Below are 57671 nucleotides of genomic sequence, written 5' to 3' on the forward strand. Positions count from 1 at the left end.
TCGGTGCTGGTGTCGGTGCAGGAGTTGGTGCAGGAGTCGGTGCAGGAGTCGGTGCTGGTGATGGCGCTGGTGTCGGTGCAGGAGTTGGTGCAGGAGTCGGTGCAGGAGTCGGTGCTGGTGATAGTGTTACTTGAACAGTAATTGTGCCATCCGTGCCATTATTTGAACTCGCATCTAAGTCTCCATGGGTAATATTCCCTTCTTGAGTTTGTAACGTAATATCACCACCATCCCCATTATTTGAGCTTGAATCAATATCTTCTGTAATAATGTCTCCTTCTTCAATTTTCAAGGTAACATCACCACCATCTCCATTGTTTGAGCTTGAATCAATATCTTCTGTAAGAATATTCCCTTGTTGAGTTTTCAAGATAATATTCCCCCCTGGGCTATTATTACTCCTCGCCTCTAAATCTCCTGTCGTAATATTTCCCGTAGGAGCAGTAATAAAAATATTGCCTCCTGAGCCATTATTACTCCTGGTATTCAAATCTCCTGTTGTAATATTTCCCGCCGAAGCTGTTAAAGAAATATCTCCCCCTGGCTCATTATTGCTCCTTGTACTCAAGTTCCCCAGACTAATACTGGCTCCAGAAATATTAATATCTCGACCGGGAGCGGTAATAGTTGAAGACAAGCTCATCCTAAATGAACCATTATCATCCCCATCTGCATCGGCTGTAAAGGTAATCGATCCCCCTTCGACAAAATTCAGGGAAACGCCCCTAGAGATGGTAATATTATTGGTGGCTTGCAGTTCTATATTGCCGGTTTGTTGTTCTAAAACTTCGGCCGCAATCGTAATATCATCTCCTGCAAAATCATTAAAGCCAATGGTGGGCAACTCATCCTCGACTTCTGAAGGCACAGAGAAAGAGCTATTAGCAATGGTAATATTTTCTGGATCGAGTAAGAGGGTTCCCCATTCTCCACTGGGGGCGCTGACATCTACTGTGCCGGAAAACGTGAGGGTTTCTTTACCGGAAATTTCTACAAATCCGCCATTTCCTCCCGTTTCTCCGCCTCGTGCTTCTACTGTGCCGTAAAATTGGGTGGTTCCATCTGACCAAATGATGATTTCTCCCCCATTTCCTTGCTCTAGACTATTGGCGCGAATTTGGGAATGGGGATTAATTAAAGTTTGTTGGGCATTGGGGAGGGGGCCTTTGCCTTGAAATGAGCCGCCGATGTGAATTTGACCGCCATTTTGGGGACTGGATGCATCAAGGGTTGCGTCAATGACACCGACTTGAGTGCCGATGAGGTTGATGGTTCCGGGGTTGAGGGTGGGTTGGGTATGGGAAACATCTAGGGTTCCGGAGGCGATCGCCACTCCCGGATTTTCTGGTACTGTAATCTGAGAACCGGATAACACCACCTGTCCCTGGGCATTCACCTCGATTTGTGACGCATGGTGGGTGAGTGTCCCTCCCGTGAGCAGTTGGGGAACAGAGAGGGGGTTAAAGGGAACCGACTGGCGATCGCCCACTGGAATTTCTAAACTGAGTAAATGGCCCTCTTGGGAAATCCTGAGCGTATGATTGCCCGGAACTGCCCCCAGAGTCACTGTACCCCCTGGTGCGTTGAGCGTTCCCAGGTTAATCACCGTGCCCCCGGTTAAGCTCAAATTTTCACCCGGACTCACGGTTAAATTGCCCCAATTCAGAATGCCCCCCGGAGTCGCTCCATCAAACCTAAATTCATTGGGTGTACCGGTCAAAATTTGCCAGTTATTGTCCCCAAACACATCCAACCATTGATTTTGACCAAAACCGATGCCCGTAGCGGTTGTAGCGTGAAATGCGGCGGGAACGTTCAGTTGAGCATTGGGGCCAAAAATAATCCCCGCAGGATTAATCAGATAGAGATTTGAGGTTCCCCCCAAAACCTGGATTAACCCATTAATGGTGGAAGGACTGCCCCCATTAATGCGGCTGAAGATATTCTCTATTCCCGGTGTCGATAAAAAATTGGCCACCTGATGAGGGTTAAGGCCAAATTGGGTAAAACTATGAAACAGGTTCGCCCCATCAGCCGAGGGACTCCCCCCTTGGATATAAAATTGATTCCCCTGGGGAATGACCGTGGTTCCTGTACCATCAGCAGCCGGTAGAATGGTTTGGGCTTGGGCAATCTGGAAATAGCTGCCGCATAACCATAGAGAAAGGGCAAGCAGGGGATTCAATCCGTTTATCCGCAGGGACATAATTAATTATTCGGATTCACTCGGTGAAAGAATAGGGGTTTGGGCAAAGGCATCGAGTTGAACAGAACGGAGCAGGGTTTGCCATTGGCTGGCGATCGCCCCATTTTGGGGATTTTCATGATACAACTTAGCCATGGCTGATAGGGCATCATGCCAAATTCCGGACTCCGCATAGAGTTTAGGCAGTGTTTCTGGATTAGCTTGTTGAATTTGAGCTTTGAGATCGGCGTTGGCTTCCATCCGTTCGATCCAACCGTCTACGATAATATCACCGGTACGGTCTTGAGGATCGCAGACTATGGATAAATACCAATGATAAAGTTCATTGTTTTTTAACCCTTCTGTTTCTGCTTTGGATAACTCAATACTAACGATTCCAGATTCAGAAGGGGCAGGGACTTCTTTCTCGTAAATAATCGTTTCGTCGTTTTTGTCGAGTAAGGTAAATTGCAGCGTTTTACCTTCAGCTTTGGGCACATACCAGAACAAGGTCGGATGGCTCTCTAGAGTTAGGGCTAAATCTTTGACCGGAATTAAAGCCGTTAACGGTTGGCTATTCCCTTCCGAAACACTACAGCCACGGGTTCCCACATCTGCGGTTCTGGGGGGCGCTCCTCTCCCTGGAGGATTAAAGGCTTGGGCAATTTCAAAACTGGGTTTGGGAAGAGCAGTTGAGGCACTTTGCCAACCCAGAGTCGCCACGAAGGTTAAAGCAGCTAAGTTGTGGATAGCTTTTGATAAATGAGTGTTTCTTTTCACTTTGGATGACCTAGGTTATACGATGGACATGGAGGCGCTTTTGAGATCTAAACAATCTCTATTAGGGCCTTACCCTGGCCGATCCGCAGACCAGTCAGGAGAGGAGTCCCAATATAACCAGTTTAGTTTCTTTTCGGTTTTATCTCTAACCGAACAACTACGGATTTTTATTTGAAGTTTGGATTAAGCGATCCGCAAGAGTTTTTGCTTGAGATTTAAAAAACGATCCTTAAGATTTTCAGATTATATCCTTAATTTTCTTCCGGAAGACATCGAAACCTGATGAAATCTATAGATCGATCTTAACTGACCTTTTTCAGAAAAAAAGGGGGTTAGACCCCCCAATCACTGGCTCAATTCCTTAAAGATTCTTAACGAATGAATAGAATCCCTTCACCTGTCAGGTTTGGGAATTAGCGCATGGTGACAAATTCTTCGGCGGCACTGGGGTGGATGCCGACGGTGGCATCAAAGTTGGCTTTGGTGGCTCCCATTTTGAGGGCGATCGCCACTCCTTGGATAATTTCTCCCGCATGTTCTCCTACCATATGCGCTCCTAAGACTTTATCGGTTTCTTCATTGACCACTAATTTCATTAACGTGCGGTCTTCCCGGCCACTCACCGTATGATAAAGGGGCTTAAATTTAGCCCGATAAACCTTAATTTTGTCTCCATATTGGGCGCGGGCTTCTTCTTCCGTTAACCCTACCGTTCCCGCTTCAGGATGGGAAAAGACGGCTGTGGGGATATTATCATAAGCCATCTGCCGAGGTTTGCCCCCAAAATGGGTATCAGCAAGGGCGCGGCCTTCACCAATGGCAACCGGAGTTAAATTCACCCGATCCGTACAGTCTCCGACGGCGTAAATATGCTCGATATTGGTGCGACTATTGGCATCCACGGCGATCGCCCCTTTCTCGACTTTGATCCCCACTTTATCTAACCCCAATTTCTCTATATTGGGTTTGCGTCCGGTAGCCGAGATCCCCACCGCATCTACAATGACAATATCCTGTTCATTTTCGCGCTCAATGGTCACCGCTAAACCTTCATCGGTTTTTTCCACTTGAGTAATCACACTCTTATTCAAAACTCGAACCCCATGACGCTCCATTTCCGACTGAATATGGGTGCGAATATCCTCATCAAACCCATGAAGAATATGCTCCCGACGGATGACTTCCGTCACTTCCGTTCCCAATCCATGGAGAATACAGGCAAACTCAACACCAATATATCCCCCGCCCAAAATCACCACCCGTTTGGGTTGCTCCGTAAGCTGGAAAATCTGATCGGAAATTAAGGTATGTTCAATCCCCGGAATATCCGGTTTAACCGGTTTCCCTCCCACAGCAATCAAAATTTTATCCGCCGTTACCGTTTCTTCGCCAACCTTCAGGGTATGAGGATCGACAAACTCGGCATAGTTGCGGTATACCTTCACCTCAGACTTCTCTAACATTCTTTGATATACCCCATTCAGGCGATCGACTTCCCCATTCACCGCGCCGATCATTTTTGTCCAGTCCAGATGACTTTCCACCGCACTCCAGCCATAGCCTTGGCTATCTTCAAACCAACTGGGAAAATGGGAAGCATGTACCATTAGTTTTTTGGGAATACAGCCTCGGTTCACGCAAGTTCCCCCCAGGCGATCGAATTCTGCAATCCCCACCTTTGCGCCATATTCAGCAGCTCGTCTAGCGGTGGCAATTCCCCCGGAACCTGCACCAATCACAAATAAATCAAAATCGTAACTCATCGTTGTGTTCCTCCCAATTTCCCTTCTATTGTAGGGTGGGCAGGAGGATAAGCAACAGGATTCAACTTCTACCAGCAGAGCCTGCCCACCTTATCCCATTTCTTGGTGAGAATGCAAGGTTATAGATCCCCCAAAGTCCCTTAAACAAGGGGCTTTACAGAGCTGAAGTGTTGCATAATGAAGAAGTAGAAATGGTATTAACTAGCCCAAACCGATTTATCTTCACCCAATAACCAGGAGTATTGGTCATGATTTGCGACTGGATTCGAGACTTACCCAAAGCGGAATTACACATTCATATTGAAGGATCTTTAGAACCGGAATTAATGTTTGCTTTAGCCGATCGCCACCAGATCTCTCTTCCCTATGATTCCATAGAAGCTGCCCATCAGGCCTATCAGTTTCAAGACTTACAATCATTTCTCGATCTCTACTATGCGGGAGCCAATGTCCTCCGTACAGAGCAGGACTTTTATGACCTTACTTGGGCTTATCTGCAACGGGCCCACCAGCAAAGCGTACACCATACAGAAATTTTCTTTGATCCCCAAACCCATACCCAGAGAGGAATTAGCTTTGAAACTGTAATTACAGGCATCCATCAAGCCTTGGTGGACGGGAAACAAAAACTGGGCATATCTTCTCATCTCATTCTGTGTTTTTTACGTCATTTGAGTGCCGAAGACGCGATGAAAACCCTGGAAGAAGCCCTTCCTTATCAAGATTGGATTATTGGGGTGGGTTTAGATTCTTCCGAACAGGGTCATCCTCCCTCTAAGTTTACCGCCGTGTTTGACCGAGCCAGAGCGCAGGGATTTTTGACCGTTGCTCACGCAGGGGAAGAAGGGCCACCTGAGTATATCTGGGAAGCGATTGAGTTACTAAAAGTTGCCCGCATTGACCATGGAGTGCGATCGCCAGAAGACCCTAAACTGATGGAGTGGCTCAAAGAACACCAAATCCCCCTCACCGTTTGTCCCCTCTCCAATATTAAGCTCTGCGTTTTTGAAACCCTGAAGCAACATCCCATTAAACAGTTATTAGACGCAGGCCTGCAAGTGAGCGTCAACTCCGACGATCCCGCCTACTTTGGGGGGTATGTACAAGAAAACTTTATGGCCATCTATGAAGCCCTAGACTTGAGTCAACAAGACTTATATCAACTGGCGAAAAACTCCTTTCTCAGTTCATTTCTATCCGAGTCAGAAAAAGAAGAGGCGATCGCCAAACTCGATCGCTTTATCGAAAAATTTGGGTAGAAACCCCGTCCTAAAAGGACGGCTTTATAGCTAGTCTAAATGAGTTGTGCAACGGGAAATGCCCTCTCCCTCAATCCCTCTCCCACGGGAGAGGGACTTTTTCCCCCTTCTCCCGTGGGAGAAGGGGGTAGGGGGATGAGGGGAAGCCATTACACAACTCATTTAGGTTTGCTATATATTCGTTGTGCTATTATTCATGCTATCCTGAGCCAAGATTATCTGTTTCCATTTCCATCTCCCTATGGCACTGTTAGATTCAAAAGGTCGGTTATTTGGCAAGCTCTCCATTCTCGATCTCGGCGCTCTCGTCGTTATTGGCCTAGTCTTATTCGGCATTTTCTTCTACCCAGGAACCTCTGGATCGGTTGCCCAAGTGGGAGTAACGACCAAACCAGTGGAAGTGGATGTCATTGTCCGGGGATTAAGCGTGCGGAGTCCAGAAGATTTGGTGCAAGAGTTCCGAGACACTCAGACCACCAATATTGTCATCCGCAATCAACCCTATGGAAGGGTAACGGTTAAATCTGTGGAACGCTTAGAACGTCGCGTCATTGTGCCTCAACCGGATGGTACAGTCCAAGGATTGAGCGATCCGAGGCCAGAAAGTGAATTTTCCCTCGATATGTTAATGACCCTCACTGGAAATGCTCAAATTACTGATAACGGTGTAGTTTTGGGCAATAGTAAGCTTAAAATTGGGACTCCTGTGGAGTTAGAAGGATTTACTTATAACTTTAATGGCAGTGTGATAGAAGTTCGCGTTTTGGAATAAGAACCGGGTTGCTCAGAAGTTGGACTTAATCAAACTGCTGTATCTACAATTAGGTATTCATAGTAGGTATTCTAGGCGATCGCCATGACAACTGTTTAATTGGACTTGATATTACGCCGATGTTTAATCCTCTTTTGGGCAATTTTCCAAGCGCCGACAGAACAAATACAACTCACGAGTAAAGCAATGAGAAAGGGATGGGGCAGTTGATCTGGCTTTTGGGGATTCGGTAATTCCCAGGGTTCGAGCATTAAACCAGACGTGGAAGCAACGATCGCCCCCGCAGTGATTCCCACCCCGATCGCCTGAATTTCGTCTTGTAGGATGCGATCGCCTTCTGCTTGTTCGATCTCGACTAAACCGCGAATCGTGGCGATCGCCGTATCCAACAGGCGCGAGCCTTCCCCCAGATAGGTTAGGTTAGCGGTGATTTGTTTTTGGTACTGGCGGAAGTTGCGATCGGCAAACTTCAGCGTTGCGGTTAAATTACTGTCTGTAATATTCTCAATATAGATAATTTTCTGCTCATAATTCTGCCGATGGATATCAATAGTATTGTGGAAATTGGCTAAACTCCGCAGAGTTTGCGAATAGGACAGGGAAATATCCAGCAGCCTCTTCAAGTTTCCCTTAAGCTGGTTAAGCTGCTCTGGGGATAAATCGAGTCGTTTATCATCGGAGATATTACTCGGAAATTGCTGAATAATTGCTTCAATTTTCTCGATATTATTTAATCCTTCCTGATATTCTGCCTGACTATCTTGATAGTTGCCGAAGTTCTTATAATCGTAGAGAAATAATTCGCTCCATTCAAATTGGGATTTATCCAATCGGGTAATACTGTTTTCACGGAACGTCAGAAACAACCATATTTTACCATAATAACTATCCTGTTCTGGGCTGCAAAACTCATAAACATACCCATTAAAAAATCGCCAACGATTTCTTAAGGGCAGGGCTTCTGGTAGAGAAGACAACCCTAATAAACTCAGTAAACACATTTGGGCAAATTGGGTTGAATCTTCCGGATCTTCCCTGAGTTGGGCACTGAGGATTAGAGTTTTACCTAAAAACGCCGTTCTTAAGATTTGGCAAAGTTTTTGTTGCTCTAGATCATCATTCACGCTAACTGTTGTGCCGCTAAAAAAATGAATCGAAGGTTTTAGAGCCTTTAATTCTGCAACACTTAATCCATCTTTACCGCTTAAGTCAGGTAAATAGAACGTAAATGAGCCAATGTAACTATCATCAAACAATTGGGGATAGAAAAAACCCTTAAACGGAGGCTGCCATGCGAGAATAAAATTTTGTATGTGCCGGCCATTTGTGGCAGCGATATCTAACAGATCAAAGGGTGATTTAGGTTCATCTGAGCGCCACTGAATCTGAAGAGGCACGCCTTGGGAATCACTAGCATGATACTCTTTTAAGAGTACATCATAATAAGATTGAATATCTGAACGGCTGATATGAATTCGCTCATAGTTGGTTGAACTGCCCTTTTGCAAGTGATAGGTGAACAGGCGCAACGTCACTTTATAGAGTTTAGGAAATCCTTTAATCACGGTTTTTAGGCTTCTCTTCTTGAGACTTTCCTTACCAGTTGCCGCAACCACTGCGCCTCATTCTCCCTCCCTTCCTGCTCCATCTGCTCCGCGATAATCTCACACACCAGGAGAAACTCCCCATTCACCCATTCGCGGTTCTCGTTCAGTATCCGTCCCTCGTCCCCATCGGGACAAGTGAGCAGTTGTTGGATCGGGTTCAGGTAGGCATCCATGGCAATGAACAATGTGGCAATGAACAATTAACAATGAACAATTAACAATTATTTTTTGCAGAGGCTGGGTTTGTCGTGGCTCTTTCCTATTCTATCGCAGCGCAGCCCCCAGAAACCCCCTGCGTAGACCAGAAACCCTTGCGTAGCTCACTTTACCATCGCATTTTTGCTCAGTATCGGCGTGGCTTTATGTTTTGCAGCGCTAGTGAAACCGGCGATCGGTTTGATACGCTGGCTAATTCGCAAGGGTAAAGGTATCAATTAACAATTACAGCGCTTCGCGATGTTATGGTGTACAGTCTTAAAGGCTCAAAGCTACCACAACCCTATTCCCTATTCCCTATTCCCTATTCCCTAGCGCTTCGCGCTATATTAGGTTGAACGGGTTTGAGCCAACGTTGGGCAAAGTCGATCGCCTCAGCTTCCGTGGTCACCTTACCTTCAATTTGGGCGATCTGAATTTCTGTTAATAATTGACCGATTAACTTGCCCTTGGGTAAATTGAGTGCTGCAATTAAGGTATTGCCACCCAGAAGCGGTTGGGGATAAACCACAGGATCTTCGGGGTTGAGGTAGCGATCGCACAAGGGCGCGATCGCCTCTATATCCACGCCTTTCACCCGCGCTAACAGTATCAGAGTCGGAAAAACGAGACGGATCGCATTAAAGAAAAAATACTGGTCTCGCAAGCTCATCTGTTCCGGGTGCAAGATATCCGGTAATCGTTGCAAAACGGCGATCGCCGCCCGAATTTCAGCGCGACTCAATTTCAGCGCTTTCAGTTCGTCCTCTGCTTTCTCGATCTCTGGAGCAATAAACAGGATGAGCTTGGCTAAACTAATGCCATTCGTGGGTTGACTGGCCAAAATGGGGCGATTAAAGTGTTCCCATAATGGGGGCCAGCGATCGCCAAACTCCTGCACAATCTCATCCACCTGATGCACCTGAGTCACCCGCTCGGCACAGGTGTGGGGAAACCAACCCGTTAACACCCCATCCTTCCAAGCCTTTTCCAGGGCTTCACTCCCCGACCGTAAATTGAGTAAATACCCCAACTCCATCCGTACTCGTTCGGCTGCCACCTGGCCCAATTTTGGCGCTAAGGCGATTAGGGTTTCTTGGGTTTCCCGGTCGAGACTAAACCCCAGTTGACTCGCCTGGCGATAGGCCCGCAGGAGTCTGAGGGGATCGTCGGCCAAATTTTGCGCTGACACCATACGGATCAGTTGACGCTGTAAATCTTGACAGCCGTCTAGAGGATCGATTAGGGTGCGCGTAAAGGGATTATAGGCGATCGCATTAATCGTAAAATCCCGCCGCTTTAAGTCAATCTGTAGCGTTTCCCCCTCCTGCTGGGCAAAATCTGCTGTTGCCTTTTCAAACACCACCCGCGCAATTTGCCGCCCGGCATCCAACACCACAAACCCAGCCTGATAAAATCGGGCAATCTGACGAGCCGTTTCTACCGCCTTCTCCGGCAGCACAAAATCCAGATCGAGATAATCCCGTTGCCGTTGCAGCAAGCCATCCCGCACCGCTCCCCCAACCAGACAGGTATCTTCAGGAAGCCATTCTAAACCAAAGGGCCAAGTTTCTGGACTAAGAGCAGCTACAGTGAGGTCAAGCATGTTGATTACAATTTGAACACTTTTGGGCAATCTGAAGAAGGAATACGTTAGATTAGCAAAAAGGGCGAGGGAAGAGGAGCCTGCTTTATCCTTCTCTTTTTCTATTGTGACGTTTTAGCTTGATGTTGGATTATGTGCATTTGTGTCAATTGCGAATATGTAGACCGTTGCCTTACCTATCATGCCGTGGAAGGTCAACACCAACAACCCCATCTAACTGAAAATCCCGATTTTGAAGCCATCAACCCCGAAATTAATGTCAATATCCGCCATCAGGGAGATGAAATTGAGATGGAGTGGGATGTAGTCGGATGTGAAAGTTTTAAGCGAGAACAAGGAAAATGGGCCAAGTTACGTCCAGGAGAGTTGATTCCAACTTAACGATAATGGGTAATAGGCAAAAGGCAAAAGGCAAGAGGGGGGGGAGGCAAGAGGCAAGAGGCTATCCTTCCCATTCTCCCAATCTCCCCCATCTCCCCATCCTCCCTATTCCCTATTCCCTATTCCCTATTCCCTAATTCCCCCATGAGCTACTGCTTTAACCTAGCCTGCAAAACTCCCCATAATCCTGATGAAGCGCGATTTTGTCAAAGTTGTGGCTCAAAACTGCTGGTGGGCGATCGCTATCGGGCGCTGCGTCCCTTGGGTGCAGGGGGGTTTGGGCGAACCCTATTGGCGATCGATGAGCATAAACCGTCACGCCCCCATTGCGTGATTAAACAGTTTTTACCCCAACAACAGGGAACTCAAAACAGCACCAAAGCGGCGGAACTATTCCGTCGAGAAGCCATCCAGCTCGAACCCTTGGGAGAACATCCCCAGATTCCCCAACTCTACGCCTATTTTACGGAAGGCGATCGCCAATATCTGGTTCAAGAATACATTAACGGCCCCACTTTAACCCAAGAACTGGCAGAAACCGGAGCCTTTAGCGAGGAGAAAATCAAGCAACTACTGACTGATTTACTGCCCGTTCTACAATTTATCGGCGATCGCCACATCATCCACCGCGACATTAAACCCGATAACATCATCCGTCGTCAAGAAGATGGACAACTATTTCTAGTCGATTTTGGCGCAGCCAAATACGTCCATCTCACCTCCCAACAACAAACCGGAACCATCATCGGTAGTGCCGCATATACTGCCCCCGAACAACTCCTCGGTAAAGCCACCTATAACAGCGATATTTATAGTTTAGGGGTCACTTGTCTCCATCTCCTTACCCAAATTCCTCCCTTTGATCTCTTTGACAGTGGCGAAAATCGTTGGGCATGGAAAGACTATCTTAAACAACCCCTCAATCCAGAGTTAAGCCAAATCCTGGATAAAATGATTCACACAGCGACTAAATATCGCTATCAATCCCCCAAGGCAATTATTACCCAACTTAATCCTTCTTCCGATGCAGAACCAGCAGGATTTTCGCCCTTAGAAATAGAAAAGGATGAGTCAAGTTCAGACGATGCTCTTGCCCTTGCCCCAAATGCTTCATCTGCCCTAACTGCCCAACCCCAAACTACCCTACAAACTTCAGACATAAAAACCGAGCTAGAAAATGCCTTAAAAGCTACTCTAGATCCTTATTGGGTTAAACTACAACTGTATTGGGGGAAAAAGCACGTCACCCTATTTTTAATTCGCAATCTAGACACGCCAATTAATTATACTTATCTCGTCAAGAAAATTGAGGAAACTATCGATCGCTTTTCCTTAACTGGCATAGAAACCGTGAAAATTTATGGTCGATTGAGCGATCAGCCGATGCCAGAATGGAAACATATTATTAACTTAACATCATCCTCAGAATTCTTATGGCTAGATAGAGCTAAACAAAAAATCTCCTATTACCCAGATCAAAAGTTCTGGATCTCCCAACTGGAAAAGAAAGAGTTTTGGTTAGATGTGCTATTGTTTGGTTTAATGTCTTTTGTCTTCACAGCCAGGATTGTACTACTCAACACTATTTTGGGTTTTCTAACAGCATTGGGGTTTATGTTCGTGCGGAACTTGATGCGCGATCATCCAGAATTCCAAGAGAAAAAATGTTTCAAACATTGGGTGATTATTGGGGGTATTTTAGGTTTATTGCAGATCCAGCTATTTTTGTCTGATGCTTTTGCCTTGATTATTTCTGCTTTTGTGATTGCTTCCCCCATATTTTATATCAAAGGTGTCTTTAAGTCTTGAGGAGATGAGCAAGGGGTTCGGGGGGTTTCCAAACCCTTTTTAAGATTTTAGTGACACCACTTGAATCACCGAGAGATAGGAGGTGTGAAACTGTTCGATTCCCTGAGCTTGTAAACTGTGCTGGATCTCTGCAAAGAGGCGATCGCGCTTTTGAGGTTCCATGACAATATACGGCGACAAGGTGCTTAACAAGCCTAGGTAGCTGTCAATGGTATATGGGCGATCGCCGATCGCCCGATCGCACTGGAAATGATCGAACACCTCAGAATTCCTCAGTGTTTCCCCTAACTGGTCTAAACTTCGTTGGTGATCGTCTAAATGATTAAAATGGCTGAGGGCGCGATCGTAGCGTTCATAAATCCGATCCAGAATATGACACACTTTCGGTTCCGGTCGGGGTGGACTATTCCACAGTAATATCAGATACCCATGGGGGTGTAAACACTCGACGATCTTGCGATCGCGCCCTTCTGGGGATATCCAATGAAAACAAGAGGCCGCCACCACCGCATCAAACCTTTCCCCCTGCGGGTTCCACTCTTCAAACGTGGAATTGACAAACCGCACATTAGCAACCCTTTCACCCTTTTTGCGGGCCATTTCATAAGCGGCCATACTCGGTTCAATCGCCACAATTGAATCCGTAATCTCTCTCAGGTCGAATGTCAAGGTTCCGGGGCCACATCCAATTTCCAAAACCCGTGAATCAGAAGACAACACTCCCCAGTCTAGGGCGCGATCGAGTAAAATTTTTGGATACCGAGGCCGAGTGCGATCGTAAGCTTCAGCCACCGATGAATACCAATCCTTTTTCGCCTCTAAACTTTGAGAGGTGACCCACTGTAAATACTCTTGTAGATCGGCCATTCTTCTCTTGTCAATGACAGAAAAAGGCAGGGGTAGCCTCCCCTACCTTAAAAAACCAACAACTGGAACGATTAACGACTCGGTAACAACTCACCCAAAGCACTCAACAACCGTTCAATACTCTCCGGACGGCTATTATGGCCCATCAAACCAATCCGCCAAACCTTACCGGCCAAATCGCCCAAACCGCCACTAATCTCAATATTATACTGATCCAGCAATTGGCGACGAATTTCGGCTTCTTGTACCCCATCTGGAACCCGAACCGTCGTCAGCGTCGGTAAACGGAACTCCTTGGGCACATGACAAGTTAACCCTAATTCAGCCAACCCATCCCAGAGCATTTGGGCATTTTTCTGATGTCGTTCCCATCGAGACTCTAAGCCCTCTTCAGCCACCAGACATAAAGCCTCATACAGAGCATAATTCATATTAATCGGAGCCGTGTGGTGATAGGTGCGCTCCTGCCCCCAATATTTACTCACCAACGACACATCCAAATACCAATTAGCCACCTTGGTTTGTCGCTTATGGATCTTATCTAAAGCCCGTTGATTCATAGTCAGGGGAGAAGCTCCCGGAGGACAGCTCAGGCCTTTTTGGCTACAGCTATAAGCCAAATCAATTTTCCAATCATCGATAAACAAGGGAAAACAGCCCAAACTCGTTACCGTATCTACCACCAGCAAGCAGTCAAATTCTCGACATAAGTCCCCCAGTCCTTCCAACGGTTGACGAACCCCCGTTGAAGTTTCCGCATGGACAATACCCAAAATTGCAGGACGATGGGTAGAAAGAGCCTTACGCAATTCCTCCAGGGAAAACGCCTCTCCCCATGGCTTGTCAATTTGCCGCACATCCGCCCCATACCGACCCGCCATATCCACCATACGGCGACCAAAATACCCCTTAACGGCGACCAAAACCACATCATTGGGTTCTATCGTATTGGCAAAAGTGGTTTCCATCGCTGCGCTACCGGTTCCACTGACAGGAATCGTTAAGCTATTATCGGTCTGAAAGGTATAGCGCAGTAACTCTTGAATCTCTTCCATCAACTTCAGGAAACAGGGATCGAGGTGACCCACTTGGGGACGACTCATGGCCTCAATTACCCTTGGGTCAGCATTGGATGGCCCCGCACCCAATAGCAGACGGGGAGGCATTTCTAACCGAGGAGAAGAGAGTTTATGGGCGTTGTTAATCGCAAGGACGGCGGTCATGGATAGTGATGTGTACTAACTTTATAATTGATTGATGCTAAGACATCCATCATACCGAACCCCCGTCTTTTGTGATATTTCGTCTTGTTAAGTTTCCTCATCTAGCACTTTGGCTCTAAAATTCGCCTAAAATTCCCGCATTTCGTAAATCTATCCATTAGAATCTTAAGTGAATCTAAAGATTGGTCATCTTTATCCCTCATGATGCAGGCCACTTCCAAACAGCCCCTCAAACCCGATCCTCCTCTTCAACTCCTCTTATTTGTTGATAAGCGTCCCTATGCAGGAGAACAAATTCGGCAAATCCGTTGTTATCTTCGTAATCTGGCCCAAGATCTCGATTTTGAGCTAATGGTTGTGGATGTGAGCGAACAACCCCAATTAGCGGAAAACTTTAAGGTGGTGGCTACTCCAGCGTTAATTAAAATTCATCCCCAACCGAAGCAAACCTTAGCTGGGAGTAATTTAACGAATTTAATTGATAATTGGTGGCCGCGCTGGGTGCAGTCGGTTGAAGAGTATTTGGAGCAGGAAGAATTAGTTGGGTCTGAATCGTCACAACTGAGTGCCTCTATTGCTTATTCTGCTGAATTGCTGCGCTTATCGGATGAAATTTTTCTGCTGCGCCAAGAGACCGCAGAGCTAAAAGAGCAATTACAGTTTAAAGACCGGATTATTGCTATGTTAGCCCACGATCTGCGAAATCCCTTAACGGCGGCGGCTCTAGCCGTTGAAACTCTAGAAATTGGCTATAGTGCAGAAGATAGCCGAGCGTCCCGGTTTACTGCAACTCTAACGACTCAATTGCTGAAACATGCGCGTACTCAAATTAAGGCGATTGACCGCATGATTACGGATATTCTCCAAGTGGCTAAAGGCAGTAATACGCAAATCCAGGTTCACCCGGAGAAAATTGAATTGAAACTGTTATGTAAGACGGTATTAAAGAATTTCGATGAACCATTACAGCAAAAGTCCCTCAATTTGGAAACCGATCTGCCCCAAGATTTACCCCTGGTCTATGCCGATCCCCAGCGAATTGAGCAAGTGATCACCAATTTGTTGGACAATGCAATTAAATATACGCCTCCAGAGGGTTCGATCAAGGTTTCTATTATGCACCGCACGACCCAGAAGATTCAGGTGAGCTTTTGTGATACGGGGCCGGGGATTCCTCCTGAGAAACAGGAAAAGATTTTTGAAGACCGCTTTCGCTTGGAGCGCGATCGCACTACAGATGGTTACGGTATTGGCCTATCCCTGTGTCAGCGCATTATTCGCGCCCATTACGGTCAAATTTGGGTCGAATCTCTCGATAATCAGGGCAGTTGCTTCCACTTCACCCTACCGGTCTACCGCCCTTAATCTCAGTCCAGAAAAAAAATTTCCAGACCTTGACCTTTTCTCAAATTTTGTGCTACCTTAGTTAAGGTTCAGTTTTATGAACAAGGGTCGCTAACTCAACGGTAGAGTACTCGGCTTTTAACCGATTAGTTCCGGGTTCGAATCCCGGGCGACCCATAAATTTCTTGAAGATACAGCGCTTTAGGCTTGGCGGACATGCTCATGTTGGATGCCGAAACGCGCGGTAATCGGTAATGGGTAAGATTAAACCGGGGTCATGGCGATCGCCGGAAAACCCTCGCCATGACAACTAGCTTGACCCACTTAAAAAGCCCAGAGAACGGGGTCATATTCTAGGCGATCGGTAACGGTGGAGCCGATCGCCGAAATTTCCTGCTGCTCTTCCTCTGAAAGCTGAATTTCTGCGGCTTTGGCGTTATCTTGCACTTGCTGAAGATTGCGGAAACCGGCGATCGCATGGGTGCGGGGTTGGGCAATTAACCATGCTAGAGCCAGTTGTGCTAAGGTACACTCTTTGCGGGCGGCAATGGGGCGTAATTGTTCTAGGGCATTTTGTACCCGTTGATAATGCTCTCGATGGACAAAGAGCTTGTTTTTTGCCCGATGATCGCCAGGGGGAAATTGATGATCCGGGCCAAATTTCCCCGTGAGCAGTCCTTGACAGAGGGAGGAATAGGCGAGAATTGACCAATTCTGTTTCATGCAATAGGGCTGAATTTCCGCTTCAATGGCTCTCCAAAAGAGAGAATAGGGCGGTTGTAAACTTTCAATCGGGCCATATTGCCGCGCTTCTTCCATTTGCGCCACAGAAAAATTAGACACCCCGATCGCCCGAATTTTGCCCTGTTGCTTTAAATCCACCATCGCTTGCATGGTTTCGGCGATCGGTACAAGGTCACTCCCCCAACTTCCAGAGGGCCAATGCAATTGATATAAATCAATATAATCTGTTTGTAAGTTCTGCAAGGACTGCTCGCAGGCGGCGATCGCCGCATCATAGCGAAAATCACTCACCCATAACTTAGTCGCAAAAACCATCTGGTCGCGCACATCTGCCAGCGCTCTGCCCACCAGACGCTCAGACTCTCCATTCCCATATTCTGAGGCCGTATCGACCGTCGTTATCCCCGCTTCATACCCCCCTTTGAGGGCTTGAAGCAGTTCCTCCTCATCCGTACCGGCCCACATACTTTTATCCGCTTGCCAAGTCCCCATAATAATGGGGGTCATCTGAATCTCCGTATTGCCTAAAGGGTAAGTTTGCATCGGCTTTAATCTTGTCTTCCACCCCTGACTATAGCATTACAGCAGTTTTTGCCCTCAAGAAAGTCAGGCCCCTATCTTAACGTCAGAAATTTTAATGGATCGGGCTGCAATTCGCTAGAATTGTGCTAATGATGAATTTTTCTTCAAGTTGGCATGAACAGTTGCATTTTAATGGCCCAAATTATTCAAGACCCTCAACTGCGCTATACACCAGATGAGACTCCGGTCACGGAGATGTTAGTCGAGTTCTCGGCAGTGCGGGCAGAAGATCCACCCCATAAATTAAAGGTGGTGGGATGGGGAAATTTAGCGACGGAAATTGCCCAAGGGTATCATCAAGGCGATCAGGTGATTTTGCAAGGTAGCCTGAGAATGAATACATTCGATCGCCCAGAGGGATTTAAGGAAAAACGGGCAGAGTTAGTGGTTTCCCGAATTTATAATGTGCATGGAGAACCCGTTGCCATGAAACCCTTAGCGGCGGTAGGAGCAACGGCCAGCATACCGGATAACGTCACTCCCATTTCCACTCCCGCTCCGGCTGCTCCGCGTCCCCTACCCACTCCGGCTCCGGTTGCTCCACCTCCTGCGGATATTCAACCCTTGGAAGAAGATGAAATTCCATTTTAGGGAATAGGTAATGGGTAATAGGTAATGGTAATAATTCCTCCATTCTCCCATCTTCCTATCCCCCTACCTCATAACCAAGGAAACCTGAAAGACTTGGGCAAAGATCTCTGGGAGAGTTTGGCGAATGTCGGCGAGGGAAATATCTGGGAGAAATTGCTGTAGGCTTCCGACGGGGCGATCGCCAATTCCACAAGGAACGATCGCCTTAAACCCTTCCAGATCGGGGTTGACATTGAGCGAGAAGCCATGCATGGTAATCCAACGGCTGACTTTAATGCCGATCGCCCCCACTTTATAGCCGTTGAGCCAAACACCAGTTAAACCGGGGAGGCGATCGGCTTTTAAGCCATACCCTCTAAGCGTTTCAATCAAAACCGTCTCCAATTGGCGAAGATACCAATGCAGATCCCGTTGATAATAGTTTAAATTCAAAATTGGATAGCCCACCAATTGACCGGGACAGTGATAGGTGACTTCTCCTCCCCGCTCCACGCGATGGAGTTGGGCGGGAGGATGCTGCGGATCGAATTTAAGAAAATCTAACGTGGCTCCTCGTCCCAGAGTATAGACGGGAGGATGTTCGAGCAACAGCAGCAGATCCTCTAGATCCGGATTCTCGCGCCGTTGGGCAACCCATTCCTGTTGCCATTGCCAAGCCGTTTGATAGGGCACAACTCCCCGTTGCCAAACCTGACAGCACCGAGTAGCAATAGGAGATCTTTGTTTCTCCTTATCTCCCCATCCCCCCATCTCCCCATCCCTCTCAAAAATTGGTTAATTTTAACATAAGTTTAGAAAAACAACCGGTTAAAACATCAAGAATTGTCAAGGGATGCAACAGATTTTTAATGGTTGTGTTCAGCAGAATACAAAATGTTAGGGTAAACGTATAACCCCGATGGGAAGTCACTCTTGGCCTTACACTAAGGGTTAAGACCACCCTAGGGAAATTCGTTTAATGGGAGGAAGCTTATATGAAGCTTGTTATCCAGGGAAAAAACATTGAAATAACAGATGCAATTCGTGACTATGTTAATCAAAAAGTTGAAAAGGCTGTCAGTCATTTTGAGAGTCTGACAACAGAGGTTGATGTCAATCTTTCGGTAGCTCGTAATCCCCGGATAAACCCCAAGCAGACGGCTGAAGTGACCATTTATGCCAATGGAACGGTCATTCGGTCGGAGGAGAGCAGTGAAGATCTCTACGCCAGTATTGATTTGGTGGCAGACAAGATTGCTCGACGGCTGCGGAAGTATAAGGAGAAGCGCCAAAAAAATAATAAACACAAAACCAAGACGGCAGTTGAACCTCCTGAACTGGTGGAAGACCTGGTGGAGGATACGGAGGGAATCAGCGATTTAATTGCTAATGGTACTCCGGAACTACCGCCAGATGTGGTGAGAACCAAGTATTTTGCCATGCCTCCGATGACTGTGGAAGAAGCGCTTGAACAGTTGCAACTGGTCGGCCATGATTTCTTTATGTTCAGAAATGCGGATACGGGAGAAATCAATGTGATCTATGAGCGCAACCATGGTGGATATGGAGTTCTCATGCCTCGCAATGGCAATGGCCATACCCAAGGTCGCAATGGTTCCACGGCTCAAGCCAATGCAACCGTAAGCTCGAATGCTTAACATGGGATTCATGTTTGCCTTAGAACGGCCCGATGGCAGAAGAGACTAAATGCCTCAAATGCCATCCCGGTTGCCGTTAACCGGTTTGTTGCCAGATTTTAACCGTCATGTCTTGGGAACCACTGATTAAGGTTTTCCCATCGGGACTAAAGGCAACAGCAGTAACGGGGCCTTGATGACCTACTAAGGTGTCGATTTCTTCACCGGTTTCGAGTTTCCAGAGTTTGATGCTCTGGTCATGGCTTCCACTGACTAGCATTTGTCCGTCGGGGTTGAGTCCAACGGTGTAGACAATTCCTTGATGGCCGGAAAAGGTTCGCACTAATCCCCTCGTGCTACAATTCCACAGTTTAATGGTGCGATCGCCACATCCGCCCGCTAACATTTGGGCATCCGGTGTTAGAGCAACGCTATAGAGGGCCATGGTGACTTCGAGGGTCATTTGGGGGCTATCGGCTCCCACTTGCCACACTTGGATGAGACCGCGATGATCGTTGCGGCCGGCGATCGCCAAAACATCCCCATCTCTGCTAAACCCTAACGAATCAATCTCATAATCCACATAATAATTGGTGCGGAGCAACTCCCCATGAGCAAAATCCCAAAATCTCAGGGAACTCTTCTCTTCTAAGGGTTCCGAACCCGCGCTCACCAAGGTTTGCCCATCCGCACTAATAGCAACCACCGTTGTCCAATCTTCGCATTCCAATTCTTGCAGCATTTTGCCCGTCGTTACATTCCAAATTTCAATCTCTCCGGTAGCTGCTGCTAGGGTTTTCCCATCTCGACTCAGAGCCACAGAACTGACGGATAAATCCTCGAAATCTAAAGATAACCGGGTCATTTCATAGGTGCTTAAATCTACGCTGTTCATTTCCTCATAGCCCCCACTCACTAAGCGACTCCCATCGGAACTGAGGGATAAACAAGTCACGGCGCTCGATTGAGTGAGGGTTTTCACGCATTGCCAACCCGTTTTACTTTTAATAGATTCAGGCTGTGATACTACCGGAGATGGAGCTTTAGGAGTCGCCGGTTGTGCAGGCATTGGCGTTTGATTAGGGGTGTCCCACTCATCCTCATCCCCCCATTCATCATCACGGCTGAGATCCGGTTCAAAGTCCATCTGAGATTGAAAGTCATCAAACCCCTGTTTAATCCGATTCACCCATTTTTCGGCACGTTCGGTAAAGCTTTTTACGTCAGAAACCGGTGTTTCGGAGTCGGGTGTTGGGGGTTGGGGGGCTTTCTCCAGTCGGTTTTGCAACTGGATCAGTAACTCCGTTTGTTGGTTGAGTTGGCTTTGCAGTTGGGAAAGTGCGGCTGAGTCTGTGGCGTTATGTTGGGGGGTTTGGGTGGGTAAATTCTGAATTTCGGTTGAGAGTTTATCGAGTTGGGTTTGCAGTTGGGTTAATTGGGGAATAACATCCCCAGACGTTTGGGGAACGGGTAAGGATTGTAACTGTTCATTGACGTGAACAATGGAGTTGAGTAGCTCCGTTGACTGGGAACCCAGGTGTTCTAAAGTGGTTTCCAGGTTTTCCAGTTGGCTCGATGCGGTGTTTAATTGGCTCAGATCCAGGCGATCGATTTGCCCTTGTACGGCTTCTTTCCAGGTGGTGAGGCTCTGCTGAACATCGTTAAAACTTTGATCTAGATGCTCTTGCAGTCGGCTATATTGACCGCGCAATTCAGCTAGATCGCCCTCTACGTCTTGCTTGAGGGTTTTGACTTCCCCAGAGACTTCGGTTAACTGGGATTCTAAAGATTGTAGTCGTTCTTCAGTGGGGAGGCGATCGAGTCGTTGCAGAATCTGCGCTAAGGATTCGAGGACATAATTGGACTGATTGCGAAGTTGAGCTAATTCTTCTTCCATACTCTTAAAATCTAGGGTTTCCAAAACCGATAAGCGATCGCTTAAATTTGCTTCAACTCTACTCAGTCCTTGTTCCCACTGTCGAGGGTTGATTTCACTCCCTAGAGAAAGGACAACTGCGCGTAAGGATTCGATCTCTTCAGAAATCTCTTCAGAAAGGGAAGCTTGCAGTTGCGGCAGATCCATTTGTCTATCCTGCTGATACTGTGCAGCCAGACGTTGACGGTTAATCAGATTGAGAAACAGAGACAAAGACATCGGAGTGGCAACAAACACCACCTTTTCCAGAAGCACAGCAAACCCAGCCCCCACCACCGAGGCGACGATAGACACAGATTCAGCCATTTCCGTCCAATGGCGGTTTTTCACGGTTGGCTTGTTGTTCGACATGGCAAGATTCCCATTCCTGGATCTAGTGTAGTCCTTCTTGTCTAGCAGGGGGTTGGGGGGATCTTGTGCCCTTGTATCTCATTAAGCAAGCAAAGCGCTATAACTATCAAGGATCGATTGAGGGCAAGCTTCAAAAGAAATAGGATAAGATAGGCAAACTCAAGATAGGAGAAGCAGATCATGAAAGTTTCTGATTCCGATCGCACTCAACACCCCCACAAACCCTTACCTCCCCCTCCTCATCCATCCAAAAGCCCTCAACCCTTTCAAGCGGGAAACTTAATCAAAAAAATTGTACAGCACGCCCACACCAATAAAGCCTCGGATATTCATATTCGCGTGGGACAGGTCACCCGATTTCGAGTCCGGGGTAAAATGATGAAGCTCAAAGAGCAAAATCCAGTCACCCCCGAACAATTCGATCAGTACCTAGAAGATATTCTGCCCCCAGAACAACGTCAAAAATTTGCCCAAGATAAAGAATTAGATACAGCCATATTTTATGAAGGATTAGTGCGCTGTCGGGTCAATTGCTTTGACTCTCTAACTGGGGGAGCCATGGTATTACGCTTGATTAGTTTGGAGATTCCTACCATCGAGCAATTGGGCTTACCCGAAGTGTTACAGGATCTCATTTGTAGTCAACAAGGTCTAATTTTAGTCACGGGGCCAACCGGGTCAGGAAAATCAACCACATTGGCGGCGATGATTGATTTTCTCAATAAGAGCGAATATAAACATATTGTCACCATTGAAGACCCCATTGAGTATGTGCATCCCTCCCATAAATGTTTACTCAGTCAACGGGAAGTGGGGTTACATACCCATGATTTTTACCAGGCCCTGCGAGCCGTTTTGCGGGAAGATCCAGATGTAATTTTAATTGGAGAAATGCGCGATCGCATTACCGTAAATACTGCTCTGCAAGCGGCTCAAACCGGTCACTTAGTGCTGGGAACCCTCCATACTCGTAATGCCATTAATGCCATTAATCGCCTGTTAAATCTCTATAGTGCAGAGGAACAGCAAGCCGTTCGCATTCAAGTGGCGGATTCTCTCGTAGGTGTGGTTGCCCAATTGTTACTACCAACAACCGATGGACGACGGACAGCGGCCCATGAAATCTTGGTCAATACTCCAGCCATGCAAGACTATTTATTAAAAGGGTCTGAAGATGAAGCGTTTCAATTAATGGAAACAGGCAAAATGGATGGGATGTGTGTGATGAATCAATCTCTGTATAAATTGATTTTAGAGGGCCGAATTACGATTGAGGAAGCACAAAAGGTTTCTTCCGATCCGGGTGAGTTAGATCGGTTAATGAGAACTGGAGGTTATGATGCTCACCAGTCTCCACGAGATTGGCAGTAAGTCATTGGTTAGGATTGAAAAAAAATCAGTTACGGAGCCGATCGATCCAGTAAAATAAACAGTAACAGAATAATAGCTTAAGCTTCTCAAGTGTTGCTAGTCTGGTATAAAAGCAGGAGGAGATGATTGTTATGTCGAAAGAAGAAGTGATGCGCTTTTTAAAGGATGTCAATCAAGATCATGATTTACGAGACTCTTTGGAACAAGCGGCCGATCCACAGGCATTTATTCAGATGGTAAACCAGTTGGGATACCAGTTTGAAACGGGAGAACTTGAAGAGGTTGCCCATGAAGAAAGCAAGGGAATTAACACCCGTAGACCAACGGGAGTATGGCATTGGTTACGCACGGTCAATTGGATCGATCGCGACCAAACCACCCATTCTTTGTAAGTGCGGACGATCTCTATATTCACTCTTCACCTAATGCTTGAGTCAACAGCATAACTTTATCCAGGGTGTCATCATAAATTCTGGAAAGCCTGGAGTTACTCTTCTCAAAGGCTCAATTAACAGTAAATTCACCCCATTTTTGGTTAACGATGATAGCAACCCTGAAGTCCACAACCCCTAAATTAGACGACCTAAAAGCACGGGTCACCGAGATCTATGATATTAATGCGGCTGTTTCTGTACTCTATTGGGATCAAGCCACCTATATGCCCTCTGGAGGGGCCCAAGCTAGGGGACGACAGATGGCCTTGTTGCGGCAAATGGCCCATCAAAAGTTGACAGACCCTAGATTAGGAGAGTTATTGTCAGATTTAGAGGAGCAAGCTCAAAGCTGGGACTATACTTCCCCAGAAGCGAGTTTAATTCGCATCACTCGCCGGAATTATCAGAGAGCGATACAAGTGCCTGGGGATTTTGTGGCCCAGTTTTCGGCCCATCGCAGTCGCTGTTACGAAGCTTGGGCTAAAGCGAGGGAAGAGGATAATTTTGCTCTGGTGCAACCGGAGTTAGAAAAAACCCTGGATTTTACTCGCCAGTATGCGAGTTTTTTTGCTGGCTATGACCATATTGCCGATCCATTGATTGAAGAGGCTGATTATGGGATGACTACGGCAACTCTGCGACCGTTGTTTGCCCAGTTGCGTCAGAAGTTAGTACCATTGGTGGAGGCTATTTCCTCTTGTCCCCAACCGGATGTTTCCTGTGTGCAGCAAGGGTTCGATCGCCAAAAACAATTACAGTTTACTCTCAATCTCCTACGCCAAGTGGGGTATGATTTTAATCGCGGTCGCCAGGATGAAAGCTTGCATCCGTTTACCACCAGTTTTTCGATTGGTGATGTGCGAATTACCACCCGTGTGCGGGAAAACGATCTGACGGAGGCTCTGTTTAGTACGATTCATGAGATGGGCCATGGGTTCTATGAGCAGGGATTGGATCGGAGTTTAGAAGGTACACCGTTAGCAGAAGGTACATCCTCTGGAGTCCATGAGAGTCAGTCGCGACTGTGGGAAAATTTGGTGGGGCGATCGCCGGAATTTTGGCAGTATTTTTATCCTCAGTTGCAGGAAGTATTCCCGGATCAACTCAAGGATGTGGCTTTAGATCGCTTTTACCGAGCCATTAACCGGGTAGAGCGATCGCTCATTCGCACAGATGCCGATGAGGTCACCTATAATCTCCATGTGATGATTCGCTTTGACCTCGAATTAGAATTACTTGAAGGCTCTCTAGAAGTGCGGGATCTGCCCGAAGCTTGGAATGCTCGCTATCAGGGAGATCTCGGAGTCTGTCCAGAGAGCGATCGCCTGGGTGTGCTTCAGGATGTTCATTGGTATACCTCCACCCTCGGAGCCATGTTCCAGTGCTACACATTAGGCAACATTATGAGCGCTCAAATTTATCAAGCCGCTCTCCAGGATCTGCCCCACCTGAAAGACGACATTGCCCAAGGTCATTTTGCCCCCTTACACCAGTGGTTAATCGACCATATTTATCAATTTGGCAGTGTCTACACCCCACTGGAGTTAATGCAAAAAGTCACCGGTAGCGATTTGACCGTTACCCCATTTTTGGATTACATTGAGCAGAAATATCGGCAATTGTACGACTTCTAAAGAACAGACCCTCTCCCTATATCCCTCTCCCTTGGGAGAGGGACTTCTGCTCCCCTTCTCCTGCGGGAGAAGGGGGTAGGGGGATGAGGGGCAGCCATTACATAACTCATTTAGGTTTGCTACATAGCTAGTCTAAATGAGTTGTGCAACAGACAATGCCCTCTCCCTAATCCCTCTCCCACGGGAGAGGGACTTTCAGGGGGATGAGGGGCAGCTCTTACATAACTCATTTAGGTTTGCTATAGAGGATATCGATTATGTATGATTTTGCAATAATTGGGGGCGGAATTGTCGGTTTAGCCACAGCCCTGGCATTGCAAAATCGTTTTCCCAACGCCCAAATATCAGTATTAGAAAAAGAGCCTCAATTAGCTTTCCATCAAACGGGGAACAATAGCGGGGTCATTCATTCCGGGATTTATTATAAACCGGGAAGCTTGAAAGCCCGTTTAAGTCGTGCTGGATCAAAATCCATGGTCGAGTTTTGCCAACAGTATGATATCCCCCATGACGTTTGTGGTAAAGTCATTGTCGCCACAGCAGAAGACCAATACCCCCAATTGGAAAAACTCTATCAGCGTGGGTTGGAAAATGAGTTAGAAGTGGCGAAAATTTCCGCCGAAGAAGTAAAGGAAATTGAACCCCATGTAAGTTGTTTAGCCGGGATTCGGGTGAAAACAACTGGCATTGTTGACTATCGCCAAGTCTGTGAAAAATATGCCCAGTTGATTGCCGAATCTGGGGGCGATATTCGCCTGAATACGAAGGTGGAAAACTGGCGGGAGATGGCGGAAACGATTATTCTCGAAACTTCCCAAGGGGAAATTGAAGCCAAATTTGTGATTAACTGTGGGGGATTATTTAGCGATCGCCTCACCCAGATGAGTGGGGTGCAGCCCCAAGCCAAAATCATTCCCTTTCGCGGTGAATATTACGAACTCAAGCCGGAAAAGCGCTATTTGGTCAAAAACCTCATTTATCCGGTTCCCAACCCAGAATTTCCCTTTTTAGGCGTTCACTTTACCCGCATGATCGATGGCTCTGTCCATGCGGGGCCGAATGCGGTCTTAAGTTTGAAACGGGAAGGCTATCGAAAAACGGATGTGGATCTGGCTGATGTTGCCGAAATGCTCACCTATCCTGGACTGTGGAAACTAGCAGCAAAACATGGCAAAGAAGGCATCAAAGAGATTATTCGCTCCTTGAGTAAAGCTGCGTTTGTCCATAGTCTGCAACAGTTGATTCCGGAAGTGCAAGCGGAAGATGTAATCCCTACCCATGCGGGGGTTCGCGCTCAAGCCTTGAAACCTGATGGCGCTCTAGTTGATGATTTTTTGATTCTCCAGGATAAGCGAAAAATGCATGTGTGTAATGCACCTTCTCCTGCGGCAACGGCTTCTTTGGAAATTGGTCGAGAAATTGCGGCACAAGTGCCTGAACTACAGGGACTTATGACTTATACCTGATCCCTGCATCTATAATCTTAGGAGCGATCGCACATATTTCTTAACTTTAGATGCAGTCACTACACTCTCGAATTGATACAAATTGTAGAGTTTCAAGGTGTTAATCATCTATTGTACCTAAAATTTAAATAAAGACAATCTGTAAAAGTCTTTTGCCGGAAAGACCAATCTCCGATCGGGCAAAAGGCTTTTTTATCGCATGATCCACTTGAGGGAGAAGCTGCATGGGCATTGCCACTGTTAACCCAGCAACCGGAGAAACTTGCCAAACGTTTTCGGCGCTGACAGATGCTGAACTAGAGAAGAAATTAGCTTTAGCACAACAAGCCTTTTTAGAGTATCGGCAGACCTCTTTTGACCAAAGAGCGACTTGGTTAAAGCAAACGGCGGACATTGTGGAAGCCGAAGCGGAAAAGTTTGGCAAAATTATTACCTTAGAAATGGGGAAACCCGTAAAACAAGCGATCGCCGAAGTGAAAAAATGCGCCCTCGTTTGTCGCTACTATGCCGATCACGCCGAAGAGTTTCTCAGCCCCACCTATACTGAAACTGATGCCAGTCAAAGCTTTGTGGCTTACCATCCCCTGGGGGCTATTTTAACGGTGATGCCTTGGAATTTCCCCTTCTGGCAAGTGTTCCGGTTTGCGGCTCCGGCCCTGATGGCGGGTAATGTGGGACTGCTCAAACATGCCTCTAATGTGCCCCAATGTGCGATCGCCCTGGAAGAAATTTTTACCCAAGGCGGTTTCCCCCCTGGAGCCTTCCAAACCCTGCTAGTCGGTGCGGATAAGGTGGCCCAAATTGTGGCCGATGATCGAGTAAAAGCGGCGACTTTAACCGGCTCGGAACCCGCAGGAGCCAGTTTAGCCTCCATTGCCGGAAAACACATTAAAAAAACCGTCCTCGAACTCGGTGGTACTGACCCCTTTATTGTCCTAGAGAGCGCCGATCTCGATGCTGCTGTGGCTACTGCGGTGACGGCGAGACTGCAAAACAATGGTCAGTCCTGCATTGCCGCTAAACGGTTTATTGTGGTGGAGGCGATCGCCGATCGTTTCCAAAATGCCCTGGTAGAAAAATACCGGCAACTCAGTATCGGTGACCCCATGGACGAGGCTAATGATATTGGCCCCCTGGCGACCCCCAGTATCCTGAAAGAAGTGGATCAACTGGTGCAAGCCTGTGTGAGTCAAGGTGCAGAAGTTCTCATCGGTGGCCAAGCTCTGAGCGATCGCCCCGGAAACTACTACCCGCCCACCATTTTAGCCAACATTCCCCCCGGCACTCCCGCCGACACCGAAGAATTTTTCGGCCCCGTTGCCCTCCTGTTCCGGGTTAAAGACATCGACGAAGCCATTACCCTGGCGAACTCCACCTCCCTAGGACTAGGAGCAAGTGCTTGGACAACTAACGAACAAGAGTGCGATCGCCTCATTCGCGACCTCGAAGCGGGAGCCGTCTTCATCAATGGTATGGTAAAATCCGACCCCCGTCTCCCCTTCGGTGGCATTAAGCGATCGGGCTACGGCCGAGAACTGAGCGTCGAAGGTATCCGCGAATTTGTCAACCTCAAAACCGTTTGGATCAAGTAGGGGCAAGGGAATAGGGAATAGGGAAACCCCCCCTGTGTCCCCCCAAGGGGGGAAGGGAATAGGGAATAGGAAAAACAGTGTTTTCCCCATCTCCCCATCTCCTCATCTCCCCATCTCCCCATTCCCCCATCCCCCACTCCCCCATCCCCCTATCCCATTACTATTTCCCATGAATACCGCAGAATTACTCATCCGTTGTTTAGAAAACGAAGGCGTTAAATACATCTTTGGACTCCCTGGAGAAGAAAACATGGCAGTGCTAAAAGCACTCACAAACTCCACCATCCAATTTATTACCACCCGCCACGAACAAGGCGCAGCCTTCATGGCCGATGTTTATGGCCGTCTCACGGGTAAAGCCGGTATTTGTCTGTCCACCCTCGGCCCCGGAGCCACCAACCTGATGACCGGGGTTGCCGATGCCAACCTCGATGGCGCTCCCCTAGTCGCCATTACCGGCCAAGTGGGTACAGACCGAATGCACATTGAATCCCATCAATACCTGGATTTGGTTTCCATGTTTACGGCGGTTACCAAATGGAATACCCAAATTGTCCGCCCTAGCAATACCAGGGAAATTGTGCGCCGCGCCTTCAAAATTGCCCAAACGGAAAAACCCGGTGCAGTCCATATTGATTTACCGGAAAATATTGCCGACATGCCCGCAGAAGGTGACCCCTTAAAACGAGACAAAAAAGATAAGTTCTATGCCGCTTATCATAGTCTCAATGAAGCGGCTTTAGTGATTTCTAAAGCCAAGTTTCCCATGATTTTAGTGGGCAATGGAGCGATTCGCGCCAATGCCAGCGAAGCCTTAACGGAGTTTGCTACCCATTTGAATATTCCGGTGGCTAATACGTTTATGGGTAAGGGGGCAATTCCCTATAGTCATCCCTTATCCTTGTGGACAACGGGATTAAAGCAACGGGATTTTATTAGTTGTGCGTTTGATCGCACGGATTTAGTGATTGCCATTGGTTATGACCTGATTGAATATTCCCCGAAAAAATGGAATCCTAATAAAAACATTCCCATCGTTCATATTGGGGCAAAACCGGCTGAAATTGATAGCAGCTATATTCCCGAAGTGGAAGTGGTGGGAGATATTTCGGATGCGCTGTTGGAAATTTTGCGGCGCTGCGAGCGATCGGAAAAACCCGATCCTTATATTCATCAACTGCGATCGGAAATTCGCGAAGATTACGAACAATATGCCAACGATCCAGGGTTCCCGGTGAAACCGCAAAAAATTGTGTATGATTTGCGGCAAGTGATGGGGCCCGAAGATGTGGTTATTTCTGATGTGGGCGCTCATAAAATGTGGATGGCTCGCCATTATCACTGCGATCGCCCCAACACCTGTATTATTTCCAACGGATTTGCCGCCATGGGCATTGCCATTCCAGGGGCGATCGCCGCTAAATTAGTGTATCCCGATCATAAGGTAGTCGCAGTCACCGGTGATGGGGGCTTCATGATGAACTGTCAGGAGCTAGAAACCGCTCTAAGAGTGAAAACTCCCTTTGTTACCATTATCTTTAATGATGGGGGGTATGGCTTAATTGAGTGGAAACAGGAAGACCAATATGGGGAATCAGCATTCATTAAGTTTACCAACCCTGACTTCGTTAAATTAGCGGAGAGCATGGGATTAAAAGGATACCGAGTAGATGCTGCGGAAAACTTATTGCCCATCCTCAAAGAAGCCTTAGAACAAGACGTTCCTGCGGTGATTGATTGTCCTGTAGACTATCGAGAAAATGCCCGCTTTAGTAAAAAAGCCGGTGGCTTAAGTTGTAGCATTTAGCCAACTTTAACCTGAGTTCGGAAGAAGCGGAAACCTTGGTTCTACCACCCAATCAGCCGTAAACTGTCTTTAACCCGAACTCAGGTTACCAAGGTTGGGTAGTGGAGTTGAGGCGATCGTACTCCCGTAGTAGAATGTCTTTGATCAGTTCAGGTAACCAGATGGGGTGGTTTAGAAATCATTTTATCTGAAAGCTGATGAGATTTTTACCGTGCGATCGCTAGTCATCATTCATGAAAACGGTAAAATACGAATTCTTAATTTAGACTCATTATAAGCTAAAGATTCTCTCAAATCTTCAGGTTCTAGATAAGGATAGGCTTGTAAAATTTCATCATGAGAAGCACCGGTTGCCATTAAACCTAAAATCATCCCTACCGTGACTCTCATTCCTCGGATACAGGGTTTTCCTCCCATCACTTCTGGGTTAATTGTAATGCGGGTAAGTTGATTCATTGCTCTTAATGATTTTCAAAAGGAATTTGATCTACTCTGTTTTCCATTCCGTTTCTGGAATATTGGCGCTTATCATAATGTTGCGTAGAGTTCCAATAGGGAGGTCTTTTCCTTTATGATAAGGGACAATCGCCTGAAGTTGGTCTTCAGTATTTCTCCACTTACGATGACTTCCTTTTTGTGACACTAACTCAAACCCCTATTCAGTTAAGATACGCTCTACTTGATCGGCGTTCATACGTCGAATACGAGTCATCCTACAGATACCTCTCGCAAAATTGCACCAGATTTCAGTTCAATCTTATCTGGTTCTAGATAAAGGGCTATAGCCTCCCGAATATTCTCTAATGCCTCTGCTTCTGTTTCTCCGGCTGAGACACAACCCGGTAATTCTGGACACCAAACCGCCCAATCATGGGTTTGAGGATCTACTTCTAACACTACCCGCCATTTCATAGGGTTTGACTCTAAAACTTAATCTTCAGTATATTTTACCATGATAGTAACGGCAACTCCATAATGACTGATAGAGTCAGAATCCTGCTCACTCGATAAATGGGTATAAATTTCTGTGATTTGTTCGGGAGATTCTATAACTAGCTTGAGTAATTCGATTAGGGGTTGATTGAGATCATTTAGCCAAAAGCGATGAAATATCTTCGGCAGCAGTACAAAGACTAATCGCGGCAGTACCGGCAAATGGCTCCACTAATCTATCTATAGCTAGTCTAAATGAGTTGTGCAACAGACAATGCCCTCTCCCTAAATCCCTCTCCCGCGGGAGAGGGACTTTTTCCCCCTTCTCCCGCGGGAGAAGGCTTGCCCTGAGCGAAGCCGAAGGGGGGCAGGGGGATGAGGGGCAGCCATTACATAATTCATTTAGGTTTGCTATATTGGGTTGGGAAAAAACTGTAGAATCTGTCTGGCTAGAGTTCTTTTGCTTCCCTGATATTGAACCAGATGGGGCGGTTTTGAAATCATGAAGTGGCAATTGGAGGATTTCCCGTATTCTATCATGATACAGATCCGAACTCCAATTCATCAAGAAGGTGATTTAAGTTTATGAGTTCCTTTCGCTTCCGCTTCTCTAGCTTTGATAAGATCAATCGCTTTGGCCATCAAAAGCATCCATTATTTCATCTATATCATTAGTTATATTAACTTTTTTTCCCTATTATTTTAGAAATTTGTTGATATCTTCTCCAGATCGATTCTCGACCATCCTGGCCTCGACCACCATAGTCCATGATTATTCCAGATCCAGTTGGCAACATAATCTTTATCTCATACCCATTATAACCATCTTCATCTTGAGTTTGAGTGTCAATGAAATGAACGCTGATCTCGGAAAAAGGATAAGATTTTACTGATTTTTTGAAAATCCACCAATTATATTCGATTATGTCGAGGGTACGAGTAGAGCGATCTAATTGTATTTGTTCCGATACTCCTACTCCTACCCAAATACGTCCTGTAAATATCATTATCAATAATGCACAAGATCCAATAATAAGAATTTTTACGCCAAAGAATAATGAGCATATAAATAATATACTGATAAAAATCTGACAAATCCCAAATAAATATTAATGGAATATTAATGGCTGATTTATGGTTTTACGCTCTCTGGCACAATTGTAGCAAGCGAAAAACTTAACGGAACGTTACAATCGTTAATGTTCCCTTGTTCACTGCTCAGATCATGGCTCAGTCTCACTCCTCCTCTAAGCCTCGCTGTATCGTTGTTGGTGCGGGTATTGGCGGCTTAACCACTGCCGCGCTCCTGGCTCGTCGGGGGTATTCGGTGCTGATCCTGGATCAAGCCATTGTGCCGGGGGGATGTGCTTCGACGTTTAAGCGGCGCGGGTTTACGTTTGATGTGGGAGCGACGCAGGTGGCGGGTTTGGAGCCGGGGGGAATTCATCATCGGATTTTTCAGGAACTGGAGATCGAGCTACCGGAGGCAACGCCTTGCGATCCGGCTTGTGCGGTGTTTTTGCCGGGGGAAAAAGAACCGATTTCTGTGTGGCGAGATCCTCTGAAATGGCAACAGGAACGGCAGCGACAGTTTCCGGGAAGCGAACCGTTTTGGCAGTTGATGAATACGCTATTTCAAGCCAGTTGGCGGTTTCAGGGGCGAGATCCGGTGCTGCCTCCGCGAGATTGGTGGGATTTGTGGCAATTAGTGCAGGCGATGCGCCCGGATACGTTGATTACTGTGCCGTTTGCGCTGTTGACGGTGTGGGATGCACTGAGGTTGATGGGGGTGGGGAAAGACGATCGCCTGAAAACCTTCCTCGATCTGCAACTGAAACTCTATTCCCAAGTGGATACCACGGAAACCGCCCTCTTGTATGCTGCAACCGCTCTGGGTGTTTCCCAGAAACCCCAAGGCTTGTATCATTTGCAAGGAAGTATGCAAGTCTTGAGCGATCGCCTCGTCGCTTCCCTAGAACGAGATGGCGCTACCCTCCTCATGCGCCACACCGTCGAGGAAATCGAAACCAAAAATGGGCGAGTTACCGGCGTGCGTATTCGCAACCTTAAAACCGAGGAAACTTGGAGCGAAAATGCGGATCATGTCGTGGCCAATGTCACCATTCACAACTTAGTGCAACTGTTAAACTCTGACGATCTAGCCACCAAAATATACGCCAACGGCTATAGCCAGCGCCTCAAGCAAGTCCCCTCACCCAGTGGCGCATTTGTCGTCTATCTGGGAGTCGAACAAGCCGCTATTCCTGAAAATTGCCCGCCCCACCTACAATTTTTGTATGATACTGATGGCCCCATTGGGGAGAATAATTCCCTGTTTGTCTCCGTCAGTCATCCGGGAGATGGACGCGCACCAGACGGAAAAGCCACCATTACCGCCTCTTCCTTTACGGATACGGAGCAATGGTGGAACGGTGCAGACTATGAGCAACTGAAGAAACAGTTTACCGAAGCGGCGATCGCCCGCTTAAGTCAGTATTTCCACTTAACTCCAGAGACCCTTATCCACGTCGAAGCAGCCACACCAAGAACCTTTGCCTATTTTACCGGGCGCGATCGCGGTATAGTCGGCGGCATGGGACAACGGCTAACCACCTTTGGCCCCTTCGGCTTTGCCAACCGCACCCCCATCGGTAACCTGTGGCTCGTCGGAGACTCCACCCACCCCGGAGAAGGAACCGCAGGAGTCTCCTATTCTGCCTTAACCGTAGTTCGCCAGATTGAGGCCTTACAAGCCTGAATTGTGATTATTGGGATAGGCTAAAACCCTAGGGCTATCTTGAGTTCTCAATCCTATCCCTCACGACTATAGTTAATTCGATTAAGGTTGATACACAACAGTTTATCTATAACAACGATATCTGTAGGGGCGAACGGCCGTTCGCCCCTACAATTATGTCCCACTGTTAAGCGAATCGACTATATTGTCGTAAACTCATGCAGCCTAAGCGTTTTTCTTTCTCAGCAAGCCAGCAGTAAAGAGTCCTCCAACAGCCAGAAGAGTCAAAAGGCTGGTGGGTTCAGGAGTAGACACAGGAAACTCTTCATCGATATAGAAATTATCCATACCAAAACAATCTACTGCATTACCGACAGTGAAAGAAAACCAATCAATGTTATCAAAGTTGCCATCCAGGAAAACTTGAGCGCTTGGATCGGAAAAACCCCAATCATTAGACGGTAATAATTCGGAGTAGCCATTGGAAGAATTAATATAGGCTTGTTCGTTACCCGATGCCCAGCCCCCACCATGATCCGTATTACTGGTCAAGGTAAAATAGTTCAGGTCGAATGTTGCACCATCAACTCTAGAAACTCGAATTTCAGTGGTTTCACCATAATTCCCTGTTTCCCAGTGAGCATGGATCACATCGTTTCCAGGGCCGTAGTAGTCTCCAATATGATAGCTAAATGGATTATTAGAACCCCCCATGAAGTCTAATTTGAACCCATCTTCAACATAATAATCAACTTGCTCAAATCGATCCAATCCTTCGGTGGTTTGAACAACAGTTCCATTCAAGAAGTAAACATCACCGCCTGTAAAATCGATGATGGCAGCAGAAGAGGAGTAGGCCGTACCCAAAACTGTGAGACCCGTTAATGAGAGGGTTAATAAACTGAAAGCTGAATTTTGCATCGGTTTTACTTCATAACATATGAAGTGATCAAGTGTACAATCTGTGGCTATCCAGACTCTCACACCAAACTTACTGAGTTAATTCACTTATTGTCCTGGTAATTCCGCAAGAAAAATGTAAACTTATGTTAATATTTTCGATTGATCGCCCGTTTAAGTCAGTATTTCCACTTAAATCCAGAGACCATTATCCACCTCGAAGCCGCCACACCGAGAACCTTTGCCCATTTTACCGGGCGTGATCGCGGTATAGTGGGCGGTATGGGACAACGCCTAACCACTTTCGGCCCCTTCGGCTTTGCCAACCGCACCCCCATCGGTAACCTGTGGCTCGTCGGAGACTCCACCCACCCCGGAGAAGGAACCGCAGGCGTATCCTATTCTGCCTTAACTGTGGTTCGCCAGATTGAGATCCAGTCCAGTTCAATCAAAAACCCGTAATATCAAATCTGATTCAACCGCTATGATTACCAATCATCGTAGGGTGGGCAGGAGGAGTCCGCAACATCCTTCAAATTCCACTGCTGTCGATATCGTCAAACAGTTGCCATTTCAGTTTCTTCTTAATTTCTTGCCATAATCTCTCTATCGGGTTCACTTGTGGACTATACGCTGGCTGAAATAGAAGCATAATATTTTCGGGGATTTCTAGCTCTGACCACTTATAGCGCTTCGCGCTAGGGAATAGGGAATAGGGAGTGGGCTATACACATCGATCTTTACCAGGGACTCCCGACTACGGTAAACCCAGCCCAATGAAACGGATGGGACAGGGAACGAGAATCATCCCTATTTTTCAATTGAGAAACCACGGTTTCAGGGAGGGCAACCCGGTTATGGGGGGTGACTAATTCGCCGTTTTCGATAAAAATTTCCCCTCGTAACATCGCCAGTTGCGCCTGACGCAGGGCTTCGGCTTTGATGGGTTCGGTTTGCAGATATTCGTAAAATGCGGTCATTAATACCACCGTGGATAAATCGTCTACTTTCCAGAGACTGGCGACTGAAGATTTGACTCCGGCACGGATGGCTAACCCAGCAAAGCCCAGTTCTGCGTCTAAATCTCCGATCGCCGTTTGGCAAGCACTGAGTACCAAAAGCTCAACCTGTGGCTCCTCATGCCAGTCAAACTCACGCAGGGTTTCTAAGCTAATGGTTTGATCCCAAAATTCCAGTTGGGTACTATCCCTATTTTTAAAATTGGCATGGGTTGCCAGATGAACGATATCATAGCGACGGCTGAGGCGCTGGGTTTTCATCCTCTCTAGGGTAAAGTCTTCATTTAAGAAGCGATCGCTATGCCAATTTCCACTGCCAATCATTTCTAACTCTAAGGGTACACTGGGCAGAGGATCGCGATCAATGGCATTGGGAAATTCAGACGCTCCCATGGCTAAAACGCTGGCATTTTCTAGCCCTTCATACGTGGAATTGGTTAAAGTGACGCTGGGAATTAGAGCAATATTATACTTCTCAATCAGGAACTGTTCCCCATCATGCAACATCCCCAAGGGAATCGATCGCAACCCATTATCAACGCTAAACATGAGGGTATCAATCCCTTGCGCTTCCATCTGTTCTTCTAAGGGAGAAATCAGCGCTTTATATGCTTTCTGTGCAGTCACTAAAGTGGGATTTTTTCCCCTACTGCCCTCCAATTCCTCGTAAATGGCTTTAGCAATTCTCTGTGGGTTGTTTGATACATTATGGCCGAACAGGTGATTGACATCTACCGTTGTCGCCTTAGCTACTCCTTCAGAGGTAACTAACACGAGAACCAGTTGCCCCTCTAATTTGACTCCTTCTCGGTCAACATTCGGATGGGAGAGAGCATAGACGACTGCCGGTTTATTGCCAGTTTGCGCCTCGATTGTACTGAGCATATCCTTGATTCCGGCGATCGTCACAATCTCCGACGGGTCTTTTTTCACATATTGGCTATACTCTTCCGTCATCAATTGATCCAACTCTTGCAACCGTTGATCCCAGGTTTCCTGTATCCCTTCCCACTCTAAATTCAGAGACGCTAAATCAATCGCAAACCGATCCAACTCGCTCAAATTAGATGTTACAGAAGATGAGGGGGTATTTACTGGATTCATCGCGATCGCTCTCTGAGGTTGCGGTTGTAGTTGCACCGCAATTTCCGTCTCAATTTGCGGTTCTACCACCGGGTTTTGTTCCTGATTAACACTTTCCAGAGCTTGCGGTTCTCCTTCATTTGCCGTTTCCGTTGTCAAAACCGAATTGACATCTGAAATTGCGATCTGTCCAGGATTTCCCAATTGAGAAGAAACATCAATTTCTCCAAAAAACACATTGCCCAGATCAGAATTTAACAAAACATTGCCGCCATTCCCTTGAATCGTACTGGCATTAATATCGCCCACATTAATATCGAGAAGTGCCTGAATATCCACATTTCCCGCATTACCAATATTGGCAAACGTATTAATATCCCCAGTCGTGATACTGCTACCGCTACTAGAGAGCGCCACATTACCCCCATTTCCTACAGTCAAAGATGGCGTATTCAAATCAGCCGTTTGTATCGCTTGCTGTGCATCTAAAGCAATGTTTCCTCCATCTCCAATATTCGCCGAAGTATCAATCACATTCGTCTGAATTCCCCCACCACTACTGCTTCCCGCCACATCTCCTCCATCTCCAATAACCAAGGAAGGCGTGCGAACATCTCCAACTTGAATTCCTCCTGGTGCAGTAATCGTAACATTTCCCCCATTTCCACCTAAGACACCAGAGAGGATAGACGGAACATCAAAATTACGATCGGCTGTTATCTCCACTGGACTCACCACTTGGAACGTTGCCCCACCTCCATCAGGGTTGTCATTAATTATTACTGTAGTAGTTCCAGTAAGCTCATCCCCCTCTGCATCTGTAAGAATAACCTCAATCTCGTCGGAATCTACTGGATCTTCAGTACCTGGATCTTCAATGCCTGAATCGCCAGTACCTGAATCACCAGTGCCTGAATCGCCAGTACCTGGATCTTCAATGCCTGAATCGCCAGTACCTGGATCTTCAATGCCTGAATCGCCAGTACCTGGATCTTCAATGCCTGAATCGCCAATGCCTGAATCACCAGTACCTGGATCTTCAATGCCTGAATCACCAGTACCTGAATCGCCAGTACCTGGATCGCCAGTACCTGGATCTTCAATGCCTGAATCGCCAATGCCTGAATCACCAGTACCTGAATCGCCAGTACCTGAATCGCTAGTGCCTGAATCTACTGGTGTTGATTGGGGAATATCGAAATTAAGGGTTATCTCTTGTCCTGTGATAGTGAAAGTTATAGTACCACTAATGACATTGCCATTGGTGTCACAAGTTAGGCTGCTATTACAGAAATGAGCAATATTATGTTCTAAAAGATTACGTGGAGTAGGTGCAAGAATAAATTTACCATTCGTTGAGGTAATCGTAATCTCACCTGCCTGTCCTGCGGTACTTCCCGACCAAACGTATCCAGTAGGGAGCGTACTACTATTGGTTCCAAGCGTAATATCTCCATCGGTTTGAATCGTAATATCTCCGGCATCGCCTGAACCAAAAACACCGGAAATAATATTATTAGCAGTGAGCGTGCCTCTTTTACTGGTAATAGAAATATCTGCACCATTGCTTTGACCTCCTCTCGATGTCAATGCGCCACTAGCAACATTTCCTCCAAGGTCAATATCGTCCCCAGCAATGAGCGTTATTTTTCCACCATTTCCTGATGTTTCGGCGATGGAACGAATACTTCCATCAATCGTAATCTTTTCTCCAGCTTCTATGAAAACGTCGCCACCGTCCCCGGATTCAACATAGGATTGAACAAGACCATTGATGGTAATATCACCTTGGTTAGCACGAAGCGTAATGGAGCCACCATCTCCATAGGTAGTCTGTAACAAGCTGTTCTTAGTACCCACTCCTCCTATAGTCATATCCCCTTCATGACTGATAACTGTGACATTGCCACCATTACCGCCTTGAGCATCAGATGAGGTAGAAATCTCTGATGGAATGTCAATATTTCCCTGGACATCAATATCAATGGTTCCTCCATTGGCGTTAGTAGCAGAAGTATCTTCTACCCTCGCTCTAACAAAAGAGAGATTTAAGTCCCCACCACTATTAATATCAACATTTCCGGCATGATCGAATAAAGAAGAGGTTTCAATGTTCTCAATATCAACATGATTCTCGCTGTTGATGACTACATCTCCTCCTTGGTAATCAGAAGAGGTTGTGTTAATTTCTCCAGCTTGAATCTTACCCGTAGCATCAAGGGTTACACTTCCGCTATTTCGGCTGTCTGATGAAGTGATAATATTACCCAGAGTTAAGTCATATCCAGAAATAGTCACTGAACCTTGGGTGCGGATCGTGTCACCAGAGTTCATGGAAAATGAGCCACTGCCATCCTTATCTTGATCCGCCGTAAAGGTGAGCGAATGAGTAAATGATTCATCCCCCAAAACATCATTGCTTAGGTCTTCAATGGTGATATTATTTGTGGCTTCAATGGTGATATGACCATTTTGCAACATTTGTTCTAGTTTTTCTTCGGAAATAATCCAATCTGCACCTGGATCGTCACTGAATAAAATTTCATTTTTATTAAATTTTGAATCATCCGGGCCATTGTTACCATCGATAATGGTGACGTTTTTGGGATCGATTAAAAGTTGTCCGGTGTCTCCGTTATTTGCACTTAAATCCACGTCTCCATCAACTCTCAGGGCGTTGCGACTGGAAATTTCGGCAAAACCGCCATCTCCACCTTCTACACCGCCAGGAGCGCTAATTGTTCCGTCAAATTGAGTCAGGTTTTCTGACCAAATGAAGATGTTTCCACCGTCTCCTAATTGTTCAGATCCGGCATTGAGGATCGAGTTTTCATTGATGTAGGTAATGTCGGCGGTGGGAAAGGTGGGATTTCCCTTAAAGTCGCCGCCAATTCTCAGGGTTCCACCGTCGAAGAGTCCGGAAACATCTAGGGTTGCGTCAATGACTCCGATGCGGTCTCCCATAATGTTAATTGTGCCGCCATTTTCGCTGGCGGTGTTGAGGGTTCCGGAGATGATGGAGACTCCGTTAATGTTGGGGATTTCTACGCCACTGCTGGAGAGGACAATTTGTCCTTGTTCGTTGATTTCTAATTGATTGGCATGATTGAGGCCGGAATGGGTGAGGAGTTCGGGGAGGTTGAGGGGCGTGATTTCGGGTTCTTGGCGCTCATCTTCTAGGGGAATATCGAGGCTTAGGAGATGACCTTCTTGGGTAATTCTGATGATTTGTTGGTCGGGAATGGCGACGATATTGATAGTTCCCCCAGGGGCTTCTAAGGTTCCGAGGTTGATGACGTTTGCGCCCATTAAGGTGAGATTGGAACCTTCGGAAAGTTTGAGATCTCCAAAGTTGACGATACTGCCAGAGCCGTTGACATCGAAGCGAAATTCGTTGGGAGTGCCGACCAGTTGACTCCAGTTATTGTCGCCTACTGCGTTAAACCATTGACCATTGCCAAAGCCGATTCCGGTGGCGGTTGTGGCGGTGAAATCGGCGGGAATGTTGAGTTGGGCGTTGGGGCCGAATACAATTCCGGCGGGGTTCATGAGGTAGAGGTTGGAGTTGCCGCCGGTAACTTGAATTAAACCGTTAATAATAGAAGGATCGCCGCCGTTAATTCGGCCTAAGATATTCTGAATTTGAGGATTGCTGATAAAGTTGGCAATTTGTCCTTGGGATAATCCGAGTTGTTGAAAGGTATGGAAGAGGTTGCGCCCGTTTCCGGAGAGTTGTCCGCCTTGAATGTTGAATTGATTGCCTTGATGATTGACGATGGTTCCTGTGCCGTCCATGGCGGGGACAATGTTTTGGGCGAGGGTTTTATGGCTGAGGAGAGAAAGGGTAAGGGTAAGGAGGGTGAATATATTCAGTTTCATTATTTTTAGGTAGATACAAGGTTAAGGGTTAGGGGTGAGTATTGAAAGTGCCCTCTCCCTTTCATGTCCGCTTTGCGGAAAATCCCTCTCCCACGGGAGAGGGACTTTTCTCCCCTTCTCCCTTCGACTTCGCTCAGGGCAGCGCCTGTGGGAGAAGGGGCTGGGGGATGAGGGCAAGTTTTGAGGCGTTGAGGATTCATTTAAAGGGTTTGTAGATGCAAAGGTAGGGGAGAGATAACCCTAGAGTAAAACGATCGCTCCTTCAATCAAACCGTAAGATTGAGTAATTTATTCATGAAGGAATAATCAAGTGAGCGTAGTTTTACTCAGGGTTCAGCCAATACAAAAAATAAGGAGAAGGTAACCGGGGATTAGGCGACTAAATCCTTCTTGAATAAGGGCATTCCTGAAGGCGATCGCACTAATTCACCCTGTTCATTTTTTTCTATATCACAAAATTGGAATTCTCCTGACTCATTTTTTTGTAAATGGAGCTTGCCATTCACCACTTGATAAACGGGGGGATGGAATTGGGCGATGCCTTGATATTCGACAATGTTGCCGGTGGAGTCGCGGACGACGGGACAGGTGACGAGTTTTCCTTGTTGATCGAAGACAAATTCTTGGGTTTGGGGATCGCGTAGGGGGGTTGGATAAATGGGTAATCCGGATTCGGTTTTAATCAATTCTCCGGATGCATCGGTTAAGGGAAAGATGAAGACGGGATCGCCTTGCTCGTCGTGGATTAAATCCCCACTGGCGGTATCTCGGAGAGGAATAGCATCGGGATGGGGAGGGGGAGGTGTATCCAGTTCGGGATAGGGAGGATGCAAGCGGGGCAGCTCTGCACTGGGGGTGAGCTGGTAATGTTTGGTAAATTGGACGGCAGCTTGGGTAAATCCAGAGCGTTTGAGTAGGGCTTGAATTCCGCTTTGATCGGCGCTGATGAGTAAGTCGATATCGGTGACGTTGAGTTCTTCGGCTTTGGCGATCGCCGTTTTTGCTAAACTGGCGATCGCATCCCCTTGCCGATGCTCCGGTTTCACATACAATCCCAGCACGGAACCCACCCGACGGGAAATAAACGGACTCTCTAAATCTTGATCCACCGCCAAAGTCTCCGGTAACTCTGGAGGGGGAGCTTCATCATAGAAGTAAATAATCAAGCAACCGGCGATCGCCCCTTCAACCTCCAAAACCCACGCATAGGTAAGGGGTTTAGCCAGTTGATGGCGAATATAAGCATAAAAATCAAAATTCGGTTTTACCCGCATAGACGGGTCAATTTGCTGGCGCTCTGAGGCAAATTCAGCCCATAAGGGGGCGATCGCCTCTGCATCCTCTAGAGTAGCCAGTCGATAGCTATAATTCATAGTCTCATCCCTCATCAAAGTTTGTGTGCTTCTATAGGGATCTCTGTTTTTTCAGGGCGATTTTATGCAAATCCCCGAAAATTGTAACAAAACGTTACAATTTATTGGGGGAGATGGGAACACCCATTACCCATTACCCAATAACTAACTTCTGACTTTTTTTCCAAGCTAAACAGATGGGGCTTATGAATGCCATAACCCTGAGCATAGTTAATCCCCAAAGCTTGCACTTGCTCCAGGATTTCTTGATTTTCAATCGATTCAGCGATCGTCTTTAACCCCATCACTTGGGCAATGCGCTGAATAGACTCGACCATCACCCGATTAATTGGATCGTTAATCAAACTTTTAATAAACGTCCCATCAATTTTCAAATAATCAATCGGTAATTGTTTCAGATAAGTAAACGAAGACATGCCACTGCCAAAATCATCCAACGCAAACTGACATCCCAACTCTTTTAATTCCGTAATAAACCTAACCGCCTGGTTTAAGTGAGTAATCGCCACCGTTTCCGTAATCTCAAACCCAATGATGGAGGGCGGAATGTGATGTAACCAAAATTGTTCTTTGAGAAACTCTAAAAATGAAAAATCATTAAAGCTTGCTCCTGATAAATTGACTAAATAAATTGGCTTGCCAAGGCGAGTGGATTTACTTGCCGCTCCTTCACTGTTCCGAGCTGATAACTGTTTAAATAGATTACGAATCACCCATCGATCGATTTCTGGCATCAGATCGTAACGTTCTGCTGCCGGGAGGAATGCCATAGGCGGAATTAAAGTTCCACTAGCATCAATCATACGGATAAATAATTCACCACAGGGGCGAATCTTAGCCTCAGAATTAAGGGAAATAATCTGTTGAATATACAAGCAGAATTGATTTTCTTCTAAAGCTTGATTAATGCGAGCGACCCATTGCATATCACCTTGGCGTTTAACCACCTCTCGATCTTCAATTTGATAGATGTGAATGCGGTTGCGCCCCCCATCTTTAGCTGCATACATGGCCGTATCGGCTGCACTCAGGGCAATATGTTCATTTTCAATCGATCGATCGATTGGCACTAAGCCAATACTGACTCCTATCGTAAATAGTTTATCTTCCCAAACAAATCGAAACGCTTGAATCGTTTCAATGATTTTCTGGGCTACTTTTTGCCCTTCACCAAGAGAACAGTAATGCAACAATAACCCAAATTCATCACCGCCTAAGCGGGCAAACGTATCGGTTTTACGAATTTTACTTTGGAGAATTCCAGTAATTTGGCGCAGGAGGTGATCGCCAGCAGAATGGCCACAGGTATCATTGACAATTTTGAATTGGTCTAAGTCTAAATAGCATAAAATATGCTGTTGGTTCAGTTGATGGGTTTCCCGGATAGCCGCCTTGAGACATTGCTCAAATTCCCGTCGATTAATTAAACCCGTGAGCGGATCGTGGCTGGCTTGCCAAGAGAGTTGATGGGCAAGCTTACGGGCTGAGGTGACATCTCGGCAAACAATGACGGTTCCAACAATGCGATCGCCCTTTAAGCGGATGGGAGCAATGGAGAGTTCGATGATATAGGGTTGGCGATCGCTCTTAGAATACAGGGTGTAGTTAGAGACTTTAATGATCCTGCCCGTCGTTAGGCTTTGATGGATCAGGATTTGAATCGGTTTTTGGTTAACATCGTTGGTGGAGAAAATTTCACTGAGTGATTTGCCTTGAGTGACCCGACTGGTTAAACCAATCAGTTTTTCAGCAACTGGGTTAAGAGATTGAATTTGGTGATGGATATTGGTGACAATAACCGCATCCCCAATGGAGTTGAGCGTAATTTGAGCCAGCTCCTTTTCTTGCTGAAGCGCTTGTTCTAGGTTCCGGCGATCGCTAATTTCTTGTTGCAGACGCACATTGGTTTGCACCAAGTCGCTAGTGCGCTGAATCACTCGCTGCTCTAGGGTTTCATTCGCTTTCCGCAGGGCATCAGAAGCTTGCTTGCGTTCAATGGCATAATACAGAGATCTCGTCAGCAACTCCGTATTTAACTGGCGTTTAATCAAATAATCCTGCGCCCCTTGACGCACCGCATCGACCGCCAAGGCACTATCTGTATTATTGGTCAGTACAATAATCGGCACATCTGGCGCTTTCTCCATTAGAGGACTCAACGACTCTAGTCCTTGAGCATCCGGTAAACTCAGATCCAGTAAGACCACCTTAAATCCTTGCTCTTCTAGTTCCTTGAGTGCCTCTGACAACCGACTCACATGGGTCACCTCAACCTCCATTGAGGATGCTTGTTTCAAACGCTCCTGTAGCAGACGAGCTTCAGCGCGATTGTCTTCAATTAACAGAATTTGAATTAAGGGATCTTCCACAGTGCATCACCCTTGTTTAAAAAAAATAGTAGCCTAGACTACTTTTGGGCTTACCTCCACATTTTAGAACACTTTTTATCAACCATGAAATTAAATTTATCCCCTCTTTACAAAACTTAACCTTCACGTCAAAACCCTAGGGGATCAAGCAACGGGAAGGCAAACTGTGCGAAACCAAAATGTTTCAATTTGTTGAACCAGATTAAAAAGTTGCTTCAGATTAGTCGGTTTATGAAGATAACAATTAGCATGTAATTTGTAAGTTTCTTGGATATCTTCTGGCCGTTGAGACGTGCTTAAAATTAAGACCGGGATATGTTTAAGTTTTGGATCGGCTTTAATTTCTGCTAACACTTCCCGACCATTTTTTCGGGGTAAATTTAAATCGAGCAGCACCAATTCGGGGAGAACCCTTTCCGTAAACGGAGGTTCAGAGCGCAAATACGCGATCGCATCCACCCCATTACCCACGGCCTCAATCTGATACGGCTCGGTCATATTCTTAAACCCTTCTTGAATTAAACGGACATGGGCCGAATTATCTTCAACCATTAAAATCCGATAAGTGCGATCTAAATTAGTCATTTAAGTTACAGTTTATTCTTTGATTAAAAACTGTTAATTCGTTTTAAGTAATCATAACCATAGAGATTTATTATGTCAAGTCCTAACTCTTGCCAATTGACCGATTCAGCATTTATACAGTCTGTTTAGGGAGAGTGAAGTAAAAGGTTGACCCTACACCGAGTTCCGATTCTACCCATAGTTCTCCTCCGTGGAATTCAACTATTTTTTTACATATTGCTAGTCCAATTCCCGTACCTGGGTATTCTTCACGGGTATGGAGACGCTGGAAAATGGTAAAAATGCGATCGGTCATTTCCAGATCGATACCAATTCCATTATCCTGCACCCAAAATAACCATTCTTCTTTTTTTTCTCGAACTCCAATATGAATCTGGGGAATCCCCTCCTGGTGAAACTTGAGCGCATTACTCATTAAATTTTGAAACAGTTGCGTTAATTGAGTTGGATCGGCCACAATCTCAGGAAGAGAATCATAGGTGATTTTAGCCCCCACTTCGGCAATGCGGATTTGTAAATGATTTAAACTTCGCTTCAGACTCTCTTCTGCATTGACTGCGATCGGTTCTTGCCCTTTTCTGCCTACCCTAGAATAGGCTAACAAATCATCAATCAATCCTTGCATATGATTGACCCCTTCCACCACAAACCCAAGGAAGTCTTTGCCATCTCGATCGAATTGATCTTCATAACGCATTTCCAGCAATTCTACATAACTGCCAATCAGGTTCAAAGGTTCCTGCAAATCATGGGAAGCAATATAAGCAAATTTTTCCAGATCTGCATTAGAGCGCTCTAGCTCTTTCGTCAATTTAGATAATTCATCCACTTGATTTAAAATAATATGAATCAATGATTTGCGTAGCTCTTTCGCTGCTTCGATTTCATGGGGTTCCCACGGCAAAGATTTTCCTCGAATGATTTCTTTCCAGGCTTCAAATGAATTTCGAGGTGATAACTTTAAGTTGTTGTGTTCATCTCTAGTTTCTAGATAGGTCTCGTAGGGATTTCCTCCCCAATGAACTGTCTGTAGCACTTCTGGGCGAAACCAGAGTAGATAGTTGTTTTGGGGGATATGCAGAGCTAACAAACCCACTGCTATGAGGTGAAATGCTTCTGCTTCAGGATAGTCCTGTGATAAATTTTGAGTATAAAACAGAGGATTTTCCCGATCAAGACTGAGCCATTGAATTAACTGTTTAATTTGTTTTGGTTCTGGCGTTACTCCTAGGGTTGTATACGAGCCATTCCAGAAAACTGCTGCTCCTTGGGCGTTGACTAAATCTAATACATTGGGCTGATGTTTGACTAGACCATCAATTAATGTATGATCTTGACCCATGAACGCGAGAATTTGAGATTGAATGCTGGTTGATTCGACTCGATATTCATAGATTTGATGCTCGGTTTTAGTTTTGAGTTCTAAGGAGAACAATTGACAAATAAATTCACCAACTTTTCTGATCTCATGGGGAAGATGCTTGGGGCTATAATGATGGCAAGCGACTAATCCCCATAACTGATTGTCTTTTTTTAAGGAAAAAACCAGGGTAGCGTCAACATCCATATTTTTTAGATATTCCTGATGACAACTGGAAACCCCTCTTAAGGTCGCATAGCTTAAATTCAAATTTCGATCGCCTACGGAGGAGGTATCGGGAAGTATAGGAATCCTGTCTGCTGCTACATCAGGAATTAACCTGACCCAAATTTTTTCTAGTATTGCTAAGGTCGGCTGGGTATCTTGTCGGGGAAAATGTAAACCGAGGAAGGGGTCTAGATCGGCGTTTTTGGCTTCGGCAATTACTTGACCGTTAAAGTCTCGATCGTATTGATAAATCATTACCCGATCGAACTGGGTTATTTTTTTGATTTCTGCTGCTAAAGTTTCACAACATCGCTGCAAGTTGGAGTCAATTTTGAGTTTTTGACTGACTTCTTGCGTGATATCTAATGTAGAGAAAAGGTCGAAAGATTTTACGGATGGAGTTTTCTCAAATTCTAGAATAATTTGATGATCTAGGTTGCGATGAATGAAGACAGGGCGAGATTGAACATTGTGGTGTTGGATGGGAAGTTGGGCATAGACGGGTAGACTGGGAGAGGGGGGTAATTGAGCGATCGCCTCTTTTAAGTGTTCTTCAGCAATCAACCGGTCTACGTTCTGACCAAGTAAGTCGTTCGGAGTCAGTCCGAACAGATCGCCAATGTTCTCACTGACGTAAATCACCCTGAAAGTCTGTTCTTCTAGAGCAATTAAAGCCCCATAGCTTTGAATGGAGCCAATACGAGTAATATCTTGTTCGTAGGGGGGGATTTCTTGGCCATAGTTGAGTAACATGGGATCTTCCAACTCAGTAATCAGGAAGAGCTAGGATTGCAAGTTAAGCATGATTTGGGCGATCGCCAACCCTAGAGCAATTCCCAGCACTCCGATCGTCGCTATGCGATCTAGGGGATTCATCGATAAGCTATATGTTAACATGCCACGACTGTGGCCATAGCCACGCAAACGCATGGCTTGATAGACTCTCTCAGACTGTTCATAGGTTCTCACCAACAGGGTTCCCATTAAAGCGGCTAAGGTTTGAATCTGTCGCCAACTCAAGTGCTTCCCATCAAACCCCCGCAACCGAGAAGCCATTTTCAAGGTTTTCAGGCGATCGCCAAACTCCGTTAAGTAACGATAGCTCAGAAGCATCATATCCCCCAAAACCAACGGCAAACCCAATTGCCCCATCGCCTTAATCATCGTCAAAAATGGCGCTGTACCAAACAAAATCAGCGCCACCACCAAAATACAAACAAAACGCACACTAATTAAAACAACGGCCAAACATCCCTCCAAACGCAATGAAACCAGGCCCCATTCCCACAGCACTGTCTCCCCAGCGATAAAGGGTAAAAAAATGACAATTCCTAACAAAAACCAGCCCGGATAGCGCAAACGTTGGCGCAAAAAAGACCAGGGTAACTGAGATATCATGTATAAAATCCAGGTAATTGCCAACATTACTGGTAACAAGACTAAAGATTGAATCCCTGAGAAAGAAAAAATTAAGCCCATTAATCCAATTAACTTACATCGAGGTTCCCAACGATGTATAGGAGAGTTGAGATCTGCGTAAGTATCCAGTTCTAATTTCATAGGAAATTGGCACTCCAGAAACCTTATAGCGCTTTCCGCTTCGCGGACATGAACGCGCTAGGGAATAGGGAACCCCCCCCTGTGTCCCCCCAAGGGGGGAAGGGAATAGGGAATAGGGTTGTGGTACATGGCTTTGAGCCTTTAAGACTGTACACCATAACAGCGCGAAGCGCTGTATATCAAATCCTTAAGAAAAGGCCTTAAAAAAGACACAAATAACACTAAGATTTAGTCTCCGTGCTTTCTGTGCCTGAACGTTTTTCTCTATATCCTAAGCCCTGTTCGGATTGGCTTTAGGCTAATCTGCGCTTCAATTTCAGATTAAAATTTAATCTCAGGGAAGATGTCAACTCCTACCGGTCTTTTAGTAGTTCCGCGAGCGAGAAAATTTTTCCCGTCTATCTTCACGGGGTTTTGCTTTATTGACTTTAATCTGGCGACCCATCCATTCTGCCCCATCCAGGGTAGAAATGGCACTTTGTTCATCCGATTCATCTTCCATGTCTACAAAGCCAAATCCCCTAATGCGTCCCGTTTCCCGGTCAGTTGGTAAAGTAACACGCTTGACGGAACCGTAGTCGGTAAACACCGTTCTCAGATCTTCTTCTGTGGCATCATAGGATAAATTACCGATATAAATAGTCATGAATTACCTCTAGAATCAATTGCAGGTAACCCTATGAATTGACTGAGTATCATAGGGTTTGAGTCACAAAGGATTCAGTTGCGAAGTCCAATGTTGTTCTGTCTGAATCCTTTATTTTTGATGTTGCGTCTTAGTTGCGTGAGCGAGAAAATCCCCGGTTGTTTGACCGGTTTTCACGGGGTTTGGCTTTATTCACTTTCAAAACCCGCTCCATCCATTCAGCTCCATCGAGTTCATCAATGGCTTTCTCTTCTTCAGCCTCAGTTTGCATTTCCACAAAGCCAAAGCCACGCTTACGTCCAGTTTCACGATCGATGGGTAAACTCACCCGCGTTACACTGCCATATTCAGCAAAGACTTCCCTCACATCATCTTCTTCTAAGTTGTAGGATAAATTTCCAATATAAACGGACACGCGATACCTCCGGAATCAATTAGGTGCAGAAGTTTTTATTCGGAGATACGCCAAGCATTAACACAAACACAGTGATCTACCGATTTTAGCCTTCAGTAGACAGTTTAGCACAGACTAGGGCTGATATTGCCGATCTCTTTAGATTCTTTTTGGCTCCTGCTTTTGGCCAAAATTGGATTGGCGACCTTCCCGATCCAAGACTCACCTGTTTTCGGCGATCGCCTTTCCCTTCTCTGTTCTTCCTGAATCAAGGTAAACATCCCCCACATCAGGTGAGGGACTTAGCGAGAAGCTCCTCGACTGCGGTTATCACGACGGGGTTCACGGGGTTTAGCCTTATTGACTTTAATCACTCTCCCCATCCATTCTGCTCCATCCAGGGTTTCTATGGCCTGTTGCTCTTCGTCTTCCGAACTCATATCTACAAAGGCAAAACCCCGCTTCTTCCCTGTGTCCCGGTCAGTTGGCAGAAAAACCTTGGTCACTGTGCCATAGTCTTGAAAGATCTCCTTAAGATCATCTTCTTCGGCCTGAAAAGAAAGGTTACCAATATATACAGTCATGAACTCACTCTAGAATCAATAGCGTATCGAAGTTTGGATTCGGAGACACTCTTACCCTTCAAGCCAATTAAAGTGAACCAAGTCATCTACCGATTTTAGTCTTCACCCCTTAGTTTAGCATAGGGTAACAATTCTGAATCATATTAATTTTTCTGATGCTTCCGATGGGCGATCGCCTTCCTCTGGGGCAGGGTTCCATAACTTCAGGGTCAGAATTTCCCAAGGGTTAATCTCTAAAGGCGGCTTTAGCTCCTCTTCTTCTAATAAATTCACCCAGTTTCCCTCATCGAGACCTAAGTTATTCTTCCTAGTCAGGATCTCCCTTTTTCCTTGGCACTCATAACCTCGGATAATCCAATTGTGCGGGTTGTCCTCCGCCCTCTTAAAAGCCGTCAAAATGAACCCTTCAGCCGAGAACTCTAAAAAACTCGATTTCACCCCCAAATCTCCTGTCTGAGATCCTTTAGATACAGGGCCGGGATAAACGGACAAAGGACTGTTCAATTCATATCCCCGTTTGACCGTTCCTGCTGCTTCCCAACTTCCGGCATGGGGATAGAGAGCATACTGAAATTCATGGTCTCCGAAATCTGCCTCTGGATCGGGCCAAGTTGAGCCACGCAATAAACTTAATCGCAATTGATTGGGGTGAGGATCGTACCCAGATTTATAATCGGTTAACAGACTCACCCCATACTCTTGCTTCTCATCCGTTAAATCAGCCCAATTGAGTGCTGGGACTTCCCATTTAGCCTGTTCTTCCTGAGTCTGGAAACGGGTAGAGCGGCGAATTGCACCACAGGGAATTTCATAGGTAATAAAATCAGCGTGTAACTGGAATGGAAAACTCACTTTTAATAGGGTATGACGGTCTTGCCAATCCACGTGACTGGTGATTCTGAGTTGATTTTGATGGGCTAATAGGGTGTAGTTTTGAGTCAATATCGAGTCTCGCAACCGGCGAACGACTTGAATTGTTTTTAACAGTTCGCCATAGGCAATCCAGGTAATAGACTCTAACTCTGTTGGTGGTAAACAATGCTTTTCATATTCTGGATCGATATTCCAAGCATCCCAATATTGCCCGCGATCGCCAAATCCTTGCAGTTGATTGCCCAATCCCCTAAGAACAGAGCGATGGTTGGGGCGATCGCGCAACTCTAGGATATCCCCCGTTTGGGGATCGATTTCAACTCTCAGCCCATCATTCTCCAGGATGAACTGGGGAGGAAACTCAACCGAGTCCACTGGCTCAGAACTGGGGACTAACCAAACCAGTTGATAGCCTACTGAAGGAACATCAGAAACCCAAAAATAGATAGAATTTCCCTCAACTTGACTGGTTAACTCTCTCCCGTCTGCATCCCAAACTTGAGCGGACAAAAATCCATCCGGAAGAGCAACAGAAACCACCTCAGAACGCGACCAATTGAGAGAATTAAAAATTAGCATCGGTTGCGCTGGAAACTGGGGGGGTTCCGGGAGAACAATTTGACTGGCGATCGCCTGCCAAGCCTGCTGCACGATCTTTTCTGTTGTCTCAATAACTTTCCTCCAGCTCTGATTAGCGTCTCGAAACACTTCCGGAATGGAAGAACCCGGTAAAATATCATGAAATTGATTAAATAAAACCGCTTTCCATGCCTGCTCTAACTGAGCTTGCGGATACTCATAGCCAGCTAACAAACTCGCACAACTTGACCAGAGTTCTGCCTGATATAACAACCGCTCACATCGGCGATTATAATATTTTTGATCGGCGTGGGTAGTATAACAGCCTCGATGAAACTGCAAATAGAGTTCATCGTCCCAAACGGGATAATTTTTCTCCTGAGCTAAACGATCTAAATAGGCATGAGCGGTCGTAAACTGAAGACGGGGAAAAAAACGAGAGTGCTGCGATCGCTCCCCAACCTCCAACATATCCCGACTCGGCCCCCCTCCATGATCCCCAACCCCTGGTAAACCCAGCACTTGCGCCTTTCCCGTCCTCTCTTTGGCTTCCATGGCATAACCGGTTAACTTCACCAAATCAATCCCTTCGCCAATGGGGGCAGACATCAGGCTTAATATCTGAGTTCCATCCAAACCTTGCCACCAAAACACCTCATGGGGAAACTCAGTCGTATCATTCCAACGCAGCTTTTGAGTCACAAAATAATCGATTTTTCCTAACTTAAAAATTTGGGGCAATTGCCAACAAAATCCAAAACTATCGGGCAACCAAGCCACCCGGTTCAAAACTCCCAAGCGATCGCGAACATAACGTTGTCCATACAACACTTGACGAATAATTGATTCGCCACTGACTAAATTAAATTCCGGTTCTACCCACAATCCAGCAATAATTTCCCATCTCCCCTCCCGTACCCGATTTTGAATGGCTGCAAATAAATGGGGCTGATGTTCTTCGAGCCAAGCATATAAAGCCGGGGTAGAATGGCCAAACGTAAGTTGGGGAAATTCTTCTTGCAATTGCAACACGGAGGTAAACGTGCGCTCGGCTGCTTCCCAGGTTTCAGAGACCGGCCATAACCAGGCTAAATCGAGATGAGCATGGCTCAGGAGGAAAATCTGCGGAGTTGGGGGAAGATTGAGAGACAACAGCCGATCGCCTAAAATTTCTAACTGGCGATTGAATTCCAGGCGATCGCTCACCTGAGACCCGTCGAACTGGGCAATTGCCCCCATCAACCCCTGCAAAAAAACCGGGTCATTCGCGCCACATAAGCGCAAGCATTCCAGCTCATCGGCAATAAACCCTGGATCGTGACCTATTTGCCCCTCAACCAGGGCTAAACTCCGCACCATAGCCCCCGGATCGTGACCCGGACTAACTAAGCGCACAGCCAAATTAAACTCTATTCCAGGGGTCACTTCCGGACTCAATAAAATCCGAGTGGCGCAATCAAACAGATCCCCCTCCTGGACACAATTCCCATTCACAAAGACCTGCGCCACTTCCGCCCACCACATTAGGCTCCATCTCAGGCATAATCCCTCTAGGGGATACCCTTGCAACCGTGGAGGAACTGTAAATCGTTGGCCGAACCAGAAAACCTGCCCCTTTTCCCAAGCCACATGCCCTTTTGCATTGATTTGCACTGGACTCCAGGACGACCAAACATCGGGATTAATCCCCCGTTCCACCGGTAAATCCTCAGCACAACATAACCATTGGGATTGTAGATCCAGGCAAGTGAGCGATCGCAGCCGATCCAGCGTTTGTTGAAATAAAGCAAAATCCATGATTTAATCAAAAATTAAATTAATTGGGAACATGAGTCCCCATCAGTTTCCCTTCCGGATCGTATAACTCCAAAGCAATACCCGCCGTTTGACTAATACTTTCCAAAGCATTTTGCACACTTTCCACATGCTCATCCACAGAAGTAAACGTGGTTAAATCTCCACTTCCTCTCGCCTGAATCAGGGTTTGGCGAACCGTAGTCACATAATCCGCAGTTAGGGTAACTTTCAATAAATTTTCACTCACCGTATATTCACAAATTTTCGGTAACCCGGCACAAGTTTGATTCAAATCATTTCGAGCTTGTTCCAAACGATTGGCTTGCTGAAGCTTGTTCTCGGCTACTTGTAACGACCCTTGATAAGCACTCACCAGAGGAGATGCTTTACTATAATAAAAACTATCCCTGGGCACTTGTTGTAAATACTTTAAGGCTTGACTCCAATGACCCACAGCTAGGGCGAGTTCTTGGTTTTGTTCAAAGTCCTTTGCTTTATCGGCTAAGGTTAACGCTTGATTATAGGTTTCGCTGGCAATTTCTTCTTTTAAGAGTCGTTCTCGGCTGGCTTGAAACTGAGTTTTATAGACATCCAACAGTTGACTTGCTTCGACCTGGGCTTGAGTTCCTTGGGGAATATTTCTTAAGCCATTAATGGCCGTTTCCCAACTGGCATAGGCTTGTTGCCAATTTTCTAAGGATTGGGCAATTCCTTGACGAGTTTTGGCCAGATCGGCGGCTTGTTTCGCCCGTTCTAAGTTTTGGTTCGCTTGCTGTTCGACTTGGATACGGTTTTGGATCGCTTCTAAATTTTGTTGATATTCTTTGAGCTTAATGTTGACTAAGGGATAAAGGGCCTGGGCACTCAACGCTTCTTCTAAATTGTGAATAGCTCCCTGCCAAAGGTTCTCGACCGTTTGCCAAGTCTCTAGAGGGTGGGGGGGGTTAAGGCTCAGTTGAGCTGCTTCGGTGGCTTGGGAAAAGGCGGTGACGATATGATTGAGGTTATCAAAGCGCTGTTCATTGACGCGCAGAAAGTCTTGAGCCTGTTGAAAATAGGGAGACCAAACGGGAATACGTTGGGCTTGGCCGATCGCCTGTTCTAACTGTTGCTGTGCTTGTATTAATCTTTGGGGATCATCCGTAGTTTCTGAAGTTTGCACGGCGACTTGGCGCAGACGTTGGGCGGTTTCGAGGGGAACACAAGTGGCGATCGCACAAGGACGAGTCATCATATACATGATCCCTCCAGCCACCATCAGCCCTAACAGTCCCCCAATTCCCCAAACCCACATCGATAAACGGGAGGACTCTTGAGTTGGGGGAAGAGACTGGGAACGAGTAGGTGTCCCTTCTGGCAAGGATTGAGCCGCACTTTGCTCCTCAAGCTTAAACGATCGCGAAAAGTAAGGCCGTTTTTCCCCAGCAACCCGCACAAAAATCCGTCCCTGGTGACTGAGCCAGGGCCGATAGTTCTGTATATCCTCTTGCAGTTGGACAACGATCTGTTCAACATCGGGTTGAATTTTAGCCCTATGTTGGGCTAAAACCATTAAACTGCCTTTTTGTAGTAAACATTGAACCCGAAACGCTTGCCCACCATAGGGGAGTTTGCTATTGAGTGTTTTTTGGAGATGCTCTCTGAGAAGTTGGAGTGGGCTACACTCCTGTTTAGTCACCATAGTCAGCCGGAACCCTTCAACAGGGAGAAAACGAAACAGTTATGGCTATTTTGACACTCCCCGACCTAAAGGTACGGGGATTCTTGAGCTAATCACAGCCCTTTCAAGTCACCTCTACTTAGGTCTTACACGATTATATCTGAACCGAACTTGCTAGAATATCACTTGTTATCTAGATGTCCTTTAGTGGTTCACTCTCCAAGCGTTTCTCCATTTTAGGAGAGGTTCGGGTCTGCCCTACCCTACCTGTCTTGTGACAAAAACTCTTATGGGTTTTCATTCAGTCTTTTTGAAGACTTACTGCGCTATGTTTTACGAGGTTTTCGCTACCCTACTTTTTTGTCTCTTGTGCTGACTTTTGAGTTCAAGGGTTCAAGCCTAAGCTATTTTACTACCGCCCACTCAGGGAATTCAAACCTCTTACATCTTAACACAAAGCCGTCCTTAAAGGACGGGGCTTTAAACCCAATTCTTCGGTAACCAAAAGCGCTCGATACTCTGGCTGGACATGGTTGCTCTGATCCGCTTCTGTCAGAACACCCCTAAATCCCATTTATTTCTCGCTCTTATAGCGCCAAAATTCACCCAGAAATGCCACTAATCCGGACATGATAATCAGGATCACACTCAGGGCGTTAATATCGGGTTTTACGCCGGTTCTGATGCGGCTGAAGATTTCCATGGGCAGGGTGTTGAAGCCACTGCCAGCCGTGAAACTGGCAATCAGGAAATCATCCATACTGAGGACAAATGCGAGGAGGCAACCGGAGACGATACCAGGAATTAATTGGGGTAAGAGGACTTGAATAAAGGCATTAAATGGCGTTGCTCCTAAGTCTAGAGCGGCTTCTTCTAGATGCGGGTCTAAATCTGCCAGTCGGGTGGAGACGACGAGGGCAATATAGGCGAGGCAAAAGACAATATGGGCGGCGACAATTGTCCAAAGATTGAGGGGAATGGCAAAGACGGCAAGGAATACAAGGGTGGCAACGGCGATCGCAATATCAGGGATAATCAGAGGTAAATAGGAGACTCCCAGATACAGGGATTTCCCCCGAAACTGATATTTCGCTAACCCCACCGCCATCAGAGTCCCCAAAACCGCCGAAATGCCTACCGCACAAAAGGCTACAATTAAGCTATTTTGCAAAGAGGAAAGAATTCTCCCATCCGAGAACAGCTTCACATACCAATCCAAGGTAAACCCTTTCCAATTGGCACTATAGGCAGATTGGTTAAAACTATAAAAGGCTAAGACGGCAATGGGCAGATACATAAACCCAAACATAACCAGGGTAAACCCAATTTGCCAGGAAAAGGAAAATTTAGATTTCGACCCCAAGGAGTCAGGGATTACAGTTTCTTCAGGCGGTTGAATCGATTGCGTCATGGGAGGGGAATGGGGAATGGGGAATGGGGAATGGGGAATGGGGAATGGGGAATGGGGAATAGGGAATAGGCAAAAGGCAAAAGGCAAAAGGCAAAAGGCAAGAGTTGATCTTCCCCATCTTCCCCATCCTCCCTATCTCCCTACCCTAGATCCTTGTGGGTAAAGGGTTTGGCATTGGCTCCGGAGTAGGTGGCAGAAATATGACCGTTACCGGTGACCTGATATTTATAGGTGATTAACCCTTCTAATCCTACCGGGCCCCGTGGGGGCATTTGTTGGGTACTGATGCCGACTTCTGCACCAAATCCGTAGCGGAATCCGTCGGCAAAGCGGGTGGAACAGTTATGGTAAACACCCGCAGCATCGACTTGATTCAGGAAGAATTGCGCCGCTTCTGGGTTTTCAGTGGCGATCGCATCCGTATGCTTCGATCCATAAGTGTTAATATGATTCACCGCTTCCTCTAGAGAGTCCACCTGTTTTATCGCTAAAATCAGATCGCTATATTCTGTAGACCAATCTGCTTCTGTAGCTGCGGGAATACCTAACAATTCAACAGTGGACTCATCTCCCAGTAATTTCACCCCTTTTTCCTGTAGCGCTTGGGCGACGGGGGGAAGAATCTGGGGAGCGCAGGAGCGATGAACTAATAGGGTTTCGATGGCGTTACAGGCAGCCGGATATTGAGTTTTTGCATCGACCGTGATGGCGATCGCCTTTTCTCTATCCGCAGATTCATCCAGATACAGGTGACAAACACCATCAGCATGACCCAACACCGGAATATTCGTATTCTCCTGCACAAAACGCACAAACGAATTAGAACCCCTAGGAATAATCAGATCCACATATTGATCTAACTTCAACAGCGCCACCGTCTCCTCACGGCTGGTCAAAAGTTGCACCACATCCGGACTCACCGCCGTTTTTGACAACCCTTGCCGAATCGCCTTTACAATCGCCTCACAAGACCGTAGCGCCTCCTTTCCACCCTTGAGAATTACCCCATTTCCCGACTTAATCGCCAGAGTAGAAATCTGGATCGCCGCTTCCGGACGCGCCTCAAAAATCACACCCAAAACCCCTAACGGACAACTAATCCGTTTCAGAATCAAACCTTCATCTAGCTCCCGATGGATTTGTACCGTACCCACCGGATCGGGTAACTTTTGCACATCCCGCACCCCAGCAATATTGCCTTTTAGCTTCGTTTCATCCAATTTCAGGCGATGATAAAGCGGTTTTGCAATCCCTGCGGCAGTTGCAGCTTCACAGTCGGCTTGGTTTGCGGCTACAATTTCCGGTGTAGCCTGTTCCAAGGATTGGGCGATCGCCTCAATCGCCTGATTTTTCTCTTCTGTAGTTAAGCCAGCTAACTGACGCGCTCCTTGTCGCGTCTTTTGGGCCAGTTCAATTAATGTAGGAGAAGCCATAAGTCATTAAAAATTAACAGTTTTCCCGATCGGCAGCAAAGGTTGTTTTTCCAGACTTTATCTTAATCTCTGCCTGAAAGCAGAAGCCAGTATTCCCCAGAGTTTACCACACCGCTATAACTTTTCACCAATCCCCATTACCCATAAGCCGTAGACTTTAAGAGTTCAACCGCTCCATCCCCCGCTCATACAATCCTCGCGCATAATCAGTCCAAGTCCCCTGTCCCCAATAGCGAAAACAACTGGTTTCCAGCAGCAAAACATAAAGCAGCGCCTCTTGATACTCTTCCTGTTGAGTCACAGTTAGATCTTGTGCGACAACATCATCATATTTTTGATGAAACAACGCACTT

The 57671-nt window shown here is 46.4% G+C and carries 46 protein-coding genes, 1 tRNA gene and 1 pseudogene (1 of these 48 running past the window's edge); 16 read left to right on the plus strand and 32 right to left on the minus strand.

What is annotated here, in order from left to right:
* From PMG25_RS18175 to gor, 3 genes are all read right to left on the minus strand, one after another.
* A partial coding sequence (locus PMG25_RS18175; protein ID WP_283768309.1) for a two-partner secretion domain-containing protein occupies window positions 1-2206 on the minus strand: 2206 nt, incomplete at its 3' end.
* Window positions 2207-2212: 6 nt separating this feature from the next.
* Window positions 2213-2965: a DUF928 domain-containing protein gene (locus PMG25_RS18180; protein WP_283768310.1), complete on the minus strand. Its 753-nt coding sequence runs from the start codon at window positions 2963-2965 to the stop codon at window positions 2213-2215.
* A 413-nt stretch (window positions 2966-3378) separates the two neighbouring features.
* Window positions 3379-4728 (minus strand): glutathione-disulfide reductase, encoded by a 1350-nt coding sequence (gene gor, locus PMG25_RS18185; protein ID WP_283768311.1) that lies wholly within the window; start codon window positions 4726-4728, stop codon window positions 3379-3381.
* A gap of 248 nt (window positions 4729-4976) precedes the next feature.
* Here gor and PMG25_RS18190 point away from each other — a divergent pair, with 248 nt between their 5' ends.
* Both PMG25_RS18190 and PMG25_RS18195 read left to right on the plus strand, forming a co-directional pair.
* A complete protein-coding gene (locus PMG25_RS18190; protein WP_283768312.1) occupies window positions 4977-5987 on the plus strand; it encodes an adenosine deaminase in 1011 nt (336 codons plus the stop codon).
* A 241-nt stretch (window positions 5988-6228) separates the two neighbouring features.
* Window positions 6229-6759: a DUF4330 domain-containing protein gene (locus tag PMG25_RS18195; RefSeq protein WP_283768313.1), complete on the plus strand. Its 531-nt coding sequence runs from the start codon at window positions 6229-6231 to the stop codon at window positions 6757-6759.
* A 95-nt stretch (window positions 6760-6854) separates the two neighbouring features.
* On the opposite strand, the gene PMG25_RS18200 is transcribed toward PMG25_RS18195, so the two are convergent.
* The 3 genes from PMG25_RS18200 to PMG25_RS18210 form a co-directional block, all read right to left on the minus strand.
* A complete protein-coding gene (locus PMG25_RS18200; protein WP_283768314.1) occupies window positions 6855-8324 on the minus strand; it encodes a hypothetical protein in 1470 nt (489 codons plus the stop codon).
* Between the two features lie 5 nt (window positions 8325-8329).
* Window positions 8330-8566: a hypothetical protein gene (locus PMG25_RS18205; RefSeq protein WP_283768315.1), complete on the minus strand. Its 237-nt coding sequence runs from the start codon at window positions 8564-8566 to the stop codon at window positions 8330-8332.
* A 320-nt stretch (window positions 8567-8886) separates the two neighbouring features.
* Window positions 8887-10167 (minus strand): tRNA nucleotidyltransferase/poly(A) polymerase-related protein, encoded by a 1281-nt coding sequence (locus PMG25_RS18210; RefSeq protein ID WP_283768316.1) that lies wholly within the window; start codon window positions 10165-10167, stop codon window positions 8887-8889.
* Between the two features lie 132 nt (window positions 10168-10299).
* Here PMG25_RS18210 and PMG25_RS18215 point away from each other — a divergent pair, with 132 nt between their 5' ends.
* On the plus strand, window positions 10300-10548 hold the full coding sequence (locus PMG25_RS18215) for a Ycf34 family protein (protein WP_283768317.1): 249 nt from the start codon (window positions 10300-10302) through the stop codon (window positions 10546-10548).
* Window positions 10549-10692: 144 nt separating this feature from the next.
* Window positions 10693-12357 carry a protein kinase domain-containing protein gene (locus PMG25_RS18220; RefSeq protein ID WP_283768318.1) on the plus strand — a complete coding sequence of 555 codons (1665 nt, stop codon included), beginning with the start codon at window positions 10693-10695 and terminating at the stop codon, window positions 12355-12357.
* A gap of 39 nt (window positions 12358-12396) precedes the next feature.
* Here the strand turns inward: PMG25_RS18220 and PMG25_RS18225 are convergent, their stop codons facing one another.
* The gene (locus PMG25_RS18225; protein ID WP_283768319.1) at window positions 12397-13224 is read right to left on the minus strand and encodes a class I SAM-dependent methyltransferase; all 828 of its coding nucleotides are present in this window, start codon (window positions 13222-13224) and stop codon (window positions 12397-12399) included.
* Window positions 13225-13295: 71 nt separating this feature from the next.
* Window positions 13296-14447, minus strand: coding sequence for a pyridoxal-phosphate-dependent aminotransferase family protein (locus tag PMG25_RS18230; RefSeq protein ID WP_283768320.1), 1152 nt, complete (start codon window positions 14445-14447; stop codon window positions 13296-13298).
* Window positions 14448-14651: 204 nt separating this feature from the next.
* Between PMG25_RS18230 and PMG25_RS18235 the strand changes: the two genes are divergently transcribed.
* Both PMG25_RS18235 and PMG25_RS18240 read left to right on the plus strand, forming a co-directional pair.
* Window positions 14652-15812 carry a histidine kinase gene (locus tag PMG25_RS18235; RefSeq protein WP_347178879.1) on the plus strand — a complete coding sequence of 387 codons (1161 nt, stop codon included), beginning with the start codon at window positions 14652-14654 and terminating at the stop codon, window positions 15810-15812.
* Window positions 15813-15896: 84 nt separating this feature from the next.
* Window positions 15897-15968 (plus strand) — tRNA-Lys (locus PMG25_RS18240).
* A 147-nt stretch (window positions 15969-16115) separates the two neighbouring features.
* Here PMG25_RS18240 and PMG25_RS18245 read toward each other — a convergent pair.
* Window positions 16116-17078: an aldo/keto reductase gene (locus PMG25_RS18245; RefSeq protein WP_283768322.1), complete on the minus strand. Its 963-nt coding sequence runs from the start codon at window positions 17076-17078 to the stop codon at window positions 16116-16118.
* Window positions 17079-17231: 153 nt separating this feature from the next.
* On the opposite strand from PMG25_RS18245, the gene PMG25_RS18250 reads away from it, so the two are divergent.
* Window positions 17232-17708 carry a single-stranded DNA-binding protein gene (locus PMG25_RS18250; protein WP_283768323.1) on the plus strand — a complete coding sequence of 159 codons (477 nt, stop codon included), beginning with the start codon at window positions 17232-17234 and terminating at the stop codon, window positions 17706-17708.
* A gap of 63 nt (window positions 17709-17771) precedes the next feature.
* On the opposite strand, the gene lipB is transcribed toward PMG25_RS18250, so the two are convergent.
* A complete protein-coding gene (gene lipB / locus PMG25_RS18255; protein WP_283768324.1) occupies window positions 17772-18458 on the minus strand; it encodes a lipoyl(octanoyl) transferase LipB in 687 nt (228 codons plus the stop codon).
* Between the two features lie 224 nt (window positions 18459-18682).
* Here lipB and hpf point away from each other — a divergent pair, with 224 nt between their 5' ends.
* Window positions 18683-19345 carry a ribosome hibernation-promoting factor, HPF/YfiA family gene (gene hpf / locus PMG25_RS18260; protein ID WP_283768325.1) on the plus strand — a complete coding sequence of 221 codons (663 nt, stop codon included), beginning with the start codon at window positions 18683-18685 and terminating at the stop codon, window positions 19343-19345.
* Window positions 19346-19421: 76 nt separating this feature from the next.
* On the opposite strand, the gene PMG25_RS18265 is transcribed toward hpf, so the two are convergent.
* Window positions 19422-21611 carry a WD40 repeat domain-containing protein gene (locus tag PMG25_RS18265; protein ID WP_283768326.1) on the minus strand — a complete coding sequence of 730 codons (2190 nt, stop codon included), beginning with the start codon at window positions 21609-21611 and terminating at the stop codon, window positions 19422-19424.
* 180 nt (window positions 21612-21791) lie between these two features.
* Here PMG25_RS18265 and PMG25_RS18270 point away from each other — a divergent pair, with 180 nt between their 5' ends.
* From PMG25_RS18270 to PMG25_RS18295, 6 genes are all read left to right on the plus strand, one after another.
* On the plus strand, window positions 21792-22982 hold the full coding sequence (locus tag PMG25_RS18270; RefSeq protein WP_283768327.1) for a type IV pilus twitching motility protein PilT: 1191 nt from the start codon (window positions 21792-21794) through the stop codon (window positions 22980-22982).
* Between the two features lie 131 nt (window positions 22983-23113).
* Window positions 23114-23374, plus strand: a complete 261-nt coding sequence (locus PMG25_RS18275) for a Nif11-like leader peptide family natural product precursor (protein WP_283768328.1) — start codon at window positions 23114-23116, stop codon at window positions 23372-23374.
* 152 nt (window positions 23375-23526) lie between these two features.
* The gene (locus PMG25_RS18280; RefSeq protein ID WP_430540977.1) at window positions 23527-25050 is read left to right on the plus strand and encodes a carboxypeptidase M32; all 1524 of its coding nucleotides are present in this window, start codon (window positions 23527-23529) and stop codon (window positions 25048-25050) included.
* Window positions 25051-25307: 257 nt separating this feature from the next.
* On the plus strand, window positions 25308-26516 hold the full coding sequence (lhgO, locus tag PMG25_RS18285) for an L-2-hydroxyglutarate oxidase (protein WP_283768330.1): 1209 nt from the start codon (window positions 25308-25310) through the stop codon (window positions 26514-26516).
* Between the two features lie 224 nt (window positions 26517-26740).
* Window positions 26741-28108, plus strand: a complete 1368-nt coding sequence (locus tag PMG25_RS18290; RefSeq protein ID WP_283768331.1) for an NAD-dependent succinate-semialdehyde dehydrogenase — start codon at window positions 26741-26743, stop codon at window positions 28106-28108.
* A gap of 169 nt (window positions 28109-28277) precedes the next feature.
* Window positions 28278-29915 (plus strand): acetolactate synthase large subunit, encoded by a 1638-nt coding sequence (locus PMG25_RS18295; protein WP_283768332.1) that lies wholly within the window; start codon window positions 28278-28280, stop codon window positions 29913-29915.
* A gap of 231 nt (window positions 29916-30146) precedes the next feature.
* Here PMG25_RS18295 and PMG25_RS18300 read toward each other — a convergent pair whose 3' ends face one another.
* The 5 genes from PMG25_RS18300 to PMG25_RS18320 all read right to left on the minus strand — a co-directional run bounded on the left by PMG25_RS18300 (window position 30147) and on the right by PMG25_RS18320 (window position 31855).
* Complete coding sequence (locus PMG25_RS18300) at window positions 30147-30371, minus strand: DUF433 domain-containing protein (RefSeq protein ID WP_283768333.1); 225 nt, start codon at window positions 30369-30371, stop codon at window positions 30147-30149.
* 31 nt (window positions 30372-30402) lie between these two features.
* Window positions 30403-30558, minus strand: a complete 156-nt coding sequence (locus tag PMG25_RS18305; RefSeq protein WP_283768334.1) for a type II toxin-antitoxin system HicA family toxin — start codon at window positions 30556-30558, stop codon at window positions 30403-30405.
* A gap of 65 nt (window positions 30559-30623) precedes the next feature.
* On the minus strand, window positions 30624-30827 hold the full coding sequence (locus PMG25_RS18310) for a type II toxin-antitoxin system HicB family antitoxin (protein WP_283768335.1): 204 nt from the start codon (window positions 30825-30827) through the stop codon (window positions 30624-30626).
* An 18-nt stretch (window positions 30828-30845) separates the two neighbouring features.
* Entirely contained in the window at window positions 30846-31070 is a 225-nt protein-coding gene (locus PMG25_RS18315) for a DNA adenine methylase (RefSeq protein ID WP_283768336.1), read from the minus strand.
* Window positions 31071-31528: 458 nt separating this feature from the next.
* A complete protein-coding gene (locus PMG25_RS18320) occupies window positions 31529-31855 on the minus strand; it encodes a hypothetical protein (protein ID WP_283768337.1) in 327 nt (108 codons plus the stop codon).
* Window positions 31856-32073: 218 nt separating this feature from the next.
* Here PMG25_RS18320 and crtD point away from each other — a divergent pair, with 218 nt between their 5' ends.
* Window positions 32074-33606 carry a C-3',4' desaturase CrtD gene (crtD, locus tag PMG25_RS18325; RefSeq protein ID WP_283768338.1) on the plus strand — a complete coding sequence of 511 codons (1533 nt, stop codon included), beginning with the start codon at window positions 32074-32076 and terminating at the stop codon, window positions 33604-33606.
* Between the two features lie 204 nt (window positions 33607-33810).
* Here crtD and PMG25_RS18330 read toward each other — a convergent pair whose 3' ends face one another.
* Complete coding sequence (locus tag PMG25_RS18330; protein WP_283768339.1) at window positions 33811-34506, minus strand: hypothetical protein; 696 nt, start codon at window positions 34504-34506, stop codon at window positions 33811-33813.
* A gap of 144 nt (window positions 34507-34650) precedes the next feature.
* Between PMG25_RS18330 and PMG25_RS18335 the strand changes: the two are divergent.
* Window positions 34651-34947 (plus strand): annotated as a pseudogene (locus tag PMG25_RS18335) (C-3',4' desaturase CrtD); the annotation flags it as partial.
* A gap of 70 nt (window positions 34948-35017) precedes the next feature.
* Here the strand turns inward: PMG25_RS18335 and PMG25_RS18340 are convergent.
* The 15 genes from PMG25_RS18340 to PMG25_RS18410 all read right to left on the minus strand — a co-directional run.
* Window positions 35018-35137 carry a transposase gene (locus PMG25_RS18340; RefSeq protein WP_283768341.1) on the minus strand — a complete coding sequence of 40 codons (120 nt, stop codon included), beginning with the start codon at window positions 35135-35137 and terminating at the stop codon, window positions 35018-35020.
* 88 nt (window positions 35138-35225) lie between these two features.
* Entirely contained in the window at window positions 35226-40466 is a 5241-nt protein-coding gene (locus PMG25_RS18345; RefSeq protein ID WP_283768342.1) for a CHAT domain-containing protein, read from the minus strand.
* A 371-nt stretch (window positions 40467-40837) separates the two neighbouring features.
* Window positions 40838-41839 (minus strand): GNAT family N-acetyltransferase, encoded by a 1002-nt coding sequence (locus PMG25_RS18350; RefSeq protein ID WP_283768343.1) that lies wholly within the window; start codon window positions 41837-41839, stop codon window positions 40838-40840.
* A gap of 101 nt (window positions 41840-41940) precedes the next feature.
* Complete coding sequence (locus PMG25_RS18355; protein WP_283768344.1) at window positions 41941-44208, minus strand: EAL domain-containing protein; 2268 nt, start codon at window positions 44206-44208, stop codon at window positions 41941-41943.
* A 144-nt stretch (window positions 44209-44352) separates the two neighbouring features.
* On the minus strand, window positions 44353-44793 hold the full coding sequence (locus PMG25_RS18360; protein WP_283768345.1) for a response regulator: 441 nt from the start codon (window positions 44791-44793) through the stop codon (window positions 44353-44355).
* Between the two features lie 112 nt (window positions 44794-44905).
* Window positions 44906-47134: an ATP-binding protein gene (locus PMG25_RS18365; RefSeq protein WP_283768346.1), complete on the minus strand. Its 2229-nt coding sequence runs from the start codon at window positions 47132-47134 to the stop codon at window positions 44906-44908.
* A 30-nt stretch (window positions 47135-47164) separates the two neighbouring features.
* Window positions 47165-47941, minus strand: a complete 777-nt coding sequence (cbiQ, locus tag PMG25_RS18370; protein WP_283768347.1) for a cobalt ECF transporter T component CbiQ — start codon at window positions 47939-47941, stop codon at window positions 47165-47167.
* A 364-nt stretch (window positions 47942-48305) separates the two neighbouring features.
* The gene (gene rbp / locus PMG25_RS18375; RefSeq protein ID WP_283768348.1) at window positions 48306-48587 is read right to left on the minus strand and encodes an RNA-binding regulator; all 282 of its coding nucleotides are present in this window, start codon (window positions 48585-48587) and stop codon (window positions 48306-48308) included.
* A 130-nt stretch (window positions 48588-48717) separates the two neighbouring features.
* A complete protein-coding gene (rbp, locus tag PMG25_RS18380) occupies window positions 48718-49002 on the minus strand; it encodes an RNA-binding regulator (protein ID WP_283768349.1) in 285 nt (94 codons plus the stop codon).
* A 281-nt stretch (window positions 49003-49283) separates the two neighbouring features.
* On the minus strand, window positions 49284-49565 hold the full coding sequence (gene rbp / locus PMG25_RS18385) for an RNA-binding regulator (RefSeq protein WP_283768350.1): 282 nt from the start codon (window positions 49563-49565) through the stop codon (window positions 49284-49286).
* Window positions 49566-49703: 138 nt separating this feature from the next.
* Entirely contained in the window at window positions 49704-52814 is a 3111-nt protein-coding gene (locus tag PMG25_RS18390) for an alpha-mannosidase (protein WP_283768351.1), read from the minus strand.
* A 19-nt stretch (window positions 52815-52833) separates the two neighbouring features.
* On the minus strand, window positions 52834-54495 hold the full coding sequence (locus PMG25_RS18395) for a hypothetical protein (RefSeq protein ID WP_283768352.1): 1662 nt from the start codon (window positions 54493-54495) through the stop codon (window positions 52834-52836).
* A gap of 553 nt (window positions 54496-55048) precedes the next feature.
* Window positions 55049-55885 (minus strand): ABC transporter permease, encoded by an 837-nt coding sequence (locus PMG25_RS18400; protein ID WP_347178880.1) that lies wholly within the window; start codon window positions 55883-55885, stop codon window positions 55049-55051.
* Between the two features lie 140 nt (window positions 55886-56025).
* A complete protein-coding gene (locus PMG25_RS18405) occupies window positions 56026-57318 on the minus strand; it encodes a glutamate-5-semialdehyde dehydrogenase (RefSeq protein ID WP_283768354.1) in 1293 nt (430 codons plus the stop codon).
* A gap of 157 nt (window positions 57319-57475) precedes the next feature.
* A protein-coding gene (locus tag PMG25_RS18410) for a polysaccharide deacetylase family protein (protein ID WP_283768355.1) crosses the window boundary here: on the minus strand, window positions 57476-57671 show its 3' portion. Its footprint extends 1256 nt past the window's final position; only the last 196 of its 1452 coding nucleotides appear in the window; its start codon lies beyond the right edge, outside the window — the gene reads right to left on this strand; the stop codon is at window positions 57476-57478.

Source organism: Roseofilum capinflatum BLCC-M114, assembly GCF_030068505.1.
In the GTDB taxonomy this organism is placed as follows: domain Bacteria; phylum Cyanobacteriota; class Cyanobacteriia; order Cyanobacteriales; family Desertifilaceae; genus Roseofilum; species Roseofilum capinflatum.

What these genes read in the sequence shown, in the direction of transcription:
- gor (WP_283768311.1), bottom strand. Translation starts at nt 4,728, where the DNA reads ATGAGTTACGATTTTGATTTATTTGTGATTGGTGCAGGTTCCGGGGGA.
- PMG25_RS18190 (WP_283768312.1), top strand. Translation starts at nt 4,977, where the DNA reads ATGATTTGCGACTGGATTCGAGACTTACCCAAAGCGGAATTACACATT.
- PMG25_RS18195 (WP_283768313.1), top strand. Translation starts at nt 6,229, where the DNA reads ATGGCACTGTTAGATTCAAAAGGTCGGTTATTTGGCAAGCTCTCCATT.
- PMG25_RS18210 (WP_283768316.1), bottom strand. Translation starts at nt 10,167, where the DNA reads ATGCTTGACCTCACTGTAGCTGCTCTTAGTCCAGAAACTTGGCCCTTT.
- PMG25_RS18215 (WP_283768317.1), top strand. Translation starts at nt 10,300, where the DNA reads ATGTGCATTTGTGTCAATTGCGAATATGTAGACCGTTGCCTTACCTAT.
- PMG25_RS18220 (WP_283768318.1), top strand. Translation starts at nt 10,693, where the DNA reads ATGAGCTACTGCTTTAACCTAGCCTGCAAAACTCCCCATAATCCTGAT.
- PMG25_RS18225 (WP_283768319.1), bottom strand. Translation starts at nt 13,224, where the DNA reads ATGGCCGATCTACAAGAGTATTTACAGTGGGTCACCTCTCAAAGTTTA.
- PMG25_RS18230 (WP_283768320.1), bottom strand. Translation starts at nt 14,447, where the DNA reads ATGACCGCCGTCCTTGCGATTAACAACGCCCATAAACTCTCTTCTCCT.
- PMG25_RS18235 (WP_347178879.1), top strand. Translation starts at nt 14,652, where the DNA reads ATGCAGGCCACTTCCAAACAGCCCCTCAAACCCGATCCTCCTCTTCAA.
- PMG25_RS18245 (WP_283768322.1), bottom strand. Translation starts at nt 17,078, where the DNA reads ATGCAAACTTACCCTTTAGGCAATACGGAGATTCAGATGACCCCCATT.
- PMG25_RS18250 (WP_283768323.1), top strand. Translation starts at nt 17,232, where the DNA reads ATGAACAGTTGCATTTTAATGGCCCAAATTATTCAAGACCCTCAACTG.
- lipB (WP_283768324.1), bottom strand. Translation starts at nt 18,458, where the DNA reads ATGGGGGGATGGGGAGATAAGGAGAAACAAAGATCTCCTATTGCTACT.
- hpf (WP_283768325.1), top strand. Translation starts at nt 18,683, where the DNA reads ATGAAGCTTGTTATCCAGGGAAAAAACATTGAAATAACAGATGCAATT.
- PMG25_RS18265 (WP_283768326.1), bottom strand. Translation starts at nt 21,611, where the DNA reads ATGTCGAACAACAAGCCAACCGTGAAAAACCGCCATTGGACGGAAATG.
- PMG25_RS18270 (WP_283768327.1), top strand. Translation starts at nt 21,792, where the DNA reads ATGAAAGTTTCTGATTCCGATCGCACTCAACACCCCCACAAACCCTTA.
- PMG25_RS18275 (WP_283768328.1), top strand. Translation starts at nt 23,114, where the DNA reads ATGTCGAAAGAAGAAGTGATGCGCTTTTTAAAGGATGTCAATCAAGAT.
- lhgO (WP_283768330.1), top strand. Translation starts at nt 25,308, where the DNA reads ATGTATGATTTTGCAATAATTGGGGGCGGAATTGTCGGTTTAGCCACA.
- PMG25_RS18290 (WP_283768331.1), top strand. Translation starts at nt 26,741, where the DNA reads ATGGGCATTGCCACTGTTAACCCAGCAACCGGAGAAACTTGCCAAACG.
- PMG25_RS18295 (WP_283768332.1), top strand. Translation starts at nt 28,278, where the DNA reads ATGAATACCGCAGAATTACTCATCCGTTGTTTAGAAAACGAAGGCGTT.
- PMG25_RS18300 (WP_283768333.1), bottom strand. Translation starts at nt 30,371, where the DNA reads ATGAATCAACTTACCCGCATTACAATTAACCCAGAAGTGATGGGAGGA.
- PMG25_RS18310 (WP_283768335.1), bottom strand. Translation starts at nt 30,827, where the DNA reads ATGAAATGGCGGGTAGTGTTAGAAGTAGATCCTCAAACCCATGATTGG.
- PMG25_RS18320 (WP_283768337.1), bottom strand. Translation starts at nt 31,855, where the DNA reads ATGATATTTACAGGACGTATTTGGGTAGGAGTAGGAGTATCGGAACAA.
- crtD (WP_283768338.1), top strand. Translation starts at nt 32,074, where the DNA reads ATGGCTCAGTCTCACTCCTCCTCTAAGCCTCGCTGTATCGTTGTTGGT.
- PMG25_RS18330 (WP_283768339.1), bottom strand. Translation starts at nt 34,506, where the DNA reads ATGCAAAATTCAGCTTTCAGTTTATTAACCCTCTCATTAACGGGTCTC.
- PMG25_RS18340 (WP_283768341.1), bottom strand. Translation starts at nt 35,137, where the DNA reads ATGCTTCTATTTCAGCCAGCGTATAGTCCACAAGTGAACCCGATAGAG.
- PMG25_RS18345 (WP_283768342.1), bottom strand. Translation starts at nt 40,466, where the DNA reads ATGAAACTGAATATATTCACCCTCCTTACCCTTACCCTTTCTCTCCTC.
- PMG25_RS18350 (WP_283768343.1), bottom strand. Translation starts at nt 41,839, where the DNA reads ATGAATTATAGCTATCGACTGGCTACTCTAGAGGATGCAGAGGCGATC.
- PMG25_RS18360 (WP_283768345.1), bottom strand. Translation starts at nt 44,793, where the DNA reads ATGACTAATTTAGATCGCACTTATCGGATTTTAATGGTTGAAGATAAT.
- PMG25_RS18365 (WP_283768346.1), bottom strand. Translation starts at nt 47,134, where the DNA reads ATGTTACTCAACTATGGCCAAGAAATCCCCCCCTACGAACAAGATATT.
- cbiQ (WP_283768347.1), bottom strand. Translation starts at nt 47,941, where the DNA reads ATGAAATTAGAACTGGATACTTACGCAGATCTCAACTCTCCTATACAT.
- rbp (WP_283768348.1), bottom strand. Translation starts at nt 48,587, where the DNA reads ATGACTATTTATATCGGTAATTTATCCTATGATGCCACAGAAGAAGAT.
- rbp (WP_283768350.1), bottom strand. Translation starts at nt 49,565, where the DNA reads ATGACTGTATATATTGGTAACCTTTCTTTTCAGGCCGAAGAAGATGAT.
- PMG25_RS18390 (WP_283768351.1), bottom strand. Translation starts at nt 52,814, where the DNA reads ATGGATTTTGCTTTATTTCAACAAACGCTGGATCGGCTGCGATCGCTC.
- PMG25_RS18395 (WP_283768352.1), bottom strand. Translation starts at nt 54,495, where the DNA reads ATGGTGACTAAACAGGAGTGTAGCCCACTCCAACTTCTCAGAGAGCAT.
- PMG25_RS18400 (WP_347178880.1), bottom strand. Translation starts at nt 55,885, where the DNA reads ATGACGCAATCGATTCAACCGCCTGAAGAAACTGTAATCCCTGACTCC.
- PMG25_RS18405 (WP_283768354.1), bottom strand. Translation starts at nt 57,318, where the DNA reads ATGGCTTCTCCTACATTAATTGAACTGGCCCAAAAGACGCGACAAGGA.